Here is a 57,456-nt window from a genome sequence, read left to right as displayed (position 1 = left end):
GGCACCCTGAGGTGCGACATTGGGGTTGACGATGCTGTACAGGAATCCGGCCAGGAAGTTCGTCTGCTCCGGTCCGTAACCCGTGGTCTCGGTCCGTGGGTCGTAGGTGATGGTCGCGGGAGCGGCGGATTCGATGTTCGGCTGGGCGATGCCCTGGTCGGCGGCCTTGGGGGAGGCCTCGGTCGGGCCGGGCGGAACAACCGAGTCGCCCTGCACAGTGGCGGGCGGAGCAGGTGCGGTGGCGGGCTGTGCCTGTGCTGCGACACCGGTACCGAGGGTGAGTGAGCACGCCATTGCGGCGATCATCGCGGCGCGCACCGTCGTTGCCTTCCGCGTCGTGCGGGAGGTGGACCGAGAAGTGGTCATGGAGCCTGACTTTCGACGAGGATTGTTGGACAAGGCGGAACAGTAAGCGCGGATTTCGGTGATTCGCGTTCTCCTGTCAGGCGTTTGGAATCTGCCCGCAACCGCCGAGTCGTATGTGAGAGATCGTCACAACTGAGCTCCGACGACCCGAATCCGAACCGACTGCCGGATATATTCGTAAAAACAATCCCCAGGTTTGATTGTTGTTCTACTGTTCGTAGCGGGGAAACGAACCTGAAGTAGGTTTCGAGTGCGAGGGGTGGGGTCTTCGGTGACGGCAACGGAAAGCGTGCACGTGTCGCAGGGTGAATACGTCAGTGGGCGACGGGCATCCGACCGTCTGCGGACGCCGAGGGAGACTGCCGCACGCATGCTGGATCAGTACTTCGGCGAGCCCGAGGACACACCACCGCCGCGCGAGTGCGCCCGCGGCGAACTCGACGACATGACGACGACCTGCTGCGAACTGGCGACCGGAGTACTCGAATCCGGGCGGCTACCGATAGCCGGTGCGATGGACGTCTTTCGCGACGCAGCGACCCGGTGGGCCCGAGACGGCGTACCGCTCGGCCGTATCCAACATGCCGTCAACGAGGGCTGCGCACTGGCTGTGCGACAGGCACCGCGCCCGGGCGACGGGGGTGCCGACGATCGACTCGCCGACGGAACCGTCCTGGTCATGGAACTGTTGGACGTCGTCACCGCGGCCGTGTCCGATGCCTACCTGACGGAATTTCGCACGCTGGCTCAGAACGGTCCCCGTCACGACGTGGAACTGCTGGACGCGCTGTTGACCGGTGACGGCACGGCTCGCAAGATCGCCGATCGGATGGGAACGCTGCTCGCCGAGGATTATCACGTTGTCGCCCTGCACTTTCCGGCCCATGCCGACGAGGGTGGCCGTCGGATCGACGCGGCGATGATGGCGGCTCGAAAACTGCGAAGAATCCACACCGCGCTGGCCACATTCGACGCGGACTGCGTGCCCATCGCGTCGATCAGTCCCACCGGCGGAACCGTCCTGCTGCCCGATGTTCCAGGCGTGGACGTCGGCGAATTGGTCGATCGCCTGGCCGACGCGGGTCAGGTGGCGGTGACCGCGACAACCGGGTCGGCCGCGATCGATGACATCGCCGCTACCGCGCCCCACCTGTACGAACTGCTGAGTCTCGTGCGTCGGCTCCGATACGCACCGGGGACGTACCGGATTTCGGATCTCGTGTTCGAGTACCAGGTGAGCAGGCCGGGCCTGGGGCGCAAACACCTTGTGACACTGATCGATCCGCTGCGCGATTCGGTCGACCTGTTGCCGACACTGCAAGCATTCGTCGATTCGGACTCCAACCGAAAGAAGACGGCCACCTGGCTGACGGTGCATCCCAACACCGTCGACTACCGTCTCAAAAGGGTGGAGCAGCTCACCGGACTCGATCCGATGAAGCCGTCCGGACTGCGAAGACTGCACGCTGCTCTGATCGCCGACCGCCTCGAGGCCCGTCGCGTTCCGGTGGACGAGCGAACACTGTGACCGCGCCGGACGGCGCAGTGCTCGCAGCGTCGGCGGCGCTCGATTCGGTGGAGTCCGTGGCCGCTCTGTTTCAGCCCGTCGTCGAACTGGCCACCGGGACAGTTGTCGGATACGAGGCTCTGGCCAGGTGGCCGTCTCCGAGCCTGGCCGTGCCCGAGGACGTGTTCGCGCTGGCGCGAGAGCGCGGACTGGTGGGTCGCGTAGACGTAGCGTGCCGCGCCGCCGCGCTGCGGGCGGCGCGTGAATGCGCCTACTCGCGTCGGGTGCGATTCTTTCTCAACATCGAGCCGGGCTGTTTCGCCGACGTACGCGACGTCGAGATCCACCTCGACGCGATCGGTGACGACCTCGACGTCGTCCTCGAGATCACCGAGCGAGACCTCGATCACAACGTGCCGTTGCTGATGGCTCTGGTCCGAGGAGCCCGCGCTCGCGGCATCTCGGTGGCCATGGACGACGTCGGTGCCACGCCTGCAACGTTGGCACTGTTGGCCTCGGTCGCGCCGGACATCGTCAAACTCGACGCGTCGATCGTCCGGTCCCCGTACCGCGCACGCGCCGCGATACGGCAGGTGCGGGCCTACGTCGGTTCGAGCGACGCCGTTCTGCTGGCCGAAGGAATCGAAACCCGCAGGCATCTGCGTCGCGCCAGGTCTCTGGGAGCAACCCTCGGTCAGGGCTGGATGTTCGGACGTCCCATGCCGCTGCCGAATCCGCCGATCTGACGAGGGACCGGGAACCACGAAACCCCGCACCCTCGACGGCCGAGGCCTGGGTGCGGGGTTTCGTTGCGACCGATCGAGACGATCAGTTCTTGAACTTGTCCTTGATGTTGCCTGCGGCGTCCGAGACGTCGTCGCCGACCTGCTTGGTCTTGCCCGACGCCTGATCCTTTGCGCCTTCGGCAGCAAGATCGTCGTTGTCGGTCTTGTGGCCGATCTTTTCCTTGGCTTCGCCCACGAGCTCTTCTGCCTTGTGCTTTGCCTTGTCGATGAAATCAGCCATGGTGAACTCCTCGAAATCGATTGTCTATCCGTTCACGAGTAGCTATACCCGTGATCGACGTCGGTAACCATGCACTGCACCTGCGGGTTCTGCCGGCCCGATTCGGGTAATCGAGGCCCATGGACCCAGATACCGAGATGCATTCCGCCCCCGATATGCCCTCACCCGAACACCGGCGACCGAGCGGAGTGGACGATGCGACCGTGGCCGCAGTGGGAAAGATGTCCGAGGCGCTCGAGTGTGTGGAGCGGGCTCGGGGACACCTGTACTCGTTCCATCAACTGATGGGGCATTCGGACCTGCTGTTGGGGGAGGCCGTCGAGGCGCTCGCCGAGGCAGATCACGACGCGATCGCGCAGCGAATCGACACGGACATGATCGGCAGAAACATCGCACCGGGTCGTTGGACGTTCCAGCTCGTCGAAGAGTTCGACGACGGATATTGGGGCCCGTTGCGCGAACACGAGCGGGCCGTCCGAGACGAATTGCTCGACGGACGTCGCCACGTGTTCGAGGCCGAGATGAAGGAGAAGCGTCGAACCCACGGCCGCAGCGGGCACGAGGCGAGACCGTCCAACTGACGCCGGTCCACGAAAAAAGCACCGACCCCGCCGGTTGACGGCGGGGTCGGTGCGTGAGGCGTGAGTGTTTAACCTGCTTGATTCGCCGCGTCGACCTCGCTGGTCGCGTTGGCGGTGGAGAGCTGACCACCGGAGTTCTCCAGGTGTGCCCGCACGAACCAGTGGAAGAGTTCGAGCTGCGCGCTCTGGCCGATGAGCATGTCCTCGGTCACCGGGTCGATCTCGCCGACCTCTTCGATGTTCTTGCGAGTGGTCTCGATGACTCCGGTGTAGACCAGGTCGAGTGCACCGAGGTGCTCGATGGCCGTTGCGCGACCGATCGAGTAGTCGTCCCAGCTGCGCTCGGAGACGATGGTGCCCGGGGTGCCCTTGGCCGAGGAACCGAGGGTCGCGATGCGCTCGGCGACGTCGTCCGCGAATCCGCGAACTGCTTCGACCTGCGGGTCGAGCATCTCGTGTACCGAGATGAAGTTGGGACCGACGACATTCCAGTGAATGTGCTTGAGGGTCAGGTGGAGATCGTTGTAGGCGTTCAGTCGATCCTGAAGGATCGCGGCGACGCGCGCGCCCACTTCCGAGGTGAGTCCGGGAACGGTGTACGAGTTCTTTTCAGCCATGTGCAGTGATTGCCCCATCCCCCTGGAACACAAACATGCCCCGCCGAATCGAATCGGCGGGGCATGTGTGGTGAAGAGTCAGGGCTTGTCGAGTCGCGGTGAATCCGTGCTCGACGTGCCGGTCGGCGAGGTGCCGGCCGAGGAGGTTCCGTCCGTCGGATCGACGATCGGGCTGTCGGCAGCGACCTTGTCGATGGCGTCTGCGTCGTCCTCCTTCGGGGGATTCTTCAGGCTCAGAATGATCGAGCCTGCCAGTACCACGACGATGACCACCAGGCTGACCAGCGAGGGAATCTCGGGGATCGAGGTGCTGATCACCTTGTGTCCGGCCTGCAGGATCAGCTTGACGCCGATGAAGGCGAGGATGATCGCCAGTCCCTTGGACAGGTAGTGGAACTTCTCGAGCAACCCTGCGAGCAGGAAGTACAGGGCGCGTAGGCCGAGGATGGCGAACGCGTTCGAGGAGTACACGATGAACGGGTCGTCGGTCACCGCCAGGACGGCGGGAACACTGTCCACTGCGAACACCAGGTCGGCGGCCTCGATGGCCACCACGACGGCGAGAAGTGGCGTGGCCACTCGCTTGCCTGCTTCCTTGACGAAGAACTTGGTGCCTTCGTATTCGTCGCGGACAGGAATGATCTTGCGAAGCAAACGAACTGCGATCGAGGTACTCGGGTCGTACGAGTCGTCCTCGTCCTTCATCAGCTTGTATGCGCTGTAGAGCAGGATGGCCGCGAAAACGAACAGAACGGCAGCGAACTTGCTGACGATGGCCACACCGGCGGCCAGGAAGATCGCGCGGAAGACGAGGGCACCGATCACACCGAAGAACAGCACGCGGTGCTGGTACTCACGGGGAACCTTGAAGTAGCCGAAGATCAGCGCGAAAACGAAGAGGTTGTCGACGGACAGACTCTTCTCCAACAACCAGGCCGTCGTGTATTCGACGCCGGCCGTGGTGCCCAAGGTGAAGAACACCACGATGCCGAAGATGATGGCCACGCCGACCCACAGTGCGCTCCACCATGCGGCTTCCTTGAAACCGATGATGTGGGCACCGCGGTGTGCCAACAGGTCGATGGCCAACAGGATCAGGACGACGGCACCGAATGCCGCCCATGCCCACCAGGGGACGACGTTCATGAACGGCCACCTCTATTCGTGAATTTGCTGCCGAGTTGCTTCAACTTCGCCTGATTCTCGGGCTTGGTTGCGTACCGACGTGCTTGGTCGATCATTTTCTTGCCCTGTGGGCTGCGAGCGAACGATGTCAACTTCTGTGTCAACGACGCCATCTTCACACGCTCCTTTTCGTTCTCGTCTGTCTTCGTCTTGCCGTATTTCCGGCCGTACGTTCGGGCCTGGGCGGAAATTACTGCCTCTTTCCGCGACTACTCCAGTGTGACTGTTCGCTTTCCTGCAGGCATGGTCGTTTTGCGGACACGTTTCGGACGATTTCGTTGCCGGGTTACGGCAAGTTCAGCGGCCCCGCTGAGTCATGACGACGAGCCGACTTCGGGCCAGTCGAGCAACTTCGCTCCGAGCACCGCCGTGTGCAGCGCGAATGCCTCGACGGGGTTGCCCACATTCTGCCCGGTCAAATCCTTTATTCGCGACAACCTGTAGGTCACCGCCCGCACCGACAGATGCATGCGGCGTGCGGTGGATGCAGTGTTCGCACCGGTGTCGAAGTACACCTGCAGCGTCTCCAGCAGTGGACCCGCGCCGCCTCGCGCGCTCAGCAGCGGTGTCAGCAACGTGTCGACCAGATCGGCGATCGCCGCACGATCGCTGATCAGGACGCGGTAGACGAGCAGATCACGAGCATCGACCACCGATGCATCGAATCCGAGGGAGGCGGCGAGATCGAGTGCGTCGAGGGCTTCCCGGTACGACGCCGCGACACCGACCGCCCCGCTGCGTGGGCGGCCGACCCCGATCTGCGTCCGGCCGTATTCCCCTTTGCGACGGAGATCGACCGATTCGCTCGACGTCGAAGTGGACGTACCGAGGGCCCGTCCCACTCGGTCGAGGACGTGGTCGACGGCGACGAGGTCGGGTGCCGGGAACACCAGGATCAACCTGTCCTGCTTGGTGGCCACGAGCAACTCGGCGTCGCCCTTGCTGCCCTGCACACTGCGCTCGACGAGGGTGATGGCAGAGCTGGCGTCGGTGAAGGGCTTGGTCGACGTCACCACGGCCACCACATGGGGACTCGACAGATCGAGGCCGAACGTCTGCGCCCGCCCGAGCACCCCGGCGACATCGGAGGTGCCCGAGAGCAGATCGTCGACGAATTCGCGTCGGGCGAGCACCTCGGCTCGCACGAGAGTGCGCCGGGCGAGCTGGAATCCCTCGGCCAGTTCGGCCACCGCGTCGTCGACCGCGCGCAGCATCACCTCGCCTGCCGTGACGACCCCGGCCGGGTCCTCCGCTGCGGCGACGACAGCGGGTAGTTCGCGCCACAGTCGCCACGCCGAGCTCAGATACAGATCGAGCAATGCCCGCAGTGCGACGCCCGCGCGGGCGGCAGCATCACCCTGCGCTCGGAACTCGTGCAGCTGCGGGCGGCTCAGTGGGACGCCGGCATCGACGGCGTCGGCGAGGACTTCGAGGAAGCTGCCCAGCAGAGCGACGTCGAGTCCGCCTGCGTCCGAGGCCGACTGCGCAGCGACGGAATCGAGCGGTAGCGCATCGCGCTGTGTGGCCATGTGTGTCTTGCTCCTCGTCGACTCCCATCATCGTAAGTCGCCGAAACCGATCGGTTACACGGGTGTGGAAGCATCGTCGCGCGCGACTCGGCGTTCGACGAAGGTAGGTAGATGACACGATTCGGCTCGGTGACCGTCGTCGCGATCGCGTGCGTGCTGTCGGTCAGCGCGTGCACTGCACCGTCGCAATCGGGAGCGGCATCGGCCGACGCGCTGGTGTTGGCCGACGGTTACGAACTCGGTGGTTTCAACCCGGTCGCCGGGTACGGTGCCGCGGGCGAAGCGAAGATGTACGACGGGCTGGTGCGCATCGGCGGCGGCGACGGTCTGCCACCGCTCGAACCCGGACTCGCAGTCGAGGTTCCCACGGCGAACGACGACGCGACGGTGTGGACGGCGACGCTTCGCCAGGGAGTGGTCTTCTCCGACGGGTCCGCGTTCGATGCAGCCGACGTCGTCGCCACCTACGAGGCGATTCTGGATCCGGCATCGGCGTCCGAGGCGAGATCGTCCTTCGACATGATCGACGAGGTCGTCGCGATCGACGATTCGACCGTCGAATTTCGACTCGCCTATTCGTACGCGCCGTTTCCGACGAAGCTGCTCATCGGAATCGTCCCGTCGGAAGCCGTTGCGGAACCCGGGCTCGCTGCCGAATCCCCACTCAACCGCGCACCTGTGGGAACCGGCCCCTACGTTCTGGTGGATCTGTCGCCGGATCGAGCCGAATTCGAGGCCAACGACAACTACTGGGGCGGTGCGCCCGAGGTGAAGAAGCTCACCCTGCTGTACGTCCCGGACGACAACACCAGAGCCCAGCGGATGGCGTCGGGCGACATCGACGGGACGAACCTACCGCCGCTTCTCGCGCAGAGTCTGGACGGACGCGAGGGAATGTCGTTGTCGGCCAATGTCTCCGCGGACTGGCGGGGTGTGTCGTTGCCGACGAATTCACCGGTCACCGGAAACCGGGACATGCGGCTCGCCCTCAATCTCGCCGTGAATCGACAGGCGATGACGGACGGGGTGCTCGGCGGATACGGCCGACCGGCGGCCACACCCGTTCCGCCGGTGTTCGGCGACTCCTACGAACCGACTGCGGTGTTCGAGTACGACCCGGCCGCGGCCCGCCAGATCCTGTCCGACGGCGGCTGGATTCCCGGTCCCGATGGCATTCGCACGCGTGACGGACAGCGCGCAGAGATCACCGTGATGTACAACTCGACCGATACCGTGCGTCGAGATCTGGCGCAGGCTTTCGCGTCCGACGCGGTCGCGGTGGGGGTCGAGGTCACCCTCGAAGCACTGTCGTGGGACCGGATAGACCCCAGGATCGGCGTGGACTCCACGATGCTCGGTGGCGGAGAAGAGCCGTTCGATGCCGATACGCAGGTATACCGCACACTCGACTCGTCGTTCGTCGCGCCGGGCGTCGGAAGTGTCTACGACAACGCGGCCGACTACTCGAACCCGACGGTCGACGCCGCCCTCGACACCGGCAGGCGCAGCCTCGACCCTGCGGTACGCGCGGAGGCGTACCGGGAGATGCAGCGCGCCTACGTGGCCGATCCGGGATACGTCTTCCTGGTCTTTCTCGATCACACGTACGTATCGAAGGATTCGGACTGGACGATGTCCGGCCCGGTACTCGAGCCGCACTCTCACGGCGTCACGTGGGGTCCGTGGTGGTCGTTGCAGACGTGGACTCGCGCGTCGTGACCGTCGATCGACGGCACGCCACGACTTCGCGCGGCATCGGAGCGATGGTGCGCCGTCGACTGATGCTGCTGGTTCCGGTGTGCGGTGTCGTCTCGCTGGGGCTCTTCGCCGCCGCAGCGGTGTCCCCGTTCGACCCGCTCGTCGGGTACCTCGGAAGCCGATACACGACGACGACGGAGGCGGACAAGGCGTCGATGACGGTCGCCCTCGGCCTCGATCGGCCGTGGTTCGTCGCCTACTGGCAGTGGTTGCAGGGCGTCGTGACAGGAGATCTGGGTCAGTCGCGTTCCTACGGACAGCCGGTGAGTCAGGTTCTGGCCGAGCGTATTCCGTGGACGATGTTGTTGGCGGGAGTCGCGCTGTCGGCCGCGATTGCGATTGCGTTCACGGTCGGCATCGCTTCCGGCATTCGTGCCGGCGGCCGGTTGGACCGCTTCGTCGCCACCGCGTGCGTCACCGTTCAGGGGGTGCCGCCGTTCGTGCTCTCGCTCGCCGCGATCGCGGTGTTCGCGCTCGGTCTCGGATGGTTGCCCGTGGCCGGACTTTCCGACGGCGGCAGCGATCCCACCCTCGGTGGAGTACTCCGCCATCTGCTGCTGCCCGCGTCGGTTCTGGCTCTGTCTCAGGTTCCGTGGCTGCTGTTGTCGGTTCGCGAGTCCATCGCGTCCGCGCGTGGCGAGGACTTCGTGGCAGGTGCGGTGGCTCGCGGCATTCCCACCGCCCAGATCACTCGCCGCCACATCGTGCCCGCCGCATTGGCGCCCTTCGTCAACGTCGTCGGAGTTCGACTGCCCGAGTTGGTCGTCGGGGCAGTACTGGTGGAAGAGATATTCGGGTGGCCTGGCGTCGCAGGAGCTGTCGTGCAGTCGGCACGCGATCTCGACATGCCGTTGCTGGCCGTGCTGACTCTCGGAACCACTGTCGCGGTCATGCTCGGCTCTCTGCTCGCCGACGTACTGGTCGTGCGACTCGATCCGAGGGTGCCTGCGGATGGATAGGCGAACGGCGATCGCGGGCGTGGCCCTCGCCGCTCTGACCGTGTACGCGGTAGCGGTCCCCATGCTCGCGGGGGTGGACGATCGCGTCGTCGACTTCTCGTCGGCGAGGCTGGGGCCCTCGGCGCAGCATCCGTTCGGCACCGACTCGGCCGGCCGAGATCTGTTCGTGCGCAGCGCATCGGCCGTCGGCACCTCGTTGCTCATCGCGGTGGCCTGCGCGGCACTGGCGACGATCCTCGGCTGCGTCGTCGGCCTGGCCGCTGGGGTGTGGGGTGGGCGGGTCGATCGCATCGTCATGCGCAGCACCGACGCCGTCAACGCGCTGCCCCACCTGTTGCTCGGCATCGTGATCGTGGCGATGTTCCGCGGTAGCGTCGTCGCCATCGTGGCGTCGATCGCATTGACACACTGGACCCAGGTGGCTCGCATCGTGCGCTCGGAGATCCTTCGGTTGCGCGAGCGAGAGTTCGTCGATGCGGCAATTCTGGCCGGGGCCAGTCGTTTTCACGTGGCAACTCGACACTTCGTTCCTGCCGTTCTACCCCAGGCCATGATCGCCGTCGTGCTGTTGCTCCCACACGCGGTGTGGCACGAATCGACGCTGTCCTTCCTGGGGTTCGGGCTGCCTCCGCACGAGCCGAGCCTGGGTACCCTGCTCGAGGAAGCCCGCAGTTCTCTGCTGCTGGGGAGTTGGTGGACCTTGGTGTTCCCCGCCGCGATACTGCTGGTCGCCACGCTGTCCGTGGCCGTACTGGGTTCGGCACTGCGGGCGCGGGTGACGCTTGCGCGTCCGTCGGAGCTTCGCCTGTGACCCGGGGTCTGTCCGTCCGAAACCTGACCGTTCGCATTCCGATCGGTCGACGGTGGGTGCATGCCGCCTCCGATGTCGACCTCGAGGTTCCGGCCGGAACCGTGACCGCTCTGGTCGGCGAGTCGGGCTGCGGCAAGTCGATTCTCGCGGCGACGGTGATGGCGATGTTGCCGGTCGGGGCGACCGTGAGCGGATCGGTCGTGGTCACCACCGCGGAGCGAGAATTCGACGTGACGAGTGCAGCAGGGTTTCGGGGCAGGGACGTCGCGCTCGTTCCGCAGTCTGCGGCAACACATCTCACGCCGACCCGAACCGTCCGATCGCAACTGGACGAGACGATAGCCGCGCACGGAGGGCCGTCGACGTCCGATCTGCTCGCCGAGCGGGTGGGGCTTGCCCCGGCACACCTCGATCTCCATCCACATCAGCTCTCGGGTGGAATGGCTCAGCGGGTCGCTCTGGCCGGAGCGCTGGCCGCGGACCCCACGGTGATCGTCGCCGACGAGCCCACCTCCAACCTCGATCGCGCGGCCGTCGACCACGTGCTCGGGCTTCTGCGGGCATGCGCGGACGACGGCGCAGCGGTACTGCTGATCACCCACGACCTGTCGTCGTTGATCAGGACGGAGGTCGCCGATCGCATCGCCGTCATGTACGCCTCGCGTCTCATGGAAACGGGACCTGCCGCGTCGGTGCTCGAGAATCCCCTGCACGACTACACCCGGGACCTACTGGACGCGCTGCCCTCTCGCGGGATGACTCCGCTCCCGGGATCGCCGCCCGAGTTGACGGACCTTCCCGACGACTGCGTCTATCACCTCCGCCGGCCATTGTCTCCACACTCCGGTGGACCCACGGAAATGGTGACGGTGGGCGCGCGGTCGTACCGAACGAGAGTGCACCGATGAGCTTGGACGCGGTGGCCGTGAGCGCCGGCTACCCGGGTGGCCCCGATGTGTTGACGCAGGTCAGCGTTTCGGTCGAACCGGGAACGATCACGGGGCTGACCGGCCCGTCCGGTAGCGGAAAGACAACCCTCGCGAGAGTGCTTGCGTTGCTGCAGAAACCCCGAACCGGATCGGTGCTGCTCGACGGGACCACCGTGCGAGGCGTCGGGTATTCGGTACCTGCGACGTCACGCGCACAGATCGCGCTGCTGTTCCAGTCTCCACGGCAGGCGACCGATCCACGGATGACCCTGCGCTCGATCATCGAGCAACCAGGGGTCATCGCCGGGCGCTCGGTCGATGTCGCCGATCTGGCAGAGCAGGTGGGTCTGACCGCGGACCTGCTGTCCCGTCGACCACACCAGGTCAGCGACGGGCAATTGCAGCGCGCCTGTGTCGCACGGGCGTTGGCGCAACGGCCGCGCTATCTGATCTGCGACGAGATGACGTCGATGCTCGACGCGGCGACGACGGCGTCGATCGCCAGATCGGTCGAACGCCAGGCCGTCGACGGCGGACTCGGTGTGCTCGTGATCAGCCACGACGCGGATCTGTTGGACACACTGTGCTCGTCCGTGCACCACCTGAGCTGAGAACGACATCGAGAACTCGCGGAGACGAGCGAGCCGGTTCGGTGTGCGAATCACTCGATCGGGGAGCAGAATCAGCCGAACCGATTGATTCGAGAGTTTCTCTCCACGTTGGGAGTCGCCCACATGACCTCGTCGAACAGACCTGCATCGAGTCTGCGATCGCAACTGCTTCGCAAGAAGCCGATCGTGGATCCGGACCAGCAGAGCAGTGGCGGGTTGGAACGCACCATCGGCACGTTTCAGCTGACGATGTTCGGCGTCGGTGCCACCATCGGTACCGGCATCTTCTTCGTCCTGTCGCTCGCGGTTCCCGAAGCCGGTCCTGCAGTGGTGCTCTCGTTCCTGGCCGCGGGTATCGCGGCAGGCCTCGCAGCCATCTGTTACGCCGAAATGGCATCGGCGGTACCGGTTTCGGGCTCGACCTACTCCTACGCGTACGTGACGATGGGCGAGGTGGTCGCGATGGGCGTCGCCGCCTGCCTGTTGCTCGAGTACGGAGTGTCCAGCGCTGCCGTCGCCGTCGGGTGGAGCGGGTACCTCAACGAGTTGTTGAACAATCTCTTCGGCTTCACCATCCCGCACGCGCTGTCCGCTGCCCCGGGTGACGCCGATCCCGGCATCATGAATCTGCCTGCGGTCGTGCTGATCGTGCTGTGCGCCGTTCTGCTCATTCGCGGTGCGAGCGAGTCGGCGGCCGTCAACGCAGTCATGGTCGTCATCAAACTCGGCGTGCTGGCTCTGTTCGCGATCGTAGGATTCACCGCCTTCGACTCCGGAAACTTCTCCGACTTCATGCCCATGGGCGCAGCTGGTGTGACCGCGGCCGCAGGCACGATCTTCTTCTCGTTCATCGGACTCGACGCGGTGTCCACCGCGGGCGACGAGGTGAAGGATCCGCAGAAGACCATGCCGCGGGCCATCATTGCGGCGCTGATCGTCGTCATCGTCTTCTATCTCGTCGTCGCCGTGGCCGCCCTTGGCACTCAGCCCTGGACCGACTTCGCCGGCCAAGAGGAAGCCGGGCTCGCGGAGATCCTGCGTAACGTGACCGGGCAAGCCTGGCCGGCAACGATTCTGGCTGCAGGTGCGGTGATCTCCATCTTCTCGGTGACACTGGTGACGATGTACGGGCAGACTCGCATCCTGTTCGCCATGGGCCGAGACGGCATGTTGCCCAAAGCTTTCGCCAAGGTCAGTCCCCGTACACACACCCCGGTCAACAACACGATCGTCGTCGCCGTCGTGATCTCGATCCTCGCCGCGTTCATTCCGCTCGACAAGCTGGCGGACCTGGTGTCGATCGGCACCCTCGTCGCATTCATCGTCGTGTCCATCGGAGTGATCGTGCTGCGCCGCTCGATGCCCGATCTCGAGCGGCCGTTCAAGGTTCCGGGATACCCGGTGACTCCGGTGCTGTCGGTCCTCGCGTGCCTGTACATCCTGTCCGGGCTGCACTGGACCACGTGGTTCTGGTTCGGGCTCTGGCTTGCGGTCGTGTTGGCGTTCTACTACTTCTGGGGTCGGCACCATTCGGCATTGCGTGGTGCAGGGCAGGACGCGCGATGAGCGTGCTGATCGCGTTCGCGCCGGGGAAGGGAAGCGTCGGTGCCCTCGATCTCGGTGCCCAACTCGCTCGGTCGACCGGTTCCGACATCGACGTGGCGACGGTGGTTCCCAAGCCGTGGTCGACGCCGTCGATGGCACGCGTCGATGCCGAGTTCGCGGATTGGGCGGCGGCAACGGCAGCCGAATCCGAGGCGAAGGCGCGGCACTATCTGCAGGAGAAAGCGCCCGACATCGCCGCGTCGTTCCACCGCCTCGCGCACCGCTCGGTGTCGACGGCGTTGACCGATGCGGCGGACAGTCTCGGGGCCGCGGTTCTGGTTCTCGGCTCCTCGGGCGACGGCGCACTCGGGCAGGTCGTCGTCGGGTCGACCGCCGACAAACTGCTGCACTCGTCGCCGGTGACGGTGGCGCTGGCCCCGCGCGGCTATCGCGTGCGCGAGCGCGCGACTCTGACACGGATCACGTGCGCGTTCTCCGGTGACAGCGAGGCCTCGCGCGTGGTGGGACCCACCGCCGAACTGGCCAGCGAAGCGGGCGTTCCGCTTCGTCTGGCGTCGTTCGTGGTCCGCGGTGCGACGATGTACCCGCCCGAAATCGGGCTGCGAGCAGAGGACGACGTCGCCGCCGAGCTGTCCCGGGGGCTCAGCGAGGCGCTCACCGCAGCAGTGGACGACGCGGTTGCGGTGGGACTCCCGGTCGATCGGGTGACGACCGAGTTGGCCTCGGCCGGCAGTTGGCGCGAAGCCCTCGACGAATTGCACTGGCAGGACGGCGAAGTACTGACCATCGGATCGTCCGGGCCACTGGGACCCATCGCTCGGGTGTTTCTCGGTTCCCGGGCGACGAAGATCATCCGTCATTCGCCGGTGCCGATCCTGGTGTTGCCGCGGCGGTGACGTCCTATCGGTTGAGAGCGAGAACCGACAACAGCTCGTAGGCAACATGAGCCGCAGCGATTCCGGTGATCTCGGCGTGGTCGTAGGCCGGCGCGACCTCGACGATGTCGGCACCGACCACGTTCAGGCCGACGAGTCCGCGCAGAGTGTTGAGCAACTCTCGGGAGGTCATGCCGCCGGCTTCGGGAGTGCCGGTGCCGGGCGCATGTGCAGGGTCGAGAACGTCGATGTCGACCGAGACGTAGACCGGGCCGCCGTCCAGACGTCTGCGCATCCGTTCGACGACGCTGGCGACACCGTCGACCTCGTAATCGTCGGAACGAATGACCTGGAAGCCCAGAACTCGATCGTCCTCGAGGTCCTGCTCGCTGTAGAGCGGGCCGCGAATACCGATGTGCTGTGAGCGTTCGAGGTCGATCAGGCCTTCCTCACTGGCTCGTCGAAACGGGGTTCCATGGGTGTAGGGCGCACCGAAGTACGTGTCCCACGTGTCGAGGTGAGCGTCGAAGTGCAGAACTGCAATCGGTCCGTGGTCGCGTGCGAGCGAGCGCAGAATCGGCAGTGCGATGGTGTGATCGCCGCCGAGGGTCAGAACCGAGGAGCCGTCGGCGCGCAGGTCGGTCACCGCGTCGTGCACCGTGGTGAGCGCCTCGGTGATGTCGAACGGATTGACTCCGATGTCGCCGAAGTCCGCAACTTGCTGGCGGGCGAACGGCGAGACCTCGAGGGCAGGGTTGTAGGGCCGCAACAGTTTCGAGGCAGCACGGATGTGCCCGGGACCGAAACGTGCGCCCGGACGGTAACTCACGCCGGAATCGAACGGAACGCCGAGGATGGTCACGTCGGCTCGGGACACCTCGTCGAGGCGCGGGAGCCGAGCGAACGTGGTGGGCTCGGCGTAGCGGGGGACCTTGGTCGCGTCGACCGGACCTATCGGTGGGTGCTCGGGACTGCTCGGGTTCATCGAGAATTCCTTCCGAATTCTAAGGAGTCCGGTGACAGTGGAGTCGACCAGTTCGCCCGGCAAGCGTTACTCTGATGCACGATCTTGTCAACACGAGTTTCCTGAGAGGCGATGACGGTGTCGATTGCTGCTTCGGTCGAGAACGACGCGCCACGTATCGGCGCGCGACTGAAGGAAGCACGCAAGAAGAAGCGGCTGACTCTCGACGCACTCGCCGATACCTGCGGGGTGACCAAGGGGTACCTGTCCAAGCTCGAGCGCGATCAGGTGAACGCATCGGTCGCGTCGTTGGTTCGGGTCTGTGCTGCGCTCGACGTTCCGGTCGGCTCTTTGTTCGACGATGCCCCCGCCGGTGAAGTGGTGCGCGCGCAATCGTTGCCGCGCATCATGTTCGGGGGAACGGCGATGGCGGAGTATCTGTTGACCCCGGTCGGGGAGCGGCGGGTCCAGGTACTGCTGGGGGAGATCGAGGAAGGTGGCGGAAGTGGCGCGGAGGCGTACACCCTGCCGTTGGACGTCACGTTCGTACACGTGCTGTCCGGCGAGGTTCGAGTGACCTTCGAGGAAGATCCAGGCGGTGCCTTCGGCGGTGACGACGTGCTGCTCGGACCGGGCGATGCGTTCACGTTCTCGCCGCGACGCCCGCACAGTTTTCGCAGCGACAGCAGTGGTGGTGCCCGGGTCCTGTGGGTGCTGGCACCTGCGCTGCCAGAAGAGTTGCACAACAGGAAACCGGAGTTTCGCCCATGACGGTCATCGTTTCGCTGTTCCAAGGGCCGGAGTTCTCCGCCGACGTCGAGGCCAACCTGTCGGCGATCGATGCCGCGGCGCGCAGCGCAGCCGAAGCAGGCGCGTCGATGCTGGTGACCCCGGAAATGTCGGTGAGCGGCTACGACATCGGTGATCTCGTGCGCGAACGAGCCGAAACGTTCGACGGTTCGATCTTCGAGCGCATCGCCTCGATCGCGCGAACACACGGTGTCGCAATCGTGTACGGATACCCCGAACTCGGTCATTCGAATCACGGGGGCGAGGCCGTGTTCAACGCGGTGCAGGTGGTCGACGCATCCGGACAATCGGTTGCGCGTTATCGCAAGACGCACCTGTTCGGGGCCCTCGATCGCACCCACTTCACCCCGGGGCCGGACCTGGTGGTGCAGTTCGACTTCGGCGGGCTGCGGTGCGGTGTACTCACCTGCTACGACGTCGAATTTCCCGAAGCCGTTCGCGCGCACGCCGATGCCGGCACCGAATGGTTGATCGTTCCCACCGGTCTGATGACCCCGTTCGAGATCATCGCCACTCACGTCGTTCCCACGCGGGCGTACGAGAGCCAACTGTTCATCACCTACGTCAATCGCTGCGGCACCGAGGCGAGCTTGAGATATTGCGGGCTGACCTGTGCCGTCGGGCCGGCCGGCAACGACCTCGCGCGAGCCGGTGAACACGAAGAACTGCTGACCTTCGAGCTGGATCCGGCCGAGCTCGCTCGATCGCGTGCGGTCAACACCCATCTGGCCGACCGCCGCACCGACCTCTACCCGACAGGACCCTCACGGGCCGAGCAGGAGACCGACCGATGACCACACCCGTCACCCCGGACAGCGCAATCGCATCCGAGGACGACCAGCCGCTCACGATGTTCGGCCCGGACTTCCCGTTCGCGTACGACGATTACCTCGCGCATCCGGCCGGCCTGGGGAGCATTCCCGACGCGGCCCTCGGTACCCGGGTCGCCGTGATCGGCGGCGGACTCGCCGGTATGGTCGTCGCCCACGAATTGCTGAAGATCGGCATGGAACCCGTTGTGTACGAATCGGATCGGATCGGCGGCCGGATGCGCTCGGTACCGTTCGACGGGCATCCCGGTGTGGTGGCAGAGATGGGCGCGATGCGTTTTCCGCCGTCGTCGACCGCGCTGTTCCACTACCTCGACGCCGTCGGGCTCGAGACGACGCCGTTTCCGAACCCGCTGGCCGAGGTGACCCCCAGTACGGTGATCGACCTCAAGGGTGAGAGCCACTACGCACGCAAGCTCGACGATCTCCCGCCGATCTTCGCCGAGGTCGCCGACGCGTGGAACAGGACGCTCGAGGAGCACGCCGAGTTGATTCCGCTGCAGCGCGCCATCCGCAGGCGGGACGTGGCCGAGATCAAGCGGATCTGGAACGAGCTGATCGTGAAGTTCGACGATCAGACCTTCTACGGTTTCCTCGCTGCGTCCGAGCACTTCTCGTCGTTTCGGATGCGAGAGTTGTTCGGCCAGGTCGGTTTCGGAACGGGCGGATGGGACACCGACTATCCCAACTCGATCCTCGAGATCCTTCGCGTCGTCATCACGGCAGCGGACGATCACCATCGCGGAATCGTCGGCGGCTCACAGCAACTCCCGATGCGGTTGTGGACCGACTCGCCGGCGAACATGGCGCACTGGCCCGCAGGCACGTCGGTGGCGTCACTGAACGGCGGCACCACGATGTCGCGCGTCACCGAGATCAGGCGCACCGACGGCGGCACCACGATCCACGACGATCGTGGCAACATCCGCACCTACGCCGCCGCCGTCGTGACCGCCCAGAGCTGGATGCTGCTGAGCAACATCAGATGCGACGACGATCTGTTTCCAATCGACCACTGGACCGCCATCGAACGTACCCACTACATGGGCTCGACCAAGGTGTTCGCACTCGTCGATCGTCCGTTCTGGAAGGACAAGGATCCGGTCACCGGCCGCGATCTGGTGAGCATGACGCTGACCGATCGAATGAGTCGCGGCACGTACCTACTCGACCAGGGTGAGGGCAAGCCCGGGCTGATCTGCCTGTCCTACACGTGGTCCGACGACTCGCTCAAGCTGCTGGCCCTGGACCCGACCGAGCGCATGAACATCATGCTGCGATCGCTGGAGGAGATCTATCCCGGTGTCGACTTCCGCAGTCACATCATCTCCACCCCGGTGACTCTGTCCTGGGAAACCGAACGCGATTTCATGGGCGCATTCAAGGCGAATCTGCCGGGGCACTACCGATACCAGGAAAGACTGTTCACCCATTTCGTGCAGCACGACCTCGAACCTCGGCACCGGGGGATCTTTCTCGCCGGCGACGACATCTCGTGGACGGCAGGGTGGGCCGAGGGAGCCATTCACACCGCACTCAACGCGGTGTGGGGCGTCGTGCATCACTTGGGCGGTTCGTCGGCAGACGGCAATCCGGGGCCGGGCGATGTGTTCGAGTCGATTGCTCCGCTTCGGTTGGGCGACTGACCTTTCGGAGACAACGACCTGGGTGTGCGCTCGTCGAACACGAACAGTGCCAGAGCGACGGTCAGCATCACGGCTACGACCCAGATCGCCCGTAGCCCGAACAGCTCGACCGCGACTGCGCCGAGCAGCGCCCCACCGAAGAATCCGGAGATCACCGCGCCGAACCGTCGGGCGCGGATGCCGGCCTCGAGATCGTGTTCGACCACCCGGTGGAATGCCGCCATCGCCATGCTGCGGAGATTGCCGGTCGTCATCGTGGTGTTGAACGGCGAATCCACCAGCACACGAAAGGTGGTCACCTGCACTCCGGCGACGTGAGCGAGGATCACCGAGACCACGGCGTCGGGGACGGTGGCCGGCAGAAATCCGACGACGAGGACCACGAGGATCTCGAACACCAGCACCGCCCGCACCGGTCGTCGCACGATCCTCGCAACCGCGGGCAGCGCGATGAATTCTGCGGTCGCGACGCCCAGGACGAAGGCCGCCAACGGGGGTAGGAAAGCCAGAGCCTCGACCCACCGACCGGCGGCGACATCGACGCCGAGCAACACGACATTGCCGGTCTGCGCGCCGGCGAACACGCCACCGCGGGTGATGTAGGTGTACGCGTCGAGGAATCCACCGACTGCCGCCAGCAGTACTCCGAGTCGAACCGATTTCGCAGTGGCGACGGCGATGTGGGGCTGCGGCGTGCTCATCGAGAAATACTGACACGATTGACGATGTTCACGATGTCGCGGCAAGCAGTGAAAGCAACAATTCCGCCCGCACCCGCGCCGACGTCAGATCGACCGACAGTAATTCTTCGCATCGGGTGATCCGGTTTCGCAGCGTGTGGCGATGAACGGACAGGTTCGCCGCAGCGGTCTCCCAATGCCCGTTCGCTTCGAGGAAAGCCCGAAGCGATCCCACCAGATCGGCGGTGTGGGTGCGGTCGTACTCGGACAGCACTGCAATGGTCACGGCGGCCATCGCACGCAACGATTCCTGTACCGGTTCGGAGGCCAACAGCATCGATCCGGTGAATTCGACGATCCGATCGCCCGAGCCGGCCGCTGCGCACGCGAGCGAAGCCTGCTTCAGAGCGAGGGGAGTCTCGGTGATGGGGTGGCTGGAACTGAGCCCGACGCGCACCGACCTCGGCAGTGAATCCATCAGTCGGGCAACCACATCGGAGTCGTCGCTACCGCGGAACAACACCACCACACCGGTGTCGGTCTGCCGAGTGAACGTAGGCCGCGCCCTGGCTCGGCACTCGGCATCGATCGCCTCGACGATGCGCTCGGACGGTCCGCGGACAACTGCGACCCTGATGCGAGAGTCGTCGTCGGCGGCGTCGACGAGATAGCTCGGTAGCGCGCTGCCGTCCGGGGAGGGCAGATGGCCGTCCAGCAACAATCCGAGCGCGAGCGTGTTGAGTCGCGACTGCTCGGCGCGCAGCCGCGTGGGCTTCTCGAGTTCGAGGGTCACCAGCGACACCGCGTGCCCGAGCAGGATCTGCTCGACGCCCGTCACCGGGCCTGCGGTGCGAATGGCGAGAAAGCTCGACGCCCCGCCGGAGATGGCGACCGAATGCAGAGTGACGGTGCACCCCGGTTCGCTGACCGACACCGTGGCCGGTGCCGACGACGGGCGAATGCTACGGGCTACGTCGCGGGCGCGCTCGACGAGATCCGCTGCGGCGGCGGGATGGAACGATTCGGTGCGATTGCCGATCAGCGCCACCGACGTGGACGTGGCGACGGCCAGTTCGCGAACGATCGCGTCGACGCCGCCGTGCAGTGCTGCCCTGGTGATGCGGGTCTGGACCGACGCCGCACGCAGAACCTGCTCGTATTCCTGCTCGGCTATGCGTTTCATGACCGCTCTGATGACGGCGGCGAACGGGATGTCGTAGGGAACCTCCACGACGGGAAGCCCGACATCCTCGGCGGTGTCGAGAATGTGACGGGGAATAGTGCTGTGGGACAACCCGACTCCGAATCCGAGACAGGCGACACCCGCGGCTGCCAAGGTCCGGACGTAGGTACCGAGGGCCGGGCCGTCGGCGTCGAAGCCGAGTCCGGTCGTGAGAATCAGTTCACCGCCCGACAGCCACGGACTGGGATCGATGAGTTCGGTCGCCTGCGCGAAGGTGATGGGCGCAGCGCTGCGCTCCGGTCCGCCGCGGTGACTCAGGCGAAGGTGTTGCTGCCTCAACAGCCAGGACATCTGCACGCTCACCGGTGAAACTGTAGCGTCAGAACTGCCGAAATGGAGTGCAATGTGCCGTCGAGGTGTACGAAATGGCGTCCGGCCGTCGCGCTCGTCGAGTCGCATACTTGCACGACAAGCCCACACGAAAGGTGCGACCCATGGCCTCGATCGAGTACCGACTTCCGCAGGAGCGCAAGATCGTCACCGCCTTCCCCGGGCCGAAGTCGGCGGCGTTGGCGCAGCGCCGCAAGGCCGTCGTCGGTGCAGGCGTGGCGTCGACGCTGCCGGTGTACGTGGCCGACGCGGACGGTGGCGTCGTGGTCGACGTGGACGGAAACTCGCTGATCGACCTCGGGGCCGGAATCGCCGTGACCACCGTGGGTGCCTCGAACCCGGCAGTTGTTGCCGCCGTGCAGGATCAGGTCGCACACTTCACCCACACGTGCTTCATGGTTGCGCCCTACGAGGGCTACATCGAGGTCGCCGAGAAGCTGGCCGAGTTGACCCCGGGCGATCACGACAAGCGCAGCGTCCTGTTCAACAGTGGTGCCGAGGCCGTCGAGAACGCCGTGAAGATCGCACGTCACGCCACCGGGCGGTCCGCTGTCGTCGTGTTCGACCACGCGTACCACGGCCGCACCAACCTGACGATGGCACTGACGTCGAAGTCGATGCCGTACAAGAGCGGATTCGGGCCGTTCGCTCCCGAGGTCTATCGAGCGCCGATGTCGTATCCGTTCCGCGAAGGTCTGAACGTCGACGGTTCTGCGCTCACCGGTGCCGAGGCTGCGGCGCGAGCGATCTCCGTCATCGACAAGCAAATCGGTGCAGGCAATCTCGCGGCCATCCTGATCGAGCCGATTCAGGGTGAGGGCGGCTTCATCGTGCCCGCAGAAGGATTCCTGCCGGCACTGGCGGACTGGGCACGCGAGAACGGCGTCGTTTTCATCGCCGACGAGGTGCAGTCCGGCTTCACTCGGACCGGGGCCTGGTTCGCCAGCGAGCACGAGGGCGTCGTACCGGATCTGATCACGATGGCGAAGGGCATCGCGGGCGGGATGCCGCTGGCCGCGGTCACCGGCCGTGCCGACCTGATCGATGCCGTGCACCCCGGTGGGCTCGGTGGCACGTACGGCGGTAACCCCGTCGCCTGCGCCGCGGCCCTGGCGTCCATCGAGCAGATGGAGACACTCGAGCTCAATGACCGAGCGCGCGACATCGAACGCATCGTGTTCGAGCGACTGAGTGCGTTGGCGTCCGAGGTCGGCATCATCGGTGAGGTGCGCGGCCGCGGAGCCATGCTTGCGCTCGAGCTCGTGCTGCCGGGTGGGCGTGAGCCCAACCCGGAGGCCACCAAAGCCGTTGCGGCGGCGGCACTCGAGGCCGGAGTGATCGTGCTGACGTGCGGCACCTACGGCAACGTCATCCGGTTGCTGCCGCCCCTGGTGATCTCCGACGAGTTGCTCGATGATGCTTTGACCGTGCTCGAAGACTCGCTTCGCACTGTGGCGCAGGGGAACTGATGGATGCTCACGATCTGATCTCCTCGCTGCCCACCGATCTCTGGCTCGGTGGTGTGCAATCGCCCTCTGCGTCGGGCGCACGATTCGCCGTGCTGAACCCGGCGACCGGCGACGAGCTGACGACAGTCGCCGACGCCACCGCGGCCGACGGCATCGCCGCGCTCGACCGTGCCGCCGAGGCGCAGCCGGGGTGGGCGGCGACGCCCGCCCGCGAGCGAGCCGAGATTCTGCGGCGCGCCTTCGATCTGCTGCAGGAGCGTGCTGCCGACTTCGCTCTGCTGATGACACTCGAAATGGGAAAGTCGTTGGCGGAGAGCCACGGTGAGGTGAAGTACGGCAGCGAATTCCTACGCTGGTTCAGCGAGGAGGCCGTCCGAATCGGCGGCCGGTTCACACCCGCCCCTGCGGGCAACGGCTCGATCCTGGTCAGCAAGTCGCCCGTCGGGCCGGTCCTGGCGATTACCCCGTGGAACTTTCCGTTGGCCATGGGCACACGCAAGATCGGCCCGGCACTCGCGGCCGGCTGCACCGTCATCGTCAAACCGGCCGAGGACACCCCGTTGACGATGCTTCTGCTCGGACAGGTGTTCGCCGACGCGGGGTTGCCCAGCGGTGTGCTGTCGATACTTCCCACCTCCGACGCCGCCTCCGTCACCGGGCCGTTGATGGACGACCCGAGACTGAGGAAGGTCACGTTCACCGGATCGACCGGAGTGGGAAAGCTGTTGGTGCGCAACGCAGCCGACCGACTGCTACGGACGTCGATGGAGCTCGGCGGCAATGCGCCGTTCATCGTGTTCGACGACGCCGACATCGACGCCGCTGTCGACGGGGCGATGCTGGCCAAGATGCGCAACGGCGGCGAGGCCTGCACGGCAGCGAATCGGCTGTACGTCGCGAACTCCGTGCGTGAGGAATTCACCGCGAAGTTGACGGCGCGCATCGAGGCATTGACGGTCGGCCCTGGTGATCGAGAGGGCACCGACATCGGCCCACTGATCAACGACAAGCAGCGCCGAACGGTCACCGCACTGGTTGACGATGCGGTGGCCAAGGGTGCCCGGGTGCGCACCGGGGGCACGACGCCCGAGGGACCCGGCTTCTTCTACTCGCCCACGGTTCTCGACTCGATTCCTGCCGACGCGAATCTGTTGCAGGACGAAATCTTCGGCCCCGTGGCGGCGATCATCGGATTCGACACCGAGCCCGAGGCCATCGCTGGGGCCAACGACACCCGATACGGGTTGGTGGCGTACTTCTTCACCGAGAGCCTGGACCGCGCCCTGCGGGTGTCGGCGGCTCTGGACACCGGCATGGTCGGGGTCAATCGCGGTGCGATCTCCGACGCGGCCGCCCCGTTCGGTGGCGTCAAGGAATCGGGCTTCGGACGCGAGGGTGGTTCGGAGGGCATCGAGGAATACCTCGAGACCAAGTACATCGCGCTGCAGTAGCCGCTGCACGTAGCGCTCCACTCCGCGGCCTGTGGCGCGGGTATCGCCGATTTACGGCAGGGAGTGGAGCGTCGTATGCAGGCCGCCGGTCAGTTCTGCGCGGCGGCGATTCGATCCTCGGCCAGGCGATCGGCCGCGGCTCCCAGCAGGATGCCCTCGGTGCGGGCGATGGCGAAGATGCCGGCGACGGTATCGCGGATCTTGCCGATCGTGGCCATCACCTCGGCCGAATCCTTGCCGCGCAGTTCGCCTTCCACCTGGATCAGGCCACCGGCGTTGGCGACGTAGTCGGGTACCCAGACTATTCCGCGCGCAGCCAGCATGGCTTCGACATCGGGTGTGAGGAGTTGATTGTTCGCCGCGCCGCACACGATGGACGCCGACAACCGGGCCACCGAGGACGCGTCGAGAGTGGCACCCATGGCGCACGGGGCGTAGACGTCGATGTCGGCACCGATGATGTCGGATCCGACGGTGACACCGGGGAAGTCGGCAACGATGCGATCGAGGGCGGGCGCGTAGGAGTCGCTGACGATCACCTCGGCACCGGCATCGCGAAGCAGGGCGACGAGGTTGTAGCCCACTTTGCCCGCACCCTCGACGCCGACGCGCTTTCCGGTCAGATCGTCCGAGCCCCAGGTCGATTCGGCTGCGGCCAGGAGGGAGAGAAAGACTCCGAGCGCGGTTTGGGGGCCGCTGTCGCCGGTGCCGCCTGCGGTGGTGTTCTTGCCGACGACGTGCGCCGTCTCTTCGGCGATGATGTCGAGATCGTCGCTGTTGGTGCCCACATCGCCTGCCGTCACGTACGTTCCGCCGAGCGACTCGACGAACCGGCCGTACGCGCCCAGCAGAGTCGGGGTCTTGATGGCGTTGGGGTTGCCGATGATCACCGCTTTACCGCCACCGAGATCGACTCCCGCGACGGCCGCCTTGTATGTCATTCCCCGGGAGAGCCGTAGTACATCGGTCAACGCATCCTGCTCGGATGCATAGGGGTAGAAGCGAGTTCCGCCGAGAGCGGGTCCCAACGCGGTGGAGTGGACCGCGATGATCGCGCGCAGCCCGGTGTCGGGATCCTGACAGAACACGACGCGTTCGTGTGCGGAGTCGCGCGGCATGTCGGGACGATCGAAGACGCCCGTCGGCACGTGGTCGGTCGGGGTGGGCGCGGCGGCGGGGTGGTCGGCAACGACGGACACAGGCGGTCTCTTTCGGTGATGAGGCGGCGGTACCCGGAAATGGATGGTGTCCGGGAACATGTCCGTCGAAGAGTGCCGTGAACGTGCACGTTGGTCAACCGCCGTTGCCGAGAACGTGCATGTTGCACGGTGCGGCCCTGATCGATCTCGCGGGGATGGTCTGCCTGCTCAGCGTCGGCCGTCCTCGGCGAGCTGCTCGAGCAACGGCTTGGTGCGGTACTGGATCAACTCGCTCATCGCGATGGACATGTTGGTGCGTTCGACGCCGGGGATATCGAGGATGAGGCCTGCGATGCGATACAGGTCGTCGGCGTCGACTGCGGCGATGCGAATGTGCATGTCCGCAGCGCCGGACAGTCCGAACACCTCGAGCACTTCCGGAATGGTGCGCAGGTGTTCGGTGACCGCAGCCAGGGTGTGCTGGTTGACCTGAGCTGTGACGAATGCTTGCAGCGGGCGGCCGAGAGATTTCGGTGGAATGCGGTGATCGATCGGCGTGAGCGATCCCTTGTCGTCCCATCGACCGAGGCGCGCCTGCACGGTGTTGCGGGACAGCCCCAAGGTGGTGGCGAGTTCGACGCCGGTGGCTCGCGGCTTGGCGCAGAGGGCGAGGAGGAGTCGGGCGTCGGTCTTGTCCAAATCGGTCATTGCGCACTTCCTGTCGCTCGGTCTTTACCCAATATTCTGCATTGTGCGCAGTTCTGAAGTCGGCACTTGTGCACTCTGGCTGTCGGTGGTGTTCTTGTGAAGGACATCACACCACGACGGAGAGTGCGACGAACATGAACACCACCTCGCTGGTACAGCTGATCAAAGAATCTGGAACGGTGGTCCGCAACGAGACCTACTCACCTCTCGTCGCGGACATCGACACGGCCGCGATGATGGAGATGTACCGCGATCTCGTGGTCGTCCGGCGCATCGACACCGAGGCGACCGCGCTGCAGCGACAGGGCGAACTGGGGCTGTGGGCACCGCTGCTCGGGCAGGAAGCGGCGCAGGTCGGTTCGGCTCGAGCGCTCGACACCGAGGACTTCGTGTTCGCCAGCTACCGCGAGCACGGCGTCGCCTACTGCCGGGGCGTCGACCCCACCCGGATGCTGCGCTTCTGGCGCGGCTCGACGCTGTCCGGCTGGAACCCGTACGAGTACCGCATGACGACGCCCGCGATCATCGTCGGCTCGCAGGGATTGCACGCCACCGGATACGCGATCGGCATGCAGCTCGAGGGAGCCGAGGGTGCCGCCATCACCTACTTCGGCGACGGCGCAACCAGCCAGGGGGACATCTCCGAGGCGCTCGGCTTCGCCGCCAGTTTTCACGCACCGGTGGTGTTCTTCTGCCAGAACAATCAGTGGGCGATCTCCGAGCCGGTGACCGTGCAGACCAAGGCAACGATCGCCGCCCGCGGTGAGGGATACGGCATTCCGTCGGTCCGCGTCGACGGCAACGACGTTCTCGCCGTCCTGGCCGTCACCAGGGCAGCGCTCGCTCGCGCCCGCGAGGGCAGCGGCCCGACTCTCATCGAGGCCGTCACCTACCGCATGGGCCCGCACACCACCTCCGACGACCCGACGCGATACCGCTCGGGTGCCACCGACGACGAATGGCGCGCCAAGGATCCGATCGACCGAATCGAGAAGCTACTGAGGCGAATCGGTGTGTTCGACGACGCGTTCGCCGCCTCGGTGAAGCGGACGGCCGACGACGTCGCCGCCGAGCTTCGTCGCGGTTGCCTCGAGACCGTCGAGCCGGAAGCGATGTCGGTGTTCGACAACGTCTACGCCGATCCCCACCCCCTCCTGGACGACGAGCGCGCTCAATTCGCCTCGTACCGAGCCGGATTCGAAGGAGCTACGTCATGACCACGTTGGAACATGTTGCGCCGCAGCGGCCCACCAGTCTTCCGTTGGGCAAGGCCATCAACGCAGGTCTGCGGCGAGCGATGGAGAACGATCCGAAGGTCCTGCTGATGGGCGAGGACATCGGCAAGCTCGGCGGCGTCTTCCGCATCACCGACGGCCTGCAGAAGGACTTCGGCCCCGGCCGGGTACTCGACATGCCGCTGGCGGAGTCGGGCATCATCGGCACCGCAGTCGGACTCGCGATGCGGGGATTCCGCCCGGTGTGCGAGATCCAGTTCGACGGCTTCATCTATCCGGCGTTCGACCAGATCGTCTCGCAGGTCGCCAAACTGCACTACCGCACCAGTGGAAACGTCAAGATTCCCATGACGATTCGGGTGCCCTACGGCGGCGGAATCGGTGCCGTCGAGCATCACTCGGAGTCTCCCGAAGGCTATTTCGCGCAGACCGCAGGACTTCGCGTCGTCACGTGCAGCAACGCCGCCGACGGCTACTCCATGATTCAGCAGGCCATTGCCAGCGACGATCCGGTCCTGTTCTTCGAGCCGAAGCGTCGGTACTGGGAGAAGAGCCCGATCGACCTCGATGCCGACGCGTCGTACCCGCTGCATCGGGCGCGGGTGGTCACCGAGGGCACCGACCTCACCCTGATCGCCTACGGACCGCTCGTCGCCACTGCCCGCAAAGCTGCCGAAGTCGCTGCCCTCGAGGGGGTGTCGATCGAGGTCATCGATCTTCGTTCGCTCTCACCCATCGACTTCGAGACCATCGAGGCCTCGGTACGCAAGACCGGGCGTCTGGTCGTCACGCACGAGGCCCCGGTGTTCATGGGCCTCGGCTCCGAGATCGCCGCTCGGATCTCCGAACGCTGCTTCTACAACCTCGAGGCGCCGGTGCTGCGCGTCGGCGGCTTCGGTACGCCCTACCCGGCATCGAAGCTGGAGAAGTTCTATCTCCCCGACGTCGACCGGATTCTCGACGCAGTCGACCGCTGCCGCTCGCACTGACCTCGCGCTCACCGACCGCCGCCGATACGTACCGAACAGGATTCGACGATGCCCACCATCAAGAGCTTTCCGTTGCCCGACCTCGGGGAAGGACTCACCGAAGCCGATCTGCTGACCTGGCTGGTCGCGGTCGGCGACACGATCGAGTTGAACCAGAACATCGCCGAGGTCGAAACGGCCAAGGCCGCCGTCGAACTTCCGTCACCGTTCGCGGGCGTCGTTGCTGCCCTGCATGTGTCGGAAGGTGACACCGTCGAGGTCGGGGTTCCGATCATCGACATCCGAGTCGATGGAGACACCGAGGACCCCGACGTCGTCGTGGCTGACACCGATGTGGACGACGCGAGTCCTGCGGACGACAGCGAGGAACGCGTTCCGGTTCTCGTCGGTTACGGCGTGGCGAAGGAAGGGTCGAGTCGACGCGGCGGCAGGGGGACCACTCCGGTCTCTACAGCACCGGCCGGGCGGAACGGCAAACCGCTGGCTGCACCGCCGGTGCGAAAGATCGCCAAGGACAACGCCGTCGATCTTGCCGAGGTACCCCCGACCGGAGCTCGCGGCGACGTCACCCGAGACGATGTCGAGTCGTATCTGCACGGAGCCGACACTGCAGGGGAGCAGACCCCACTGCGGGTCGGCCGCGAAGAGCGGACCCCGATCAAGGGGGTGCGCAAACATACTGCAGATGCGATGGTGCGCAGTGCATTCACCGCTCCGCACGTCACCGAGTTCGTGACGGTGGACGTCACCGACACCCTGACACTGCTGGACTCGCTACGGTCCTCCGCCCACTTCGCCGACGTGCGGCTGACCCCGCTGGCGCTGGTCGCCAAGGCGGTTCTCGTTGCGCTGAAATCGAATCCCTCGCTCAATTCCTCGTGGGACGAGGCTGCTCAGGAGATCGTCACCAAGCACTACGTCAACCTCGGCATCGCTGCAGCAACCCCGCGCGGATTGATGGTGCCCAACATCAAGGATGCGCACGAACTGTCCCTGGTGGACATCGCCCGCGCACTGGCTGAGCTGACGCGAACGGCCAAGGAGGGCAAGAGCAGTCCCGCCGACCTGGCGGACGGCACGATCACGATCACCAACGTCGGAGTGTTCGGAGTGGACGCAGGCACTCCCATTCTCAACCCCGGCGAGGCTGCCATCCTGTGCTTCGGTTCGATCCGCCGCATGCCGTGGGAGCACGAGGGCGAGATCGCATTGCGGTCCGTGACGACACTGTCGCTCTCGTTCGATCATCGCCTCGTCGACGGCCAGCAAGGTTCGCAGTTCCTGGCCCTCGTCGGCCGGTTGCTGAGCACTCCGATGGATATGATCGCCCTGAGCTGATTCCTCAGCTCGGCTCGACGCAGACAGCTCGATGGAGACAAAGGTGCGAGTGTGGCCGAGGCGATCGACGAGTACTTCCTGAAGCAGGTTCGGTCGGCTCGGAACGGAGATTCGGCCGTTGCCGATCCGGACCGACTGCTCCGGTACTTCGACGCGCAACTCGCGAGCCGGCATCTCGACTTCGCCGCACGCTGGTTGCAATCAGCTGGCTTCGGCTACTACACCATCGGCTCGTCCGGGCACGAGGCCAACGCAGCCGTCGGTGCCGCGACCACGGTCACCGACCCGGCGCTGCTGCACTACCGATCCGGTGGTTTCTACGCGGCACGCGCACAACAGTATTCGGACGCGACCCCGATCCGGGATGTGCTGGCGAGTCTGGTCGCCTCGACTGGCGATCCGATGTCCGGCGGACGGCACAAGGTGTTCGGGCATCCGGATCTGGGGATCGTTCCGCAGACATCGACCATCGGCTCGCAGGTACCGCGCGCAGTCGGTCTGGCGTTCGCACTGGGCCGGGCGAAGGCTCTGCGGCATAGCACTCCATGGCCCGAGGACGCCATCGTCGTGTGCAGCTTCGGCGACGCCTCGGCCAACCACTCGACGACGGTGGGGGCGCTCAACTCGGCGGCCTACTGCGCGCACCAATCCGTTCCGATGCCCATCCTGTTCGTCTGCGAGGACAACGGGATCGGCATCAGTACCCGATCGCCGCGAGGGTGGATAGCGCAGTCGCTCGGCAGATTTCCTTCGATCGAGTACGTGCGGGCCGACGGACACGATCCTGATGCATTGATGCACATCGTCGACGCCGCCGTTGCTACCGTGCGGACTCGCCGTCGACCGGTGGTCCTCCATCTCGAGACGGTGCGGCTGATGGGCCACGCCGGTTCCGATGCCGAGCTGGCCTATCGCACCAACGCAGATATTGTCGGCGACTATGCACGAGATCCGTTGCTCGCCACTGCACGTACGCTGATCGGGGCGGGAGTGCTCTCGGCAGTCGACGTCGAAGTGCGCTACGAGGCGATGCGCGAGACCGTCATGGCCGAGGCCGAGTCAATGGTCGAGTCACTTCGGACCGGGGCGTCGTCGCGCCTGGCCACCGCGGACGCGGTGATGGCTCCGCTGACCGAACGGCGACCCGTTGCCGTGGCCGCCACCGAGCAGAGCCTGCGGCCTGCACCGGGCGGGCCGCATCTGACGCTCGCCGCCATGATCAACAGGACCCTCACCGACATCATGGCAGCGCGACCGGACGTCCTCGTGTTCGGGGAGGACGTGGCCGTCAAGGGTGGCGTCTACGGCGTCACGAAAGGTTTGCGCAAGAAGTTCGGCGCAGCAAGGGTTTTCGATACCCTGCTCGACGAGCAGACCGTGCTCGGCACCGCCCTCGGTACTGCGCTCGCAGGACTCGTTCCGATACCCGAGATCCAGTATCTGGCGTACCTGCACAACGCCGAGGATCAGCTGCGCGGTGAGGCCGCGTCGCTCGAGTTCTTCTCCGATTCGCAGTTCACCAACGGGATGGTCGTGCGTATCGCAGGCCTGGCGTATCAGCGTGGTTTCGGTGGGCACTTTCACAACGACAACGCGGTTGCGGTTCTGCGTGATATTCCCGGCATCGTCGTTGCTGTCCCGAGTTCGGCGGCGGAGGCCGCCGGTCTGCTCCGAACCTGTGTGGCACTGGCCGTGGAGGAGGGTCGGGTATGTGTCTTTCTGGAGCCGATCGCGTTGTATCACCGCACCGACCTGCTCGACGGTGACGGGGCGCTCCGCTGCGCCGACGAAGGTCCGGCCGAGTTCGGGACTGTCACAACGCATGGCGATGGCGTCGATCTGGCCATCGTCACGTTCGGGAACGGCGTGGTGATGAGTAGACGGGCCGCGTCCACGTTGCGCGAACGCGGGATCGGCGTGACGGTGGTCGATGTGCGATGGATCGTTCCGCTCCCGAGCGAGGATCTGTTGCACCGGCTCTCGGAATTCGAACGGGTATTGATCGCAGACGAGACCCGGCACGACGGGGGAGTCGGCGAGGGCGTCGTGACCGCTCTGGTCGAGGGAGGTTACGACGGTGCCATCGGCAGAGTGTCGAGCGCGAATTCGTTCGTACCACTCGGTGCCGCGGCCGATCTGGTCCTCCTGTCGGAAGACCAGATCGTCGCTGGGGCTGTGAAGCTGATCGAAGTCGAGTGATTCAGTGAACCGGTTGGGCAGGGGCGACGGCGTCGCGATCACTGCGCGCCGGTGCTCGGATGAAGAACGACGCTGCTACCGCCACCAGTGACACGGCCCCGCCGTAGAGGAAGGCGGTGTGGATGCCTGCCTCCGAACCTCCCACCTCGGTTGCGCCGTCGGCGATTCGGGCTGCCGCGGCGTTCGACATCACGGTGACGAACAGTGCGGTACCTGCGGCGCCTGCCAACTGCTGAACCGTGCTGAAGATGGCACTGCCGTGCGAGTACAGCTGGGCGGGAAGCGATCCCAGCGACGAGGTCATGAGCGGCGTCATGATGAGCGCGAGGCCTGCCGAGAGCAGCATGTGGATACCGATCACAAGCGGAAGGGCGGACTGCGTGTCCAGGACGGTCATCGACCACAGCGCGGCGCTCACCACCATCGCACCGGGAATGACCAACGGGCGCGGTCCGATTCGGTCGAAGATGCGCCCGACGAAAGGCGCGAGCAAGCCCATCAGCAGTCCACCGGGGAGCAGCATCAGTCCGGTGTCCAGGGTGTCGAGACCGCGAACGTTCTGCAGGTACATCGGTAGCAGGATCAGAGCGCCGAACAGTGCCATCATCGAGATTGCGATCATGCCGAGGCCGATGCTGAAGGTGGGGGTACGGAACGGACGCATGTCCAGCAGCGCGCCGCCGCGGTCCTGACGAGAGACCTGGCGCAGCACGAACACCACCAGGGCGATCGCTCCCACCACCAGTGGCAGCCATACCGGCACCACGGACTCCTCGGCCGAATGTCCCAGGCTGCTCAGGCCGTAGACGATACCGCCGAACGCCAACGCGGACAGGACGACCGACAGGGGATCGAACGACGGCCGACCGGTCTGGGTCACGTTTTTCACCAGGGTGGTCCCGATGGCGAACGCGACGAGCGCGATCGGCAGCACGAGCCAGAACATCCAACGCCAGTTCAGCGAATCGAGGATGATGCCCGAGATCGTCGGACCGATGGCGGGGGCCACGGCGATGACGATGGAGATCACGCCCATCATTGCGCCGCGCTTGTGCGCGGGAACCACCGTGAGCACAGTGGTCATCAACAGCGGCAACATGATCGCCGTGCCGCTGGCCTGCGTGACGCGTCCGAGCAGGAGCAGCTCGAAGCCCGGGGCAGAGGCTGCGAGCAGTGTGCCGACGGTGAACAGACTCATCGCAGCGACGAATACCTGGCGCAACGTGAAGCGCTGGAACAGGAATCCGGTGATGGGGATGACCACGGCCATCGTCAACAGGAATCCGGTGGTGAGCCACTGCGCCGTCGTCGCCGTGATGTTCAGGTCGACCATCAGGGTCGGGAGTGCCACGCTCATGATCGTCTCGTTGAGGATCATGACGAACGCGGCAATGACGAGAATGCCGATCAGAAGTTTGCTGCCCGGCGCGAGTTCGTCGTCCGGCGCGGACTCGGATATGTGGTCGGTCTGAGGTGAGTTCATCGGAAGCTTTCGAGTATGGGTACAAGGTGCGGACAACGGACCGCCCAGATAGCTTGAGTCACCATGACAGTGACTGTCAACTTGAATATTACTGGTAAGTTGACGGTGAGAACCCGAAGGAGTGACGAGGATGACGGAACGAGTGCTGGATCTGCGAGAACGACGTCGCCGAGACACCCAGCTCGAGATCTCCTGCGCCGCGCTCGACCTGTTCGAGAAGCAGGGGTGCGCCGCGACGACGGTCGACGAGATCGCGCGTCGGGCAGGGGTATCGCCCAGCACGTTCTTTCGTAGCTTCGCGTCGAAGGAAGAATCCGTCCTCGGAAACGACCCCGAGCTGGACGTCGATCTGCACGCCTGGCTGGCGTCCACGGCACCGGAGAACATCACCATCACCGGAATCGAAGCACTCTACGAGCGATCCGTCGAACGATTTTCTTCCGTACCGGACGAGGTGCGGGATCGTCTCCTCCGCACCAGACGGCTGATCGGGGCCGACGCGCACCTGCGATCCGCGGCCTTCGCCCACGACGCGATGACATTGTGCCGCGTCACCGATGCGGTGGCCGAACGGCTCGGTGGTCACGAATCACGTTCCTATGCACGACTTCTGGTGGAGGGTGCCGGCATGGTCATGCGCATCGCCTTCGACGACTGGGCAGAGCGGGTCGACGGTGGACAGGACGCGGATCTACTGGACATCTACCGAACCACGGTGCGTGATCTGCGACGCGTCGTCGGTAGAGCGGCTGCGCCGCACGTGAGTGAAACTTCGTAGCAGGGGTCGAGTTTTCGTGCACGTGGCGCGAAGCGCGTCTCACCCGAAGCGCTGCGGAGCCACGTCGCCCGGCCGTAGTCCACGCTCGGTCACATCGACCGGAAGTGGTTGCCGCCGAATCAGAGACGCGCCCACTCTGGCGAGCGCCGCACACGTCTGGATTCCGTATCCGCCCTGACCGGCGCACCAGAAGAAACCTTCGACTTCTCGATCGAAGCCCACGACCGGGGTGCGATCGGGAACGAAACTGCGCAGACCCGCCCAGGACGAGCGCAGATGCCTACCCGTCAGCGTGGTCGCCCCGGCGATGTCGTCGAACGCCCGCGCGATCTCCAGTTCGTCCGGGCGCGCATCACTCGGTTCGGTGGGCGTCTCGTCCGCAGGCGAACACAACAGTTGTGCGCCTTCGGGTTTGATGTAGAACTTCTCGTCCATGTCGCTCAACGTCGCAAGATTCGCGGTGTCGAGATTGTCGGGTGCGGCGACCATGAACACCGACCGACGCATCGGCACGAGTCCGATGGGATCGGCTCCCGCCATCGCTCCGAGAACATCCGCCCACGCGCCTGCTGCGTCGACGACGAGCGGCGCGGTGTGGACCGACCCGTCCGTGATGTGCACGTGCCACAGTCCGTCGATGCGTCGCAGTTGCGTCACACCTGCCCCGGTGTGGACTCGCCCACCTCGATCGCGCAGCCCCCGCACGAACCCCTGATGCAACGCGTGTACGTCGACCTCCATCGAATGTGGTTCGTGCAGTGCACAATCGATCAGTTCGGGACGCAGCGGCGGAAAGAGCGTCTGCGCGTCGGCCGGGGATACCAGTTGGGCGTCCGGTGTCAGTCGGCTGACGTCCGCGTACATTGCCTCCAGCGCGTCACCTCGGCCGCTGGCCGCGAACTGCAGCAGCGGACGCGGGGCGAGCAATTCGGATCGGAAGTGTTCCGGCGGGTTCGTCAGGAATTCTCGACTGGCCGTCGTCAGAGCGCGAATGGTGCTGTTGCCGTAGGTCTCCAGAAACAGTGCGGCCGAGCGGCCGGTGGTGTGGAAGGCCAGGGTCTTCTCGCGCTCGAGCAGCGTGACGCGTCGGTCGCTCGCGAGTTCGTATCCGAGCGAGACACCCCCGATTCCGCCGCCGATCACGATGACGTCGGTGGAGTTCGGATCTCGCTCGGACGTGGTCATGGATTGCTTCCGTTCGTTGTCTCTGCGGTCCACTGCGCGCCCGGTCCGATCGCCTCGTCGAAGATCAGCCAGGTTCGCGTCGACAGTATCCCGTCGAGTCCCTGCAGCTTGTCGAGGACCAGATGGCGTAGCGCCGAGGTGTCCGGAGCTCGCACCAGAACGAGTGCGTCGAAGTCGCCGCCCATGAGGCTGACGTGTTCGACGAACGGAAAGGTGCTCAGGTCGTCGGCGACGGCTCGCCAGGAATCCTGCCGAATGGACAGTGCCACATAGGCCGACGCGCCGAACCCCGCCTTCTCGTAGGCGATGCGTGCGGTGAATCCCTCGATGACACCTTCGTCGACGAGGCGGTCGACGCGCACGTAGGCGTGCGCCCGCGAGATGTGGGTGGCCTCGGCCAGGGCACGCATGGACATTCTGCCGTCACGGCTGAGCTCGGTGACGATGCGTCGGTCCACGTCGTCGAGACGGTACTCGGGTCGGTGCTGTGCCATCCGTCCACTCCAGGTCGCTCGGAAAGGGTCTGTGTAGACGAATTGTCACATCTTTCCCGACCGTGAGCCATCGATCTCCGATTCGGCTCTCGATTTGAAAGTCGGTCCATCTGGCCGCACTCTGTGTAGAACACATCGATCCGCGACGAACACGCGCAGAAGGGGTAGTCATGACCACGACCGACACGCTCGATCACGTCACGACCTCGGTCGCACGACGCGTTCGACAGGGATACGAAACAGACTTCGTGGAGTGGACCGATCGCGGGATGGATCTGGTCCGAACCTTTCCCGGATTTCTCGGTGGCGGCTGGCTGCGCAGTTCCGGTGATTCCAGCGACTACCACGTGGTCTATCGATTCGAGACACACGACGACCTCGACGCCTGGCTGCGCTCGGATGCCAGGCGCACCTGGCTCAGCACCGGCCGTCCCATCGCCGACGACGTTGCGACCCATCGACTCTCCGGTGTGGAGGGATGGTTCGAGCCGCAGTCCAACCTCACCGACGCCGTCCGGGTCATCGGTGGTCCGCCGCCGCGGTGGAAGCAGGCGATCTCGATCGGCGTGGCCTTCTACGCCGTCAGTTTGCTCGTCAACATCGTTCTCACGCCACATCTGACCGACCTGAACGTGGCTCTGCGCACCGCACTGGTGGTGATGATGTGCACACCGCTGATGGTCTACGTGGTGATGCCGTTCGTCACCGCCCGGCTACGGCGGTGGCTGACACCGCGCTCGTAGGATCACCTTCGATAGGGTCGTACTCATGCCCGACGCCCCGGTACACGATCAATTCGCCCTCGACGGGGCCTGGAACTTTCGCGATCTCGGCGGTGTGCGTACCACCGACGGGGCGACGGTTCGGCCCGGATTGTTCTATCGCGCATCCGAATTGAGCGGGTTGACCGAGGTCGGGCAGCGCGTTGTCGCGGATCTGGGCATCCGTACCGTGTTCGATTTCCGCGGTGATGCGGAGGCCGAACGAAGCGGTGTCGACAGGGTTCCCGCCGGCGTCGAGTCGATCTCCGTGCCGTACGAGAATCTGAAGGGCGAGCGAGCCCCACACGAGGCGGCCCCGATTCACGACGAGCAGAGTCAAGTGGACTACATGATGCGCGCGTATGCCTCCTTCTCGACTCTCGACGGAGCGTCGCACGCGATCAAGCGGGTGGTGGACGAGATCGTGGGGCGTCGCGGCGGTGTCCTGGTGCACTGCGCAGCAGGTAAGGACCGCGCGGGGTGGACGGTCGCGACGGTGTTGCGCGCGGCAGGCGTCGACGAGGACGACATCGTCGCGGACTATCTGAGAAGCAACGATGCGATGGAGCCGTTGCTCGCGCACGTCCGCCGGACCTGGGCCGGACTCCACGACGTTCTGCCGACCGAGGCGATCCTGGGCGTTCGTGCGTCCTATCTGGAGCACGGATGGGCCACCATGGAGTCGAACCACGGTTCGTTCGGCGGATATCTGACCCACCTGGGTATCGATCGGGATCTCCGGCAACGCCTGACTGCCGCCCTCGTGCAGGGCTGAGCGGTAACCTCGCCCCATGCGCATCGGAAAGACCGCCCCGGACTTCGAGTTGCCGGACCATTCCGGTGAACTGCGTGCGCTGTCCGACCTGACGGCGTCGGGTCCGGTCGTCCTGTTCTTCTACCCGGCGGCCAACAGCCCCATCTGCACAGCCGAAGCGTGTCACTTCAGGGACCTGGGCACGGAATTCGACAGATTCGGCGCACAACGCGTGGGCATCAGTACCGACACCCGAGATCGGAACCATCATTTCGCGCTGCAGAGGTCGTTCGACTTTCCGTTGCTCTCCGATCCCGACGGGGCGGTCGCCGAACAGTTCGGAGTGCGTAGAGGCGGGTGGCTCACGCGGCGGCGTCGGCTCCGAGAGCTCGAACGCGGCCACTCGAACGCGGGCCGTCGCGGATATGTGAGGCAATTATTGTCCGTGAAGCGGACGACATTCGTGATCGATCGGCACCGAGTGGTGCGGATGACGGTGCGGAGCGAGCGCGGTCACGTGCATGCGACCAAGGCGCTCGAGTACCTGCGCTACCTGTCGTGAGAGTTGCTCGTTACGTTCCGAACGTCATTCGTTCGCGCCGCTGAACAGGGCGGTGTAGACGGCAGGCTTCGAAGCTTCGGCGTGTGCATCGGTCGATGCATCGTCAGGATGGCTGAAGAGTGCCTCGTTCTTGTCTTTGTGTTCCATTCCCCGAGCATGCCCCTGATTCGCCGCAATAGCCACTCGCCGCGCGGGCTGTCGTGGGTGTGCAGGGTGGGATACTGCTCGGGTGCCCGATGAATCCCTGTTCGACGCCCTCCGCCGTGAGCCCGACGCCGAGGCACCGAACCTCCATGCCGTCGACGCCGCGGACCGCCTCGTCCTCGATACCGTCGCCGAACTCCCCGGAATCGACAGGACCATGCCGATCGCGGTGATCGGCGACAGGTACGGAGCCATGACCCTCGGTGCCGTTTCCCTCGGTTTCACCGCGGTTCGCGTCCATCAGGACGCCGTCACCGGCGCGCGGGCACTCGAGCTGAACGCCGCGCGAGTCTCGTTGTCGGACTCCTACACCCAGCACACCCTGGGTGCCGAACTGCTGACCGGCGTGGGCACAGTACTGATGCAATTGCCACGAAGTCTGGCCGAACTCACCGAGATCGCCGAGCACATCGCGGCACACGCGTCGGCGGACGTCGTCGTCCTCGCAGGCGGGCGAGACAAACACATGACCCCCGCGATGAACGACGTCCTGAAAAAGTCGTTCGAGACCGTCACGGCCGGCCGCGGCCGGCAGAAAGCCCGAGTGCTCACCGCAACCGGGGCGGTGGCGTCGGGCATGACGTATCCGGTGAGCAAGCGGATTGCCGATGTGGACATGACGGTGGTGGCGCACGGTGCGGTGTTCGCGGGGGCCGGCCTCGATATCGGAACTCGTTTTCTGCTCGAGTACACACCGAAGATGCTGCCGCGAGCCCGCAGCGCCGTCGATTTGGGTTGTGGCACAGGGATTCTCGCCACCGAGCTGGCTCGGACCAGGCCCGATCTCGAGGTGATCGCGACAGATCGCTCGGCGGCAGCGATCGCATCGGCCTCGGCCACTGCGGCGGCGAACGGGACTCGAATTTCGGTGATCGCCGATGACGCGATGTCGACCTTCGATTCCGAATCGGTCGATCTGGTGGTCTGCAATCCACCGTTCCACGAGGGTGCCGCGGTGCACACGGGCGCGGCGAGCAAATTGTTCGTTGCCGCCGGTCGGGTGCTGCGACCGGGCGGACAGATGTGGACGGTCTACAACACACACTTGAACTACCGGCGTGAACTGGCCGACGCGGTGGGTCCCACCGATCTCATGGGCCGCAACGGCAAGTTCACCGTTGCTCGCTCGGTACGCCCGAGCGAGCAACGATGACTGTCAGGTGACCGGGCCGCCGTCTTCGGGAGTTCCGTCGATCTGTCCCCGGTTGCGCCCGAGGTCCTCGACAAGGGTGCCCTCGACGATCTCGGCCTGACGCTGGCCTTCCGCGTAGTCGATGTCGGGATCCTCGTCGGATTCCTCGACGACGTGGTCGACGAGTTCCTCGGTCAGTTCGTCGTCTGGAGTCTCGGTGATCGGGCGGTCGAGTTCCTCCTCGACGGCGATGTCGGGTTCTTCCTCGCTGAGCTTGAGATCCAGGCTCTCGCCCTCGGCAGCCTCGCGAGCGGTGGTGCCGAAGCTGTTGGCCTCGCTCCAATGGTCGGGGGGATCGACCACGGTGTCGCCGTCGTCGTTGCGCACCTCGTCGGAGTCGACGCTTTCACTGGGGTCCAAGGTCTGGTCGGGTCCGTCTTCGATTGCCATTTCCTCATACTGCCCGTTTCGATTCGGTGTCACACACGCGGTCGTCTCCGCGTGTGTGCCCGGTACCCGGTAGAGTCCGTTTTGTCCGTCGTAGAAGTTCTCCGCTCGGGAACTTTTGTCCGGATGTCAGACGTTCTACTGATGACCGACGGGGAGATCCCCGGTGGGGATCAGAACTTACGAAGGGAAGAGACACGGTGCGCACCTCCAGCAACCCGGTGTTCCGCAACCTGCCCAAGCAGCAGGGCGGCGGATACGCCACATTCGGATCTGCGACGGCTGGAGCCTCGCAGGCCGCAACCTTCGGCCAGCATCCCGGAACGCAGGCCGACCCGTACACCACGCAGCCCGCACAGCGGGCCATGACGATCGACGACGTGGTCACCAAGACCGGCATCACCCTCGGTGTGCTGAGCGTGACGGCGATCATCTCGTACCTGCTCGTCTCCAACAACACCGACTTGGCCATCCCGTTCGTCATCGGCGGTGGCTTGATCGGCTTCGGTCTGGTCATGTTCGCGACCTTCGGCCGCAAGATGGACAACAAGGCGATCGTGCTCGCGTACGCCGCAGCCGAAGGTGTGTTCCTCGGTGCGCTGTCGCTCATGTTCACCGGCGTCGAGTTCGGTGGGGTCGGTGGATCCGCCCTCATCGGCCAAGCAGTCCTCGGTACGTTCGGCGTGTTCTTCGGCATGCTGATCGTCTACAAGACCGGTGCCATCCGCGTCACCCCGCGCTTGACCCGCATGGTCGTCGGTGCCCTCATCGGTGTCGTCGTGCTGATGCTCGGCAATCTCGTCGCCAGCTTCTTCATGGAGGACGGCTTCGGACTTCGCTCCGGCGGACCGCTGGCCATCATCTTCAGCCTCGTCTGCATCGGCATCGCGGCGTTCAGCTTCCTGCTCGACTTCGATCAGGCGGATCAGCTGATCCGCGCACAGGCTCCCGAGAAGGCAGCCTGGGGCGTCGCCCTCGGTCTGACCATCACGCTGGTCTGGCTGTACGTCGAGATCCTGCGTCTGCTGAGCTACTTCCAGAACGACTAGTACTCACGCGAAAAGCCCCGCCACTCCGTTGAAGGAGGGCGGGGCTTTTTCGTTGTGAAGTCTCGGATCAGCTGAGGCGCTCGAGCACCATCGCCATACCCATGCCGCCGCCGACGCACATGGTCTCGACGCCGAACGTCTTGTCGTGGGTCGTCAGGTTGTTCAGCAGCGTGGTGGTGATGCGCGCACCGGTCATGCCGAACGGGTGGCCGATCGCAATGGCACCACCGGAGACATTGAGCTTGTCCTCTTCGATGCCGAGGTCGCGCGCCGAGCCGAGGACCTGCACGGCGAAGGCCTCGTTGATCTCGAACAGGTCGATGTCGGAGATCGACATGCCCGCGATCTTCAGCGCCTTGCGGGTCGCCTCGATGGGTCCGAGGCCCATGATCTCGGGGGACGTGCCGGTCACGCCGGTCGAGACGATGCGGGCAAGCGGAGTCAGGCCCAGTTCCTTGGCCTTGGTGTCGCTCATGATGACGAGCGCTGCTGCGCCGTCGTTGAGCGGGCAGGCGTTACCGGCGGTGATGGTGCCGTTCGGTCGGAAGACCGGCTTGAGCTGGCTGATCTTCTCGTAGGTGGTGCCGGCGCGAGGGCCGTCGTCGGTGTTGACGACGGTGCCGTCGGGCAAGGTCACCGGGGTGATCTCCCGCTCGAAGAAGCCGGCGTTGATGGCCTCTTCGGCGCGGTTCTGGCTGCGGACGCCCCAGTGGTCCTGATCCTCGCGGGTGATGCCGGTGAGCAGCGCGACGTTCTCGGCGGTCTGGCCCATCGCGATGTACGCGTCGGGCAGCTCGCCGTTCTCGCGGGGATCGGTCCAGCTGTCCGCGCCCTCTTCCTGTGCCTTCTTGGTGCGGGCCTCGGCGTCGGCGAAGATCGGGTTGTGGCTCTCGGGCAGCGAGTCGGAGCTGCCGTGGACGAAGCTGGACACGCTCTCGACGCCAGCGGAGATGAACACGTCACCCTCGCCTGCCTTGATCGCGTGCAGCGCCATGCGGGTGGTCTGCAGCGAGGACGAGCAGTAGCGCGTGATCGTCGTTCCGGGCAGGGAGTCGTAGCCGAGCTGCACTGCGACGATGCGAGCGAGGTTGTTGCCCTGCATGCCGCCGGGCAGACCGCAGCCCAGGAGGAGATCGTCGATGTCCTTCGGGTCGAGCGAGGGCACCTTGGCCAGCGCTGCGGCGACCATCTGGGCGGTGAGGTCGTCGGGACGAATGTCCTTGAGCGACCCCTTCATGGCCCTGCCGATCGGTGAGCGCGCGGTGGCGACGATGACTGCCTCTGGCATGAGATCTCCTTCGAATCGATACTGCGTGACTACAGTGCTACCGCCGGGTAGGCGATGTCTCCTGTCCGAACTTACAACCCCGCCGATCGGTCACCGGCACGACGTACGAGATCCTCCGACGCAGTGACGATCTCGGCGTCGAGCTCGGCGCTTCTCCGGCGCAGGAAGCGATCGAACGCGGCCGTCGCGCGGGGGATGGCCTTGCGTGACTCGGCGGCAGCGGACACGGTCGGCAGCTCGGGCAACGGGCCGCCGTGCCACACGCCCAGCGCCGAGGCGAGTACCGGCAGAATCTGCTGAGCGGCGAGCTCGTACCCCGCGGCCGACGGGTGAAAGCGGTCGGCAGAGAACATGGTGTCGGGCGCTGCCAGGAACTCGGGGGAGAGCAGATCGGCGAGAGCCACCGGATGCCCGCCGGCGCTGAGAGTCCTGGCCGTCTGGGCATTGGCGAGACGTCGACCCCAATTGCGGACGACGGTGCGCAGCGGCTGCGGGATAGCCGTCACGACACCGAGATCTGGGCACGTGCCCACTGCCACGACGCAGCCCTTGGCCGTCAATCGTTCGACGGCGTCGCCCAGCCGGGCCGCCGACGCCGGGATGGAGAACTTCTTGGTGACGTCGTTCGCGCCCACGAAGATGACCGCCGCGTCCGGGGGCGGGCCGGCGACGAACATCGCGTCGACCTGGCCTTCGAGCCCCTTCGAGGTGGCACCGGCAATCGCCTTGGTGCTCAATCGAATTCGTTGCCCGGTTTCCTCGGCCAGTCCGCGAGCGATCAGTACGCCGGGAACTTCGTCGGCTACGGTGCAGCCCACGCCGGCAGCGGTGGAGTCGCCGAAGATCATCAGATGAATATCTGCTGAATTTCCCATCCGCCATCGTTCCGGGGCCGCGCATCCCGCGGTGTAGACGCCGTCCGCCTCCGGTGGCTTGGCGGTGGTGCGCCCGATGACGCCGCGTGCCGCCGCGGCCTGCGCCATCAGATGTCGGTACGCGGCCCAGGATGCAGTCCCTGCTCCGGAGCCTGCAAGTACTGTCGCGGCGCTCGCTTTCGCAGCGGTACGCCATCCGCTCGCCGTCACAGATCGATCCCTCTCCTCGTGCCGTTGTCACCATCGTATGCGGGGTATCGACGGCCGTGACCGAGAGTGAAACAGGTGCATCTGGGAAGATGGAGCAATGCGCATCGCACAGCACATCACCGAACTCATCGGCAACACCCCGTTGGTGAAGTTGTCCACCGTCGTCGGCGACGGTGCAGGCACTGTCGCGGCCAAGATCGAGTACCTCAACCCGGGTGGTTCGTCCAAGGATCGCATCGCGGTGAAGATGATCGACGCGGCCGAGGCAGCAGGGGAACTGAAGCCCGGCGGCACCATCGTCGAGCCCACGTCCGGCAACACCGGCGTCGGTCTCGCCCTGGTCGCTCAGCAGCGTGGCTACAAGTGCGTTTTCGTGTGCCCCGACAAGGTCGGCGAGGACAAGCGCAACGTGCTGCGCGCCTACGGAGCCGAGGTGGTCGTCTGCCCCACGGCTGTCGCACCCGAAGACCCCAACAGCTACTACAGCGTCTCCGATCGACTCGTCCGCGAGATCGACGGAGCCTGGAAGCCCAACCAGTACTCCAACCCGGCCGGCCCGGCCAGCCACTACGAGACCACCGGTCCCGAGATCTGGGCCGACACCGACGGCAAGATCACGCACTTCGTCGCAGGCGTCGGTACCGGCGGAACCATCTCCGGCACCGGCAAGTACCTCAAGGAGGTCTCCGGCGGCAAGGTCAAGGTCATCGGCGTCGACCCCGAGGGCTCGGTCTACTCCGGCGGAACCGGGCGCCCGTACCTCGTCGAAGGTGTCGGCGAGGACTTCTGGCCGACCGCCTACGACCCGTCCATCCCGGACGAGATCATCGCCGTCTCCGACAACGACTCGTTCGACATGACTCGGCGTCTCGCTCGTGAGGAAGGCCTGTTGGTCGGCGGTTCGTGCGGCATGGCTGCCGTCGCCGCGATCCAGGTCGCCGAGCGCGAAGGTCCCGACGCCCTCGTCGTCGTACTGCTGCCCGACGGTGGCCGCGGCTACCTGGCCAAGATCTTCAACGACTCGTGGATGTCCTCGTACGGCTTCCTGCGTTCGCGTCTGGACGGCAAGACTCACGAGACCTCCGTGGGCGAGGTGTTGCGCGGAAAGTCCGGCGCATTGCCGGATCTGGTGCACACCCACCCGTCGGAGACCGTCCGCGACGCCATCGAGATCCTGCGCGAGTACGGCGTCTCGCAGATGCCGGTCGTCGGCGCCGAGCCTCCCGTCATGGCAGGCGAAGTCGCGGGCAGCGTCACCGAACGCGACCTTCTCAGTGCCGTGTTCGAGGGTCGCGCCGCGTTGGCAGACCCGGTCGCCAAGCACATGAGCGAGCCGTTCCCACTGATCGGTGCCGGCGAAACCGTCTCCGACGCCACCAAGGCACTCGGCGAGTCCGATGCGCTGATGGTCGTCGAAGAAGGCAAGCCCGTCGGCGTCATCACTCGCCACGACCTGCTCGGATTCCTCAGCAAGGGCGCCTAGGCATGTGAACGGAAGCTCGTAGCCTGCTACGAGTTTCCGTTCACATGCGGCGCAGCCGCTCTACCGCACTGCGCTGGTTCCGGTCAGTGCCTGGCCGATCACGAGTTGATGGACCTCGGATGTGCCCTCGTAGGTGAGGACGGATTCGAGGTTGTTGGCATGACGGAGCACCGGGTATTCCAGCGTGATTCCGTTGGCCCCCAATATCGTTCGGCATTCACGAGCAATCTTGATGGCCTCGCGCACGTTGTTGAGCTTGCCCAGTGACACTCGCTCGCCCGGCAGTTCGCCCTTGTCCTTGAGTCGGCCCAGATGCAAAGCGAGCAGCTGGCCCTTGCCGAGCTCGAGGGCCATGTTCGCGAGCTTGGCCTGAGTGAGCTGGTACCCGGCGAGTGGCTTGTCGAACACCGCGCGGGTCTGCGAGTACTCGATCGCCGATTCGATGCAGTCCCGCGCCGCGCCCATCGCGCCGAAGACGATGCCGAAGCGCGCCTCGTTGAGGCAGCTCAGAGGTCCGCGCAGACCGCTGGCCTCGGGCAGCATGGCGTCGGCAGGCAGTCGGACGTCGTCGAACACCAATTCGCCGGTGATCGAGGCACGCAGCGACAGCTTCTTCTTCACGGTGTTGGCGGTGAATCCCGGTGTATCGGTGGGAACGACGAATCCGCGGATCTTGTCGTCGGTCTGAGCCCACACGACGGCGACGTCGGCGACGGGTCCGTTGGTGATCCACATCTTGCTGCCGTTGAGGATCCAGTCGTCACCGTCGCGCTTGGCGCGGGTGAGCATGCCGCCGGGGTTCGATCCGTAATCGGCCTCGGTGAGCCCGAAGCAGCCGATCAGCGATCCCTCGGCCATTCCCGGAAGCCACTGCTGCTTCTGCGCCTCGGAGCCGTACTTCCAGATGGCGAACATCGCGAGCGAGCCCTGCACCGAGACGAGCGATCGGATGCCGGAGTCGATCGATTCGAGCTCGAGGCAGGCCAGGCCGTACGCCGTCGCGGACGTTCCGGCGCATCCGTAGCCCTCGAGGTGCATGCCCAACAGGCCCAGCGAGCCCAGCTCCTTGGCCAGCTCGCGCGCCGGCACCGTGCCCTCGTCGAACCAATCGGCGATGTGCGGACGAATGCGCTCGTTACCGAACTTGCGGACGGTGTCCCGGATCTGACGTTCCTCGTCGTCGAGGAGTGAATCGATCGCGAACAGTTCGTCGACGCTCTGGGAGTTGGCCACGGTGCCTCTTTCCGCTGGGGGTTGTCTTCGCAGGTTACCCACGCCCCCGCGCGGCGACGCAGGCCGATTAGGGTGGAGGCCATGAGTGAGCAGCGCAGCAAGGCAGACAACACGTCCTGGCAGGGCTTTTCCACCAAGGCGGTCCATGCCGGCTACGAGCCGGATCCGCTGACCGGTGCGGTGAACGTGCCGATCTACGCCAGCTCCACCTTCGCTCAGGACGGCGTCGGCGGCATGCGCAGTGGATTCGAGTACGCGCGCACCGGCAATCCGACGCGTCGGCCGCTCGAGGCCAATCTCGCGGCCATCGAGTCCGGCACCTACGGTCGCGCGTTCTCCTCCGGCATGGCGGCCACGGACTGCCTGTTGCGCTCGGCGCTGCGTCCCGGTGATCACCTCGTCATCCCCAACGACGCCTACGGCGGCACGTACCGGTTGATCGACAAGGTCTTCACCCAGTGGGGCATCGAGTACTCGGTGGCTGCAGTGTCGGACGTCGACGAGGTACGCGCGGCGATGCGTCCGAACACCAAGCTCGTCTGGGTCGAGACGCCCACCAACCCACTGCTCAACGTCGGAGACATCGAGGCATTGTCGGGCGTTGCGCACGAGGGTGGGGCCAAGCTCGTCGTCGACAACACCTTCGCGTCGCCGTATCTCCAGCAGCCTCTGAGCCTCGGTGCCGACGTGGTGCTGCACTCGACGACCAAGTACATCGGCGGACACTCCGATGTCGTCGGCGGCGCCCTGGTGACCGACAGCGAGGAACTGGACACGGCCTTCGCGTTCCTGCAGAACGGCGCGGGTGGCGTTCCCGGACCGTTCGACGCGTTCCTGACCTTGCGCGGCATCAAGACTCTCGCGCTGCGGATGGAGCGACACAGCGACAATGCCGAGAAGATCGTCGAATTCCTCGACGGGCATCCGGCCATCTCGCAGGTCATCTACCCCGGGCTCGAATCTCACCCGTCTCATGCTGTCGCCGCGAAGCAGATGCGACGGTTCGGCGGGATGGTCTCCGTTCGTCTGGCCGGAGGCAAGCAGGCTGCGCTGGACTTCTGCGCGAAGACCGAGATCTTCACGCTCGCCGAGTCTCTGGGCGGCGTCGAATCGTTGATCGAGCATCCCGGTGCGATGACCCACGCCTCGACGGCCGGTTCGTTGCTCGAGGTGCCCGACGATCTGGTGCGTCTGTCGGTCGGTATCGAGGACGGCGCCGATCTGGTCGGTGACGTCGAGCAAGCGCTGGCATGATCGTCGCACTGATCGACTCGGGCCTCGGGATGCTCCCGACGGCTGCGCGGCTACGACAAGCGCGCCCCGAGCTCGATCTGGTGCTGATGATGGACCCCGACAACGCTCCGTGGGGTCCGAAGCCGGATGCGTGGGTGATCGACCGGGTGGTCGGAACCGCTCGGCATGCCGTCGAACTCGGTGCCGAGGTGGTCGTGCTGCCGTGCAACACCGCCAGTGTGACGGCGCTGAGTCACGTTCGGGCCGCGCTCGGTGACACGATTCCGGTGGTGGGTACCGTTCCGGCGATCAAACCCGCTGCAGCGGTGAGTGATCGGATAGCGATCTGGGCGACGGCGGCCACGACCGCGAGCGCCTATCAGGGGCGTTTGATCGAGCAGTTCGCCTCGCACCGAACGGTGACGAGTGTGGCGTGCCACGGTCTGGCGGATTCGATCGACCGTGGTGACGAGCGGGGGATCGGTGCCGCCATCACCGCGGCCGTGGCCGCGACACCCGCGGACGTCGAATCGATCGTGCTGGGTTGCACGCACTACCCACTGGTGTTGGACCGGATCGTCTCGCAGCTGCCGGGCGGCGTCACGATGTTCGACAGCGCCGAGGCGGTGGCCAACCAGACGGTGCGACGCGTCGACGAAGTCGGTTCGAGCGGTTCGGGCACCGGCCGTGTCTCGGTGTGGTTGAGCGGAATCGAGGGCGACTTGCCTGGGAGCGCGCAGCGGTACCGCGAAGGAAAACTGCTGCGGGGCGACGCACGAGCCGAGCAACACTGACCGTCGGGGAATGCGGGGCCCTCCCGAGCGTTGTCTTTCACTGAGCTAACGGTTACTGCGGTGAAGGGAAACACATGGTCGGCGTGGGCACTCGGACTCCAGTGGAACGGACGGCGGTGCGCATGCCGCATCGGCACGCGTTCTGGGTCGTCGGCGTCGCCTTCCTGGTCTTGATGGCCTCGGCGTCGGCACCGTCACCGCTGTACCCGGTGTATCAACAGGCCTGGGGATTCAGCGCTCTCACCCTCACAGTGATCTTTGCCGTCTATGCGGTCGCGTTGCTGTCCACGTTGCTCACCGTCGGTAGTCTGTCGGACCACATCGGGCGCAAACCCATTCTGATCGCCTCACTGATTCTCCTCGCTGTCAGCTTGATGCTGTTCATCGTCGCCGACAGCGTCCCGGTACTCCTCGCGGCTCGCGTCGTGCAGGGAATTGCCGCGGGTGCGGCCACCGGTGCGCTGAGCGCAGCCGTCATCGACCTGCAGCCCGACGCGTCCACCGGACCGTTGCTCAACAGCGTCGCGCCCTCCCTCGGCCTGGCAAGCGGCGCGCTCGGGGCCGGATTGCTGGTCCAATTGGCACCTGCGCCCGACATCTTGGTGTTCGCGCTGCTGATCGGCGCGGCACTGATCCTCGCGGTGGCACTGCTGTTCGTCCCCGAGACCTCGGCACTGCGTGGCTTCGATTCCCGCCGTCACCTCGCCTCGACCCTGCTGCCGAGGATGTCGATCCCCACGTCGGTGCGGGCACCGTTCCTGCTCATCGCTCCCGCTCTGTTCGCGACCTGGTCGCTCGGCGGGTTTCATCTCTCGCTCGGGCCGTCGATCATCGGCACGGTGTTCGACGTGGACAACCACATAGTGGGTGGGTTGGAGATCTTCGCGATGTTCGCCTCGGGCGCGGTGGCAGCTGCAGTGGTACGCAACGGGTTTCCCCGCACCGTGATGATGATCGGGGCGACGGTGTTGGCGGCAGGTGTCGCGCTCTCCCTGGTGTCGGTGCAGATCGAGTCGATCGTGCTGTACTTCGTCGGGGCTGTCATCGCCGGATCGGGCTGGGGAGCAACGTTCCTCGGTTCGATGCGCACGCTCGGCGCGCTGGTTCCCGCAGCGGAGCGAGGCGGAGTGTTCGCCACGACGTTCGTCATCAGCTACCTCGCGTTCAGCCTGCCCGCCGTGGTCGCCGGGCTGGCCGTGCACCGCCTCGGTCTGAGCACGACGGTGCAGGTGTACGGAGGGTTCGTCATCACGCTCGCGCTGATCTCGGTTCTCGGATTCTCGCTGGCGCAGCGGCGAGATCGATAGTGCACCAGAGCTTGTGAGTTCTCCTCTGCCGAGGGTGAGCGAGTACTCCTACCCGATCGGGTAGTTCGGTCGAGTCGTTGGCAGGGTTCCCGCCTCGAGGTGTTCCCACGCGGTATCGGGCAGGGGAGTGTGGTCATCAGTGAGACGCCGATCACAGAAGAAGGCGTCTTGTACTCACACTCACCGAGGAGACACCGATGGTCATCGAGCTCAATCAGATCTGGGAATTCCCCATCAAGGAGTTTCACCCGCTGCCGCGCGCCAAGCTGGGAGTCGGCGCCCACGACATGATCGGTGTCGAGGCCAAGGAACTCGGATTCAAGCGCTCGCTGCTGGTCACGACCGGTCTGCGCGGATCGGGCATCATAGAGGAACTGATCGGCAAGATCGAGTACCAGGGCGTCGAGGTGGTCCTTTACGACAAGGTCGAGTCCAACCCCAAGGACTACAACGTCATGGACGGTGCCGCGCTGTACCAGAAGGAGAAGTGCGACAGCGTCATCTCCGTCGGTGGTGGCTCGAGCCACGATGCGGCCAAGGGCATCCGCGTCGTCGTCGCCCACGACGGCCGCAACATCAACGAGTTCGAGGGATTCTCCAAGTCCACCAACAAGCAGAACCCGCCGCACATCGCCGTATCGACCACTGCCGGAACGGGTTCGGAGACATCCTGGGCCTACGTCATCACCGACACCTCGGACATGGAGAAGCCGCACAAGTGGCTCGCCTTCGACGAGGCGTCGACACCGACGCTGGCACTGGACGACCCGCTGCTCTACTACACCTGCCCTCAGCAGTGGACCGCGTTCTGCGGCTTCGACGTCCTCGCCCACGGTGCCGAGCCGTACGTCTCGCGGCTGGACTTCGCGCCGTCGCTGGGAAACGCGATCTACTCGATCGGGCTGGTCTCCAAGCATCTTCGTGAAGCTGTGTACGACCCGGGCAACCTGAAGGCTCGCGAGGGCATGATGAACGCCCAGTACATCGCCACACAGGCCTTCAACTCCGGTGGACTCGGCGTCATCCACTCGATCTCGCACGCGATCAGCGCCTTCTACGACAGCGCGCACGGCCTCAACAACGCCATCGCTCTACCGCGCGTGTGGGAGTACAACCTGCCCTCGCGCTACGAGCGTTACGCCGAGATCGCCGTGGCCATGGGCGTGGACACGAAGAACATGACCACCGTTCAGGCTGCCGACGCGGCAGTCGAGGCGGCCATCAGGCTCGCCAAGGACGTCGGAATTCCGGGCAACTTCGGATCGATCCGTTCGGCGACGTACGACAAGAACCGGATGAACACCGGCAAGTACGCCGGCAAGGGCGACGTGATCAAGGGCGACGAGAAGTCGGTTCTGAAGATCTCCGAGCACATCCAGGAGGACTGGTGCACCCCGGGTAACCCCCGTGAGGTGACCGTCCAGTCGATGATCCCCGTCGTCTCGCACGCGATCAACGAGTCTTACTGACCGCCACCCATGTGAACGGAACTTCGTAGCAGGGTACGAAGTTCCGTTCACATGCGGCGAAGCCGCCTGAAAGGAAGCACATGACCTCGCTGTCGACAGTGCGTAGCGACGACACCGGCACCGTTCGATTCACCGACGCCGCCGATCTGCAACGCGCGCTCGGAGAGCAGGACTACATCGCGGACGACGATCTCGCCACCGTGGTGCATCTGGCGACAGCACTCGATCGCCCACTGCTGCTCGAAGGCCCCGCGGGCGTGGGCAAGACCGAGCTGGCGAAGTCCCTGGCCACGGCGAGCGGACGCAAGCTGGTACGCCTGCAGTGCTATGAGGGACTCGACGACAATCGGGCCCTCTACGAGTGGGACTACGCCAAGCAACTTCTGCACGTGCAGATGCTGCGCGAGCACATCGGTGCACTCACCCAGCACGTCACCGACATCGACGACGCCTCGAAGATGCTCGCCGCCAAAGACTTCGGCCTCTACTCCGAGCCCTTCCTCGCCGTGCGGCCCCTGTTGGAATCGGTGCTCTCCGAGGAGCCGGTGGTGCTCCTGGTCGACGAGGTCGATCGCACCGAGGAATCGATGGAGGCCTTGCTGCTCGAGGTACTTGCCGAGAAGCAGGTGACGATCCCCGAGGTCGGTACGTTCACCGCGCGCAGCGATCCGTGGGTGATACTGACCTCCAACGACACTCGTGAGCTGTCGTCGGCCCTCAAACGTCGCTGTCTGCATTTTCATCTCGATTATCCGACCGCGGCGCGTGAGCGCGAGATCGTCACTGCTCGTGCCCCCGAGGTGCCCGCGCACATCGTGTCCGAGATCGTGGAGCTGGCAACGGAATTGCGTGAGCTACCGCTCCGCAAGAGCCCGTCGATCTCGGAAGTGATCGATGCGGCTCGTATCGCCTCGGTCCTCGGTCACACCGAAGACACCCGCAAGTACCTGCTCGCGGCCCTGGTGAAGTACTCGTCGGACATGAAGATCGCGCTGGCCGGACCGGTCGCAGAAACACCCTCTGCAGCAACATCACTCGGAACGGTCGTCAACACGACCGCGTCGGCCTTCAGAGGGCACGGTGGACGCGACAAAGGTGGCATCGGAATACGACGATGACCGTGCCACAGACGTTCTCGGCATCGGTGGTGCTCGACGTGCTGGCTGCGGTGTTCGGGCGCACGCTCAGGCGTTTCGGAGTAGCTGCGTCGCCGGCCGAGGTCATCGAGGTTCGACGCGTCCTCGGGCTTCTCGGGGCCCGTGACCTGACGGTGTTGCGCGCGGCCTTGCGCGCGACGTGTGCCAAGTACGACCACGAACAGCACGGTTTCGATCTGGCCTTCGAGTCGATGTTCAGGGCACTCGTCGAGAGCGCCACGGACGAGCGTCATTCACCACTGGGAGCGCAGGTAGCAGGCGGATTGCCGACGGACCTGGACGTCGGCGCAGACCAGGAAGCGGCCAAATACGCCGAGTACAACGAGCGCGCGGTCGAGATCGGTGATCTGCTCGACGCCCCGGAAGCGGACAAGGGCTTCAACCCGCACAAGGACGACGACGACATCAGTCTCTCGTCCGAGGACCACGATCTGTCGATCGACACCGACGGCGACATGGGTCGACGGGGTGTCACCTACACCGTCGACCTGGAGCGGTCCGGGTCGACGGCGGCCGGGGAGTTGGCGTCGAGCACCAGCGGAGCTGTTGCGGGACAGCTGAACTGGGAGGATCCGGCGAGCATCCTGGCGTGGTTCGATGCCTACGATCCGAGTAGCGTCTACGGCGACGGGGGTGATTCCGGTCCACTGAGCGCTGCGATGCTCGACCGCATCACCGATGCCGTCGAGGCTTTCGTCGCGGCACTGGGGGATGTGACGGGGACAATGTCGTCACCGGTGCCGGTCGACGGCGCGGCGCAGGCGATCGGCCGGCACGCCGAGATCGAGCGCGCGAGTCACGAAGTGCTCAAACACATGCGGGGCACTCCTCGACCACGACCACGCGAACATTCACGCGGACCGCTCGACATGCGGCGCACCGTCCGGTCCAGTCTGCGTACCGACGGCATCCCGTTCCGTCTGGTGACGAAAACCCCTGTGCCGGGAAAGGTTCGGTTGCTGGTACTGGCGGACGTGTCGTTGTCGGTCAGGCCCATCACCGCGTTCACCCTGAGGCTTGCGCAAGCCATGCATGCGCGCGCACACCGATGCACGGTGATGGGGTTCGTCGACGCACCGGTCGATGTGACTACCACCTTGCTCGGCAGTACCGGCGACGGCGCACTGGCCGCGGTGCTCGCGGACGCGCGACTGGACCTCGAAGCGAGCAGCGATTACGGCAGAACCTTCACCGATCTGTTGCAGTCACACCCAGAAGTCCTGGACAAGCGCACCGCGGTCATCATCGTCGGTGATGGCCGGTGCAACGGACGCCCGGCTGGCCTCGAGGCCCTGGACGAGATCCGGTCGAAGGTGCACCGCATCGCGTGGATCACCCCCGAAGCTCGTCGTTACTGGGCGCAGGCAGCGTGCTCGATGGAGGATTACGAGCGAATTTGCGACCGGGTCGTCGTCGCGCGGGATGGCGAACAGTTGACCTCGCAGGCGGCCGAACTGGGCCATGCGCTGTCCTGACCTGACCGATCGTGCCGCCTACCTACCCGATCGGGCAGGTAGGAACCTGGCCCGGTGCTGGTGGGATCGGACCGGCCGTGCTCGTAAGGTTGTAACCTGAATCACAGGTCCGAGAGTTCTGGGATCGATGGACAGCGAGGGTGTGGACGGTGGACCAGGCAGCTACGGCGGACGTCGGCAAGGCGCTGCACGACCTCGATGCGCAGCGCAGCCGAGCCGAGACGCCACGAGTTCTCAAATTCCACGCACCCGAGATCGTGTTCGGTCCGGATTCGCTGGGCGAGGTCGCGCACGCGACATGTCGTCTCGGTGGGGTCCGGCCGATGCTCGTCACGGACTCGGGGTTGATCGAGAGCGGCTGGGCCGGGCAGTTGGTCGACCTACTCGTTGCCCAGGGCCTCGACCCCCAGGTCTGGAGCGCGCTCACGCCCAATCCCAAGGACGTCGAAATCGAGGCCGGGCACGGCTACTACGCAGAGAACGGTTGCGACGTGCTGGTGGCGATCGGCGGTGGGTCGGTCATGGATGCGGCCAAGGGGATCGCCATCCTCGCGGGCAACGGCGGCAGAATCCTCGACTACGAGGGCGTCGATCAGGCCACTCGGCCGATTCCCCCGCTGGTGATGGTGCCCACGACATCGGGCACCGGGGCCGACGTCTCGCAGTTCTGCATCGTCACCGACACGGCGCGCTCGACCAAGATCACCATCCTCGGCCGGGCACTCGTTCCCGATATCACCGTGATCGATCCGATGTTGCTCACCACGATGCCCGAATGGCTCAACGCGGCAACCGGTTTGGACGCTCTGACGCACGGAATCGAGGCATTCGTCTCGCTGGGTCACAACCAGCTCACCGACCACCATGCACTTCGGGCCATCACCATGGTGATGTCGCAGTTGGCGCGCACCATCGACGAGCCCACCGATATGGCCGCGCGTGGTTCGATGGCGCAGGCGAGTCTGGAAGCCGGTCTGGCGTTCACGAATGCGATTCTCGGTGCCACCCATGCCATGAGCCATCAGGTGGGAGGACTCCTCGACCTCCCGCACGGGGTGATCAACGGAGTGCTGCTGCCGCATGTCATTCGTTTCAACGCCGCGGAGGATCCGTTGCCCTACGTGGCCATCGCGACGAGCCTCGGATTGCCGGAAGGCAGAGCCAGGCCGGAGGAAGCCGCCATGGCTGTGGCGGACCGTGTCGATCGCCTTGCACGTCAGGTCGGCGTTCCCACCGGTCTGGCGCAGATCGGTGTCCGCGAGTCCGATCTGGATGTGTTGGCCACCAACGCTTTACATGATGCCTGCATGTCCACCAATCCTCGCTCCGCCACGCACCGCGAGATGGTCGATCTGTTCAGGAGTGCGCTGTGACGTCCGGACCCGACCTGTCGCTGCTGACGGGGCTGCGTTCGGGCAAGAACACGTTCTACCCCCAATATCGTGGCGCGGCCGAACGTTTGGAGCGCGTCGTCTATGCGCTGGAGTTGATTTCACGGGCACTGGTTCGGACGGTCGACGGGCCCGAGACGCTGGTGTGCGCGGTCGCGGAAGCAGCTCGTGCCCATCTGAGCGCACGCTGGGTGGTCTTCGCTCTTGCCGATGGCGCTCTGCCGGATGCCGGTCCTCGTCGACTCGTGCTCGGACCGGACGCCACGCCGTTTCTGGTCGACAACGTCGAGGGGCCACCGTTGCCGGACGACGTCGTCGACTGCCTCGAGTCGATTCGACAGTCGACGTGCGGCGATGGGCAGACACCGGTGATCTCCGCTCATCACGCCTTCGTGCCGATCGCGTTCGACGGAGGCGTCGTGGGTGCTTTTGCGGCGTGGACCGGAGAGCAGCGGGTGCTGGACGCCACCGACGCGGCGGTGTTGAGCATTCTGGCCAGTCAAACGGCGGTGGCGCTGCAGAATTCGGCGCTCTTTCAGAGTCGACGGCAATTGCTCGAGCGGACCGAGAGTGCCTACGCCCAGGCGAACCGCACAGCGGCCGATCTCGCAGCCCGCAATGCCGAACTGTTGCTGACACAGCGGCAATTGGGTGCCGCGCACCGGCATCAGGTCCTCGACGACGAACGCCACCGCATCGCTCGCGAATTGCACGACAGCGTCACTCAGGCCGTGCTGTCCGCTGGTATGCAGATCGAAGTGTGTCGCAGCGAGATCTCGGCCGAAGAACGCAGCGACAGATTGGATCTGGCGAAGGATCTGACGCGTCGGGCTGTGGAACAACTGCGGTCGGCGATCTACGCGCTCAATCACCCGCAGGACGCCGATCGAACGTCCCTTCCGGAAATGCTCGAACAGCTTTCCGTGGTCCACATGCCCGACGAGTTGCAGGTCTCGTTGCGGGTGGAGGGAACCCCCGTCGAGCTGAGCAGCGAGTGCGAGCATGCCTTGCTCCGCATCGCCGGCGAAGCATTGTTCAACACAGCGGTGCACGCGCACGCGTCCCGGGCAATTCTTCGGTTGACCTATTCGCTCGATCAGGTGCAGTTGTCGATCGCCGACGATGGCGACGGCGATCCGGCCCACCTGCGAATGATGCTGCACCTGGCCGAGTCCACCGATGTCGACGGCCGCCACCGCGGATTGGCGAACATGGCGGCCCGCACTCGCGAACACGGCGGGGTCTTCGAGATTCGCCGCGCCCGAACCGGGGGTGTGCGTGTGGCAGTGCGCATTCCCTTCCAGGAAAGATCCGAGAAGGGCGAAACACAGTGAGCGTTCCGACGGTTCGCACGGGCATGGGGCAGGTGGCGGCACCTACTGTCCGCATCGTCCTGGTCGACGATCATGCAATTCTGCGCGACGGGCTGCGTTCGGTGCTCGAGCGCGAGTCGGATCTGACGATCGTGGGGGAGGCGTCGACGCGGGAGGAGGGATTGGCCGTCGTCGCGCGGGTCGAGCCCGATATCGTGCTGATGGATCTCAAGCTCTCGGCCAGTTCGGATTACGAGGGCCTTGCCCTGTGCGCACAATTGGCCAAGGCGCACAACGGAATCGGATTGCTGGTGCTCACCACTTTCCTCGACGACCGACTCGTGGTGGAGGCGGTGCACGCCGGTGCACGCGGATACGTCGTCAAGGACGTCGATACCACCGAACTGGTGCGGGCGATACGTGCTGTCTCGCGAGGCGAGAGTGCCTTCGATTCGCGGAGTGCCTCGGCTGTCGTGCGATCACTCAACGGCACGCCGAGCAGCATAGAACGGCTGACCGAGCGCGAACTCGAAGTACTCCGGCTACTCGCGACGGGCCTGTCCAACAACATGATCGGCACCCGCCTGTTCATCTCGGCGACGACAGTGAAATTCCACGTCAGCAACATCATGCGCAAGCTCGCAGTGTCTCGGCGAGCCGAGGCCGTGTACGCGGCAAGCAAGCAGGGGTTGATCTGAGCGACGCCGAACGAGGCACCGAGCGCAAAGTAGACGGCGCTCCGCGTCCTGTTCGGAGCGCTCTCGAGGTGCAGGCTTCGGATACCACACACCAGTGATATCCATGCCGAGGAGCACCCATGACCGTTCAGGAAGACACACGCCCAGACGACGCTCCCACAGACCGGCCCACGGAGCTCACGGTTCTCGGGGCCTGCGGCCAGGACTGTCCGGATTCCTGCTCGATGGTGGTCACCGTCGCAGACGGTGTGGCGACCAGCGTCAGCGGTAGCAAGACCAACCCGTACACCAACGGCGGACTGTGTGTGAAGGTGGACAACTACCTGGACAAGGTTTACAGCCCCGATCGAGTTCTGTACCCGCTCAAGCGATCCGGACCCAAAGGCTCCGGCCGCTTCGAGCGGATCTCGTGGGACGAGGCCGTGGCCACCATCGCGGAGAAGTTCACCGCCATCGCCGAGGAATTCGGCCCGGAAGCGATCATGCCGTGCAACTACCTCGGCACCCAAGGGATCACGCAGGGGCTCAACGTCGGGGACGCATTCTTCAACCGCCTCGGCGCGACGGTCGCCGAGCGCACCTACTGCGACGCCGGCTCGTGCACTGCCTACGCGATGACCGTCGGCGACACGGCGGGCGTCGACCCCGAAAGCTTCGTCCATTCCAAGTTCATCCTGATCTGGGCCTCGAACGTCATGAGCACCAACCTCCACCTCTGGCCTTACGTGGCCGAGGCGAAGAAGAGGGGTGCGAAGGTCGTGGTGATCGATCCGGTCAAGACCAGGACCGCCAAGGCTGCCAGCCAGTACATACCTATCCGCCCCGGCACCGACGGCGCACTCGCGCTGGCGATGATGCACGTCATCATCGACGAAGGACTGACGGACGCCGACTACATCGAGCGTCACACCATCGGCTTCGACGAGTTGGCCGAGCGCGTGCAGCAGTACACCCCGCAGTGGGCGTCGGAGGAGACGGGCATTCCCGTCGAGGACATCTACACGTTGGCAAGGGAATACGCGCAGAGTCAGCCGTCCGTTATTCGTATCGGCGTCGCGATCGAGCGCAGCGCAGGTGGTGGACAGAGCGTGAGGGCCATTTCGTGTCTTCCGTCTTTGGTGGGCGCGTGGCGCAAGCCGGGCGGCGGGATCCTGCAGCTGCCCCTATGGGCATTTCCGGTCAACTGGCCCGAATTCCTGCAGACGGATCTGCAGACTCCGGGTACGCGCGTGATCAATCTGTACCAGCTCGGCGAAGCACTGACCGGCGGGCTGAATCTGGATACGCCCCTCAAGGGCCTGATGGTCTACAACTCGAATCCGGTGGTGGT

Annotated in this window: 54 protein-coding genes (2 of these 54 running past the window's edge); 36 read left to right on the top strand and 18 right to left on the bottom strand. The window is 65.2% G+C overall.

From position 1 onward, the window contains the following. Positions 1 to 366, bottom strand: partial view of an esterase/lipase family protein gene (locus CH291_RS01770; RefSeq protein WP_094639046.1) — the beginning only. The gene continues 822 nt to the left of window position 1, outside the view; 366 of the gene's 1,188 nt are visible here — the first part of the coding sequence; it begins with the start codon at positions 364 to 366; its stop codon lies beyond the left edge, outside the window. 271 nt (positions 367 to 637) lie between these two features. Between CH291_RS01770 and CH291_RS01765 the strand changes: the two genes are divergently transcribed. Beyond that, positions 638 to 1,894, top strand: coding sequence for a PucR family transcriptional regulator (locus CH291_RS01765; RefSeq protein ID WP_143545867.1), 1,257 nt, complete (start codon positions 638 to 640; stop codon positions 1,892 to 1,894). Then, complete coding sequence (locus CH291_RS01760) at positions 1,891 to 2,619, top strand: EAL domain-containing protein (RefSeq protein WP_094686564.1); 729 nt, start codon at positions 1,891 to 1,893, stop codon at positions 2,617 to 2,619. The genes CH291_RS01765 and CH291_RS01760 overlap by 4 nt, the downstream gene beginning before the upstream one ends. 82 nt (positions 2,620 to 2,701) lie before the next feature. Here the strand turns inward: CH291_RS01760 and CH291_RS01755 are convergent, their stop codons facing one another. Continuing rightward, positions 2,702 to 2,899, bottom strand: a complete 198-nt coding sequence (locus tag CH291_RS01755; RefSeq protein WP_068050352.1) for a CsbD family protein — start codon at positions 2,897 to 2,899, stop codon at positions 2,702 to 2,704. Between the two features lie 119 nt (positions 2,900 to 3,018). On the opposite strand from CH291_RS01755, the gene CH291_RS01750 reads away from it, so the two are divergent. Beyond that, positions 3,019 to 3,480: a hypothetical protein gene (locus CH291_RS01750; protein WP_256980692.1), complete on the top strand. Its 462-nt coding sequence runs from the start codon at positions 3,019 to 3,021 to the stop codon at positions 3,478 to 3,480. Between the two features lie 68 nt (positions 3,481 to 3,548). Here the strand turns inward: CH291_RS01750 and CH291_RS01745 are convergent, their stop codons facing one another. From CH291_RS01745 to CH291_RS01735, 3 genes are all read right to left on the bottom strand, one after another. After that, on the bottom strand, positions 3,549 to 4,097 hold the full coding sequence (locus tag CH291_RS01745; RefSeq protein WP_068050372.1) for a Dps family protein: 549 nt from the start codon (positions 4,095 to 4,097) through the stop codon (positions 3,549 to 3,551). A gap of 78 nt (positions 4,098 to 4,175) precedes the next feature. After that, positions 4,176 to 5,243, bottom strand: coding sequence for a TerC family protein (locus CH291_RS01740; RefSeq protein ID WP_094639050.1), 1,068 nt, complete (start codon positions 5,241 to 5,243; stop codon positions 4,176 to 4,178). 353 nt (positions 5,244 to 5,596) lie between these two features. Continuing rightward, on the bottom strand, positions 5,597 to 6,811 hold the full coding sequence (locus tag CH291_RS01735) for a PucR family transcriptional regulator (RefSeq protein WP_094686563.1): 1,215 nt from the start codon (positions 6,809 to 6,811) through the stop codon (positions 5,597 to 5,599). Between the two features lie 111 nt (positions 6,812 to 6,922). Here CH291_RS01735 and CH291_RS01730 point away from each other — a divergent pair, with 111 nt between their 5' ends. The 7 genes from CH291_RS01730 (at position 6,923) to CH291_RS01700 (ending at position 14,341) form a co-directional block, all read left to right on the top strand. After that, the gene (locus CH291_RS01730; protein WP_094686562.1) at positions 6,923 to 8,530 is read left to right on the top strand and encodes an ABC transporter substrate-binding protein; all 1,608 of its coding nucleotides are present in this window, start codon (positions 6,923 to 6,925) and stop codon (positions 8,528 to 8,530) included. Next, positions 8,485 to 9,528: an ABC transporter permease gene (locus CH291_RS01725; RefSeq protein WP_094686561.1), complete on the top strand. Its 1,044-nt coding sequence runs from the start codon at positions 8,485 to 8,487 to the stop codon at positions 9,526 to 9,528. The genes CH291_RS01730 and CH291_RS01725 overlap by 46 nt, the downstream gene beginning before the upstream one ends. Beyond that, positions 9,521 to 10,339, top strand: a complete 819-nt coding sequence (locus tag CH291_RS01720; protein ID WP_068050364.1) for an ABC transporter permease — start codon at positions 9,521 to 9,523, stop codon at positions 10,337 to 10,339. The genes CH291_RS01725 and CH291_RS01720 overlap by 8 nt, the downstream gene beginning before the upstream one ends. Further along, the gene (locus CH291_RS01715) at positions 10,336 to 11,247 is read left to right on the top strand and encodes an ABC transporter ATP-binding protein (protein ID WP_094639055.1); all 912 of its coding nucleotides are present in this window, start codon (positions 10,336 to 10,338) and stop codon (positions 11,245 to 11,247) included. The genes CH291_RS01720 and CH291_RS01715 overlap by 4 nt, the downstream gene beginning before the upstream one ends. Beyond that, positions 11,244 to 11,879 (top strand): ABC transporter ATP-binding protein, encoded by a 636-nt coding sequence (locus CH291_RS01710; RefSeq protein WP_068050368.1) that lies wholly within the window; start codon positions 11,244 to 11,246, stop codon positions 11,877 to 11,879. Before CH291_RS01715 ends, CH291_RS01710 begins: the two co-directional genes overlap by 4 nt. A gap of 123 nt (positions 11,880 to 12,002) precedes the next feature. Next, positions 12,003 to 13,445 (top strand): amino acid permease, encoded by a 1,443-nt coding sequence (locus CH291_RS01705; protein ID WP_094686560.1) that lies wholly within the window; start codon positions 12,003 to 12,005, stop codon positions 13,443 to 13,445. After that, positions 13,442 to 14,341 carry a universal stress protein gene (locus CH291_RS01700; RefSeq protein WP_094639056.1) on the top strand — a complete coding sequence of 300 codons (900 nt, stop codon included), beginning with the start codon at positions 13,442 to 13,444 and terminating at the stop codon, positions 14,339 to 14,341. Before CH291_RS01705 ends, CH291_RS01700 begins: the two co-directional genes overlap by 4 nt. Before the next feature lie 4 nt (positions 14,342 to 14,345). Here CH291_RS01700 and speB read toward each other — a convergent pair whose 3' ends face one another. After that, positions 14,346 to 15,305 carry an agmatinase gene (speB, locus tag CH291_RS01695; RefSeq protein ID WP_094686583.1) on the bottom strand — a complete coding sequence of 320 codons (960 nt, stop codon included), beginning with the start codon at positions 15,303 to 15,305 and terminating at the stop codon, positions 14,346 to 14,348. Positions 15,306 to 15,416: 111 nt separating this feature from the next. Here speB and CH291_RS01690 point away from each other — a divergent pair, with 111 nt between their 5' ends. The 3 genes from CH291_RS01690 to CH291_RS01680 are packed head-to-tail and all read left to right on the top strand — an operon-like array spanning position 15,417 to position 18,570. Next, a complete protein-coding gene (locus CH291_RS01690; protein WP_068050376.1) occupies positions 15,417 to 16,055 on the top strand; it encodes a helix-turn-helix domain-containing protein in 639 nt (212 codons plus the stop codon). Beyond that, entirely contained in the window at positions 16,052 to 16,888 is an 837-nt protein-coding gene (locus tag CH291_RS01685; protein ID WP_068050378.1) for a carbon-nitrogen hydrolase family protein, read from the top strand. The genes CH291_RS01690 and CH291_RS01685 overlap by 4 nt, the downstream gene beginning before the upstream one ends. Next, the gene (locus CH291_RS01680) at positions 16,885 to 18,570 is read left to right on the top strand and encodes a flavin monoamine oxidase family protein (protein WP_094639057.1); all 1,686 of its coding nucleotides are present in this window, start codon (positions 16,885 to 16,887) and stop codon (positions 18,568 to 18,570) included. The genes CH291_RS01685 and CH291_RS01680 overlap by 4 nt, the downstream gene beginning before the upstream one ends. Here the strand turns inward: CH291_RS01680 and CH291_RS01675 are convergent. Further along, the gene (locus CH291_RS01675; protein ID WP_094670449.1) at positions 18,486 to 19,271 is read right to left on the bottom strand and encodes a YoaK family protein; all 786 of its coding nucleotides are present in this window, start codon (positions 19,269 to 19,271) and stop codon (positions 18,486 to 18,488) included. The two genes, CH291_RS01680 and CH291_RS01675, sit on opposite strands and share 85 nt — an antisense overlap. A gap of 28 nt (positions 19,272 to 19,299) precedes the next feature. Next, a complete protein-coding gene (locus CH291_RS01670) occupies positions 19,300 to 20,796 on the bottom strand; it encodes a PucR family transcriptional regulator (protein ID WP_094686559.1) in 1,497 nt (498 codons plus the stop codon). A 131-nt stretch (positions 20,797 to 20,927) separates the two neighbouring features. On the opposite strand from CH291_RS01670, the gene gabT reads away from it, so the two are divergent. Then, a complete protein-coding gene (gabT, locus tag CH291_RS01665; RefSeq protein WP_094686582.1) occupies positions 20,928 to 22,292 on the top strand; it encodes a 4-aminobutyrate--2-oxoglutarate transaminase in 1,365 nt (454 codons plus the stop codon). After that, positions 22,292 to 23,743, top strand: a complete 1,452-nt coding sequence (locus tag CH291_RS01660) for an NAD-dependent succinate-semialdehyde dehydrogenase (RefSeq protein WP_179276416.1) — start codon at positions 22,292 to 22,294, stop codon at positions 23,741 to 23,743. Before gabT ends, CH291_RS01660 begins: the two co-directional genes overlap by 1 nt. Positions 23,744 to 23,832: 89 nt before the next feature. Here CH291_RS01660 and CH291_RS01655 read toward each other — a convergent pair whose 3' ends face one another. After that, positions 23,833 to 24,861, bottom strand: coding sequence for a Glu/Leu/Phe/Val family dehydrogenase (locus CH291_RS01655; RefSeq protein ID WP_256980697.1), 1,029 nt, complete (start codon positions 24,859 to 24,861; stop codon positions 23,833 to 23,835). A 249-nt stretch (positions 24,862 to 25,110) separates the two neighbouring features. After that, entirely contained in the window at positions 25,111 to 25,590 is a 480-nt protein-coding gene (locus CH291_RS01650; RefSeq protein WP_068050387.1) for an Lrp/AsnC family transcriptional regulator, read from the bottom strand. A 134-nt stretch (positions 25,591 to 25,724) separates the two neighbouring features. On the opposite strand from CH291_RS01650, the gene pdhA reads away from it, so the two are divergent. The 4 genes from pdhA to CH291_RS01630 are packed head-to-tail and all read left to right on the top strand — an operon-like array spanning position 25,725 to position 31,351. After that, positions 25,725 to 26,807 carry a pyruvate dehydrogenase (acetyl-transferring) E1 component subunit alpha gene (pdhA, locus tag CH291_RS01645; protein ID WP_094670445.1) on the top strand — a complete coding sequence of 361 codons (1,083 nt, stop codon included), beginning with the start codon at positions 25,725 to 25,727 and terminating at the stop codon, positions 26,805 to 26,807. Further along, complete coding sequence (locus CH291_RS01640) at positions 26,804 to 27,814, top strand: alpha-ketoacid dehydrogenase subunit beta (protein WP_094686556.1); 1,011 nt, start codon at positions 26,804 to 26,806, stop codon at positions 27,812 to 27,814. Before pdhA ends, CH291_RS01640 begins: the two co-directional genes overlap by 4 nt. Before the next feature lie 48 nt (positions 27,815 to 27,862). Beyond that, on the top strand, positions 27,863 to 29,152 hold the full coding sequence (locus tag CH291_RS01635; RefSeq protein WP_094670443.1) for a dihydrolipoamide acetyltransferase family protein: 1,290 nt from the start codon (positions 27,863 to 27,865) through the stop codon (positions 29,150 to 29,152). Between the two features lie 51 nt (positions 29,153 to 29,203). Beyond that, complete coding sequence (locus tag CH291_RS01630; protein ID WP_094686555.1) at positions 29,204 to 31,351, top strand: thiamine pyrophosphate-dependent enzyme; 2,148 nt, start codon at positions 29,204 to 29,206, stop codon at positions 31,349 to 31,351. Between the two features lies 1 nt (position 31,352). Here the strand turns inward: CH291_RS01630 and CH291_RS01625 are convergent, their stop codons facing one another. After that, positions 31,353 to 32,834 carry an MDR family MFS transporter gene (locus CH291_RS01625; RefSeq protein WP_094686554.1) on the bottom strand — a complete coding sequence of 494 codons (1,482 nt, stop codon included), beginning with the start codon at positions 32,832 to 32,834 and terminating at the stop codon, positions 31,353 to 31,355. A gap of 130 nt (positions 32,835 to 32,964) precedes the next feature. Here CH291_RS01625 and CH291_RS01620 point away from each other — a divergent pair, with 130 nt between their 5' ends. Next, complete coding sequence (locus CH291_RS01620; protein WP_256980691.1) at positions 32,965 to 33,612, top strand: TetR/AcrR family transcriptional regulator; 648 nt, start codon at positions 32,965 to 32,967, stop codon at positions 33,610 to 33,612. Positions 33,613 to 33,651: 39 nt separating this feature from the next. Here the strand turns inward: CH291_RS01620 and CH291_RS01615 are convergent, their stop codons facing one another. Then, a complete protein-coding gene (locus CH291_RS01615; protein ID WP_094686553.1) occupies positions 33,652 to 34,797 on the bottom strand; it encodes an NAD(P)/FAD-dependent oxidoreductase in 1,146 nt (381 codons plus the stop codon). Further along, positions 34,794 to 35,291, bottom strand: coding sequence for an Lrp/AsnC family transcriptional regulator (locus CH291_RS01610; RefSeq protein ID WP_094686552.1), 498 nt, complete (start codon positions 35,289 to 35,291; stop codon positions 34,794 to 34,796). Before CH291_RS01610 ends, CH291_RS01615 begins: the two co-directional genes overlap by 4 nt. 170 nt (positions 35,292 to 35,461) lie before the next feature. Between CH291_RS01610 and CH291_RS01605 the strand changes: the two genes are divergently transcribed. Genes CH291_RS01605 through CH291_RS01595 form a run of 3 tightly spaced genes read left to right on the top strand, consistent with a single transcriptional unit; the run spans position 35,462 to position 37,368 of the window. Further along, positions 35,462 to 36,034 (top strand): antibiotic biosynthesis monooxygenase, encoded by a 573-nt coding sequence (locus CH291_RS01605; RefSeq protein WP_143545866.1) that lies wholly within the window; start codon positions 35,462 to 35,464, stop codon positions 36,032 to 36,034. Positions 36,035 to 36,059: 25 nt separating this feature from the next. Next, positions 36,060 to 36,827, top strand: a complete 768-nt coding sequence (locus CH291_RS01600; RefSeq protein WP_068051635.1) for a tyrosine-protein phosphatase — start codon at positions 36,060 to 36,062, stop codon at positions 36,825 to 36,827. 16 nt (positions 36,828 to 36,843) lie between these two features. After that, entirely contained in the window at positions 36,844 to 37,368 is a 525-nt protein-coding gene (locus CH291_RS01595) for a peroxiredoxin (protein ID WP_094639066.1), read from the top strand. A gap of 24 nt (positions 37,369 to 37,392) precedes the next feature. Here CH291_RS01595 and CH291_RS27065 read toward each other — a convergent pair whose 3' ends face one another. Continuing rightward, positions 37,393 to 37,515 (bottom strand): hypothetical protein, encoded by a 123-nt coding sequence (locus tag CH291_RS27065; protein ID WP_254925592.1) that lies wholly within the window; start codon positions 37,513 to 37,515, stop codon positions 37,393 to 37,395. An 82-nt stretch (positions 37,516 to 37,597) separates the two neighbouring features. Here CH291_RS27065 and CH291_RS01590 point away from each other — a divergent pair, with 82 nt between their 5' ends. Beyond that, positions 37,598 to 38,725, top strand: coding sequence for a class I SAM-dependent methyltransferase (locus CH291_RS01590; protein WP_094670438.1), 1,128 nt, complete (start codon positions 37,598 to 37,600; stop codon positions 38,723 to 38,725). A gap of 3 nt (positions 38,726 to 38,728) precedes the next feature. Here CH291_RS01590 and CH291_RS01585 read toward each other — a convergent pair whose 3' ends face one another. Then, positions 38,729 to 39,154 carry a hypothetical protein gene (locus tag CH291_RS01585; protein WP_068051629.1) on the bottom strand — a complete coding sequence of 142 codons (426 nt, stop codon included), beginning with the start codon at positions 39,152 to 39,154 and terminating at the stop codon, positions 38,729 to 38,731. Between the two features lie 197 nt (positions 39,155 to 39,351). Between CH291_RS01585 and CH291_RS01580 the strand changes: the two genes are divergently transcribed. Then, entirely contained in the window at positions 39,352 to 40,200 is an 849-nt protein-coding gene (locus CH291_RS01580) for a Bax inhibitor-1/YccA family protein (protein ID WP_032404782.1), read from the top strand. A gap of 67 nt (positions 40,201 to 40,267) precedes the next feature. Here CH291_RS01580 and CH291_RS01575 read toward each other — a convergent pair whose 3' ends face one another. Next, on the bottom strand, positions 40,268 to 41,488 hold the full coding sequence (locus CH291_RS01575) for an acetyl-CoA C-acetyltransferase (RefSeq protein WP_068051627.1): 1,221 nt from the start codon (positions 41,486 to 41,488) through the stop codon (positions 40,268 to 40,270). A 71-nt stretch (positions 41,489 to 41,559) separates the two neighbouring features. After that, the gene (locus CH291_RS01570) at positions 41,560 to 42,573 is read right to left on the bottom strand and encodes an SGNH/GDSL hydrolase family protein (RefSeq protein ID WP_094686551.1); all 1,014 of its coding nucleotides are present in this window, start codon (positions 42,571 to 42,573) and stop codon (positions 41,560 to 41,562) included. Positions 42,574 to 42,670: 97 nt separating this feature from the next. Between CH291_RS01570 and CH291_RS01565 the strand changes: the two genes are divergently transcribed. Then, positions 42,671 to 44,056, top strand: coding sequence for a cystathionine beta-synthase (locus tag CH291_RS01565; protein ID WP_094670436.1), 1,386 nt, complete (start codon positions 42,671 to 42,673; stop codon positions 44,054 to 44,056). A 60-nt stretch (positions 44,057 to 44,116) separates the two neighbouring features. On the opposite strand, the gene CH291_RS01560 is transcribed toward CH291_RS01565, so the two are convergent. Further along, positions 44,117 to 45,289 carry an acyl-CoA dehydrogenase family protein gene (locus CH291_RS01560; protein ID WP_094639071.1) on the bottom strand — a complete coding sequence of 391 codons (1,173 nt, stop codon included), beginning with the start codon at positions 45,287 to 45,289 and terminating at the stop codon, positions 44,117 to 44,119. A gap of 81 nt (positions 45,290 to 45,370) precedes the next feature. On the opposite strand from CH291_RS01560, the gene CH291_RS01555 reads away from it, so the two are divergent. The 10 genes from CH291_RS01555 to CH291_RS01510 all read left to right on the top strand — a co-directional run. Then, positions 45,371 to 46,543, top strand: coding sequence for a cystathionine gamma-synthase (locus tag CH291_RS01555; RefSeq protein ID WP_032376589.1), 1,173 nt, complete (start codon positions 45,371 to 45,373; stop codon positions 46,541 to 46,543). Then, positions 46,540 to 47,316, top strand: coding sequence for a glutamate racemase (locus CH291_RS01550; protein WP_094639072.1), 777 nt, complete (start codon positions 46,540 to 46,542; stop codon positions 47,314 to 47,316). The genes CH291_RS01555 and CH291_RS01550 overlap by 4 nt, the downstream gene beginning before the upstream one ends. A gap of 122 nt (positions 47,317 to 47,438) precedes the next feature. Next, positions 47,439 to 48,623 carry an MFS transporter gene (locus CH291_RS01545; protein WP_094686580.1) on the top strand — a complete coding sequence of 395 codons (1,185 nt, stop codon included), beginning with the start codon at positions 47,439 to 47,441 and terminating at the stop codon, positions 48,621 to 48,623. A gap of 197 nt (positions 48,624 to 48,820) precedes the next feature. Further along, complete coding sequence (gene mdo, locus CH291_RS01540; protein ID WP_094686550.1) at positions 48,821 to 50,092, top strand: NDMA-dependent methanol dehydrogenase; 1,272 nt, start codon at positions 48,821 to 48,823, stop codon at positions 50,090 to 50,092. An 80-nt stretch (positions 50,093 to 50,172) separates the two neighbouring features. Continuing rightward, positions 50,173 to 51,210, top strand: a complete 1,038-nt coding sequence (locus CH291_RS01535; RefSeq protein ID WP_094686549.1) for a MadB family AAA-type ATPase — start codon at positions 50,173 to 50,175, stop codon at positions 51,208 to 51,210. Further along, positions 51,207 to 52,724: a MadC family VWA domain-containing protein gene (madC, locus tag CH291_RS01530; RefSeq protein WP_094686548.1), complete on the top strand. Its 1,518-nt coding sequence runs from the start codon at positions 51,207 to 51,209 to the stop codon at positions 52,722 to 52,724. The genes CH291_RS01535 and madC overlap by 4 nt, the downstream gene beginning before the upstream one ends. Positions 52,725 to 52,909: 185 nt before the next feature. Further along, complete coding sequence (locus CH291_RS01525; RefSeq protein ID WP_068051617.1) at positions 52,910 to 54,097, top strand: iron-containing alcohol dehydrogenase; 1,188 nt, start codon at positions 52,910 to 52,912, stop codon at positions 54,095 to 54,097. Next, positions 54,094 to 55,449, top strand: coding sequence for a MadS family sensor histidine kinase (locus CH291_RS01520; protein WP_068051604.1), 1,356 nt, complete (start codon positions 54,094 to 54,096; stop codon positions 55,447 to 55,449). Before CH291_RS01525 ends, CH291_RS01520 begins: the two co-directional genes overlap by 4 nt. 23 nt (positions 55,450 to 55,472) lie before the next feature. Continuing rightward, complete coding sequence (locus CH291_RS01515; protein ID WP_032405004.1) at positions 55,473 to 56,126, top strand: MadR family response regulator transcription factor; 654 nt, start codon at positions 55,473 to 55,475, stop codon at positions 56,124 to 56,126. Between the two features lie 119 nt (positions 56,127 to 56,245). Continuing rightward, on the top strand, positions 56,246 to 57,456 hold the 5' portion of the coding sequence (locus CH291_RS01510) for a molybdopterin-containing oxidoreductase family protein (RefSeq protein ID WP_094686547.1). 967 nt of this gene lie beyond the right edge of the window; the window shows 1,211 of its 2,178 coding nt (coding positions 1-1,211); its start codon is at positions 56,246 to 56,248; the stop codon falls past the right edge of the window.

Origin of the sequence: Rhodococcus sp. 14-1411-2a (assembly GCF_002259485.1) — a bacterium.
Lineage (GTDB): Bacteria > Actinomycetota > Actinomycetes > Mycobacteriales > Mycobacteriaceae > Rhodococcoides.
Note: the sequence above shows the minus strand (reverse complement) of the source record. Positions and strands in the feature narration are given on the sequence as shown.

Coding starts and splice junctions, on each gene's coding strand:
- CH291_RS01755 (WP_068050352.1), bottom strand. CDS start 2,899: ATGGCTGATTTCATCGACAAGGCAAAGCACAAGGCAGAAGAGCTCGTG.
- CH291_RS01750 (WP_256980692.1), top strand. CDS start 3,019: ATGGACCCAGATACCGAGATGCATTCCGCCCCCGATATGCCCTCACCC.
- CH291_RS01745 (WP_068050372.1), bottom strand. CDS start 4,097: ATGGCTGAAAAGAACTCGTACACCGTTCCCGGACTCACCTCGGAAGTG.
- CH291_RS01740 (WP_094639050.1), bottom strand. CDS start 5,243: ATGAACGTCGTCCCCTGGTGGGCATGGGCGGCATTCGGTGCCGTCGTC.
- CH291_RS01735 (WP_094686563.1), bottom strand. CDS start 6,811: ATGGCCACACAGCGCGATGCGCTACCGCTCGATTCCGTCGCTGCGCAG.
- CH291_RS01730 (WP_094686562.1), top strand. CDS start 6,923: ATGACACGATTCGGCTCGGTGACCGTCGTCGCGATCGCGTGCGTGCTG.
- CH291_RS01720 (WP_068050364.1), top strand. CDS start 9,521: ATGGATAGGCGAACGGCGATCGCGGGCGTGGCCCTCGCCGCTCTGACC.
- CH291_RS01710 (WP_068050368.1), top strand. CDS start 11,244: ATGAGCTTGGACGCGGTGGCCGTGAGCGCCGGCTACCCGGGTGGCCCC.
- CH291_RS01705 (WP_094686560.1), top strand. CDS start 12,003: ATGACCTCGTCGAACAGACCTGCATCGAGTCTGCGATCGCAACTGCTT.
- CH291_RS01700 (WP_094639056.1), top strand. CDS start 13,442: ATGAGCGTGCTGATCGCGTTCGCGCCGGGGAAGGGAAGCGTCGGTGCC.
- speB (WP_094686583.1), bottom strand. CDS start 15,305: ATGAACCCGAGCAGTCCCGAGCACCCACCGATAGGTCCGGTCGACGCG.
- CH291_RS01690 (WP_068050376.1), top strand. CDS start 15,417: ATGACGGTGTCGATTGCTGCTTCGGTCGAGAACGACGCGCCACGTATC.
- CH291_RS01685 (WP_068050378.1), top strand. CDS start 16,052: ATGACGGTCATCGTTTCGCTGTTCCAAGGGCCGGAGTTCTCCGCCGAC.
- CH291_RS01680 (WP_094639057.1), top strand. CDS start 16,885: ATGACCACACCCGTCACCCCGGACAGCGCAATCGCATCCGAGGACGAC.
- CH291_RS01675 (WP_094670449.1), bottom strand. CDS start 19,271: ATGAGCACGCCGCAGCCCCACATCGCCGTCGCCACTGCGAAATCGGTT.
- gabT (WP_094686582.1), top strand. CDS start 20,928: ATGGCCTCGATCGAGTACCGACTTCCGCAGGAGCGCAAGATCGTCACC.
- CH291_RS01660 (WP_179276416.1), top strand. CDS start 22,292: ATGGATGCTCACGATCTGATCTCCTCGCTGCCCACCGATCTCTGGCTC.
- CH291_RS01655 (WP_256980697.1), bottom strand. CDS start 24,861: ATGCCGCGCGACTCCGCACACGAACGCGTCGTGTTCTGTCAGGATCCC.
- CH291_RS01650 (WP_068050387.1), bottom strand. CDS start 25,590: ATGACCGATTTGGACAAGACCGACGCCCGACTCCTCCTCGCCCTCTGC.
- pdhA (WP_094670445.1), top strand. CDS start 25,725: ATGAACACCACCTCGCTGGTACAGCTGATCAAAGAATCTGGAACGGTG.
- CH291_RS01640 (WP_094686556.1), top strand. CDS start 26,804: ATGACCACGTTGGAACATGTTGCGCCGCAGCGGCCCACCAGTCTTCCG.
- CH291_RS01635 (WP_094670443.1), top strand. CDS start 27,863: ATGCCCACCATCAAGAGCTTTCCGTTGCCCGACCTCGGGGAAGGACTC.
- CH291_RS01625 (WP_094686554.1), bottom strand. CDS start 32,834: ATGAACTCACCTCAGACCGACCACATATCCGAGTCCGCGCCGGACGAC.
- CH291_RS01620 (WP_256980691.1), top strand. CDS start 32,965: ATGACGGAACGAGTGCTGGATCTGCGAGAACGACGTCGCCGAGACACC.
- CH291_RS01615 (WP_094686553.1), bottom strand. CDS start 34,797: ATGACCACGTCCGAGCGAGATCCGAACTCCACCGACGTCATCGTGATC.
- CH291_RS01610 (WP_094686552.1), bottom strand. CDS start 35,291: ATGGCACAGCACCGACCCGAGTACCGTCTCGACGACGTGGACCGACGC.
- CH291_RS01605 (WP_143545866.1), top strand. CDS start 35,462: ATGACCACGACCGACACGCTCGATCACGTCACGACCTCGGTCGCACGA.
- CH291_RS01600 (WP_068051635.1), top strand. CDS start 36,060: ATGCCCGACGCCCCGGTACACGATCAATTCGCCCTCGACGGGGCCTGG.
- CH291_RS01595 (WP_094639066.1), top strand. CDS start 36,844: ATGCGCATCGGAAAGACCGCCCCGGACTTCGAGTTGCCGGACCATTCC.
- CH291_RS27065 (WP_254925592.1), bottom strand. CDS start 37,515: ATGGAACACAAAGACAAGAACGAGGCACTCTTCAGCCATCCTGACGAT.
- CH291_RS01585 (WP_068051629.1), bottom strand. CDS start 39,154: ATGGCAATCGAAGACGGACCCGACCAGACCTTGGACCCCAGTGAAAGC.
- CH291_RS01575 (WP_068051627.1), bottom strand. CDS start 41,488: ATGCCAGAGGCAGTCATCGTCGCCACCGCGCGCTCACCGATCGGCAGG.
- CH291_RS01565 (WP_094670436.1), top strand. CDS start 42,671: ATGCGCATCGCACAGCACATCACCGAACTCATCGGCAACACCCCGTTG.
- CH291_RS01555 (WP_032376589.1), top strand. CDS start 45,371: ATGAGTGAGCAGCGCAGCAAGGCAGACAACACGTCCTGGCAGGGCTTT.
- CH291_RS01550 (WP_094639072.1), top strand. CDS start 46,540: ATGATCGTCGCACTGATCGACTCGGGCCTCGGGATGCTCCCGACGGCT.
- CH291_RS01545 (WP_094686580.1), top strand. CDS start 47,439: ATGCCGCATCGGCACGCGTTCTGGGTCGTCGGCGTCGCCTTCCTGGTC.
- mdo (WP_094686550.1), top strand. CDS start 48,821: ATGGTCATCGAGCTCAATCAGATCTGGGAATTCCCCATCAAGGAGTTT.
- CH291_RS01535 (WP_094686549.1), top strand. CDS start 50,173: ATGACCTCGCTGTCGACAGTGCGTAGCGACGACACCGGCACCGTTCGA.
- madC (WP_094686548.1), top strand. CDS start 51,207: ATGACCGTGCCACAGACGTTCTCGGCATCGGTGGTGCTCGACGTGCTG.
- CH291_RS01515 (WP_032405004.1), top strand. CDS start 55,473: ATGGGGCAGGTGGCGGCACCTACTGTCCGCATCGTCCTGGTCGACGAT.